This window comes from Pseudomonas caricapapayae, assembly GCF_001400735.1.
Taxonomy (GTDB): Bacteria; Pseudomonadota; Gammaproteobacteria; order Pseudomonadales; family Pseudomonadaceae; genus Aquipseudomonas; species Aquipseudomonas caricapapayae.
The window spans coordinates 1-57,671 of the sequence record NZ_LJPW01000003.1 but is presented as its reverse complement, the minus strand read 5'-3'; the positions used below and the strand labels follow the sequence as shown (position 1 = coordinate 57,671).

At 58.0% G+C, this 57,671-nt stretch carries 50 protein-coding genes and 2 pseudogenes (1 of these 52 running past the window's edge); 30 read left to right on the top strand and 22 right to left on the bottom strand.

What is annotated here, in order from left to right:
• From ALO80_RS00335 to ALO80_RS00320, 4 genes are all read left to right on the top strand, one after another.
• Positions 1-226, top strand: partial view of a PA4575 family protein gene (locus ALO80_RS00335; RefSeq protein ID WP_054984816.1) — the 3' portion only. 104 nt of this gene lie to the left of the window's left edge; only the last 226 of its 330 coding nucleotides appear in the window; its start codon lies off the left edge, out of view; its stop codon occupies positions 224-226.
• Between the two features lie 133 nt (positions 227-359).
• Entirely contained in the window at positions 360-848 is a 489-nt protein-coding gene (locus ALO80_RS00330) for a TIGR00645 family protein (protein ID WP_054984817.1), read from the top strand.
• 107 nt (positions 849-955) lie between these two features.
• Positions 956-1,264, top strand: a complete 309-nt coding sequence (locus ALO80_RS00325; protein WP_054984818.1) for a DUF6482 family protein — start codon at positions 956-958, stop codon at positions 1,262-1,264.
• A gap of 153 nt (positions 1,265-1,417) precedes the next feature.
• On the top strand, positions 1,418-2,035 hold the full coding sequence (locus ALO80_RS00320; RefSeq protein WP_055007503.1) for an FKBP-type peptidyl-prolyl cis-trans isomerase: 618 nt from the start codon (positions 1,418-1,420) through the stop codon (positions 2,033-2,035).
• 79 nt (positions 2,036-2,114) lie between these two features.
• On the opposite strand, the gene ALO80_RS00315 is transcribed toward ALO80_RS00320, so the two are convergent.
• Both ALO80_RS00315 and ALO80_RS00310 read right to left on the bottom strand, forming a co-directional pair.
• On the bottom strand, positions 2,115-2,357 hold the full coding sequence (locus tag ALO80_RS00315; RefSeq protein ID WP_002555214.1) for a PA4570 family protein: 243 nt from the start codon (positions 2,355-2,357) through the stop codon (positions 2,115-2,117).
• Positions 2,358-2,613: 256 nt separating this feature from the next.
• Entirely contained in the window at positions 2,614-4,197 is a 1,584-nt protein-coding gene (locus tag ALO80_RS00310) for a peptide chain release factor 3 (protein WP_055007502.1), read from the bottom strand.
• A 386-nt stretch (positions 4,198-4,583) separates the two neighbouring features.
• Between ALO80_RS00310 and ALO80_RS00305 the strand changes: the two genes are divergently transcribed.
• The 8 genes from ALO80_RS00305 to ALO80_RS00270 all read left to right on the top strand — a co-directional run bounded on the left by ALO80_RS00305 (position 4,584) and on the right by ALO80_RS00270 (position 14,901).
• Positions 4,584-5,255 (top strand): ABC transporter permease, encoded by a 672-nt coding sequence (locus ALO80_RS00305; RefSeq protein ID WP_174518935.1) that lies wholly within the window; start codon positions 4,584-4,586, stop codon positions 5,253-5,255.
• 14 nt (positions 5,256-5,269) lie between these two features.
• Positions 5,270-6,163 (top strand): glycine betaine ABC transporter substrate-binding protein, encoded by an 894-nt coding sequence (locus ALO80_RS00300; protein WP_055007500.1) that lies wholly within the window; start codon positions 5,270-5,272, stop codon positions 6,161-6,163.
• A gap of 13 nt (positions 6,164-6,176) precedes the next feature.
• Positions 6,177-6,830 carry an ABC transporter permease gene (locus tag ALO80_RS00295; protein WP_055007499.1) on the top strand — a complete coding sequence of 218 codons (654 nt, stop codon included), beginning with the start codon at positions 6,177-6,179 and terminating at the stop codon, positions 6,828-6,830.
• Entirely contained in the window at positions 6,827-7,993 is a 1,167-nt protein-coding gene (locus tag ALO80_RS00290) for an osmoprotectant ABC transporter ATP-binding protein OsmV (protein WP_055007498.1), read from the top strand. The genes ALO80_RS00295 and ALO80_RS00290 overlap by 4 nt, the downstream gene beginning before the upstream one ends.
• A 594-nt stretch (positions 7,994-8,587) precedes the next feature.
• Entirely contained in the window at positions 8,588-9,751 is a 1,164-nt protein-coding gene (locus ALO80_RS00285) for a type III PLP-dependent enzyme (RefSeq protein ID WP_054988431.1), read from the top strand.
• A gap of 266 nt (positions 9,752-10,017) precedes the next feature.
• On the top strand, positions 10,018-11,211 hold the full coding sequence (locus tag ALO80_RS00280) for an alpha-xenorhabdolysin family binary toxin subunit A (RefSeq protein ID WP_122302024.1): 1,194 nt from the start codon (positions 10,018-10,020) through the stop codon (positions 11,209-11,211).
• Between the two features lie 35 nt (positions 11,212-11,246).
• Complete coding sequence (locus ALO80_RS00275; RefSeq protein ID WP_055007496.1) at positions 11,247-12,260, top strand: alpha-xenorhabdolysin family binary toxin subunit B; 1,014 nt, start codon at positions 11,247-11,249, stop codon at positions 12,258-12,260.
• Positions 12,261-12,378: 118 nt separating this feature from the next.
• Positions 12,379-14,901 carry a PepSY domain-containing protein gene (locus ALO80_RS00270; protein ID WP_055007515.1) on the top strand — a complete coding sequence of 841 codons (2,523 nt, stop codon included), beginning with the start codon at positions 12,379-12,381 and terminating at the stop codon, positions 14,899-14,901.
• A gap of 170 nt (positions 14,902-15,071) precedes the next feature.
• On the opposite strand, the gene ALO80_RS00265 is transcribed toward ALO80_RS00270, so the two are convergent.
• The 11 genes from ALO80_RS00265 to ALO80_RS00215 all read right to left on the bottom strand — a co-directional run bounded on the left by ALO80_RS00265 (position 15,072) and on the right by ALO80_RS00215 (position 30,204).
• A complete protein-coding gene (locus ALO80_RS00265; RefSeq protein ID WP_055007495.1) occupies positions 15,072-16,046 on the bottom strand; it encodes a peptide ABC transporter ATP-binding protein in 975 nt (324 codons plus the stop codon).
• A complete protein-coding gene (locus ALO80_RS00260) occupies positions 16,046-17,014 on the bottom strand; it encodes an ABC transporter ATP-binding protein (RefSeq protein ID WP_055007494.1) in 969 nt (322 codons plus the stop codon). The genes ALO80_RS00265 and ALO80_RS00260 overlap by 1 nt, the downstream gene beginning before the upstream one ends.
• Positions 17,015-17,024: 10 nt before the next feature.
• The gene (locus tag ALO80_RS00255) at positions 17,025-17,936 is read right to left on the bottom strand and encodes an ABC transporter permease subunit (RefSeq protein WP_002555194.1); all 912 of its coding nucleotides are present in this window, start codon (positions 17,934-17,936) and stop codon (positions 17,025-17,027) included.
• Between the two features lie 10 nt (positions 17,937-17,946).
• Positions 17,947-18,957: an ABC transporter permease subunit gene (locus ALO80_RS00250; RefSeq protein ID WP_054988548.1), complete on the bottom strand. Its 1,011-nt coding sequence runs from the start codon at positions 18,955-18,957 to the stop codon at positions 17,947-17,949.
• A gap of 74 nt (positions 18,958-19,031) precedes the next feature.
• A complete protein-coding gene (locus ALO80_RS00245) occupies positions 19,032-20,627 on the bottom strand; it encodes an ABC transporter substrate-binding protein (protein ID WP_055007493.1) in 1,596 nt (531 codons plus the stop codon).
• Positions 20,628-20,709: 82 nt separating this feature from the next.
• Entirely contained in the window at positions 20,710-22,089 is a 1,380-nt protein-coding gene (locus ALO80_RS00240) for an OprD family porin (protein ID WP_055007492.1), read from the bottom strand.
• A 157-nt stretch (positions 22,090-22,246) separates the two neighbouring features.
• Complete coding sequence (locus tag ALO80_RS00235; RefSeq protein WP_055007491.1) at positions 22,247-23,839, bottom strand: ABC transporter substrate-binding protein; 1,593 nt, start codon at positions 23,837-23,839, stop codon at positions 22,247-22,249.
• 326 nt (positions 23,840-24,165) lie between these two features.
• The gene (locus tag ALO80_RS00230) at positions 24,166-25,788 is read right to left on the bottom strand and encodes an ABC transporter substrate-binding protein (RefSeq protein ID WP_054988551.1); all 1,623 of its coding nucleotides are present in this window, start codon (positions 25,786-25,788) and stop codon (positions 24,166-24,168) included.
• 269 nt (positions 25,789-26,057) lie between these two features.
• Positions 26,058-27,659: an ABC transporter substrate-binding protein gene (locus tag ALO80_RS00225; RefSeq protein ID WP_055007490.1), complete on the bottom strand. Its 1,602-nt coding sequence runs from the start codon at positions 27,657-27,659 to the stop codon at positions 26,058-26,060.
• A gap of 96 nt (positions 27,660-27,755) precedes the next feature.
• Positions 27,756-29,282: an HET-C-related protein gene (locus ALO80_RS00220; protein ID WP_055007489.1), complete on the bottom strand. Its 1,527-nt coding sequence runs from the start codon at positions 29,280-29,282 to the stop codon at positions 27,756-27,758.
• A 208-nt stretch (positions 29,283-29,490) separates the two neighbouring features.
• Positions 29,491-30,204 (bottom strand): SIMPL domain-containing protein, encoded by a 714-nt coding sequence (locus ALO80_RS00215; RefSeq protein WP_055007488.1) that lies wholly within the window; start codon positions 30,202-30,204, stop codon positions 29,491-29,493.
• A gap of 192 nt (positions 30,205-30,396) precedes the next feature.
• On the opposite strand from ALO80_RS00215, the gene ALO80_RS00210 reads away from it, so the two are divergent.
• The 9 genes from ALO80_RS00210 to ALO80_RS00170 all read left to right on the top strand — a co-directional run bounded on the left by ALO80_RS00210 (position 30,397) and on the right by ALO80_RS00170 (position 40,007).
• Positions 30,397-31,656: an ATP-binding protein gene (locus ALO80_RS00210; RefSeq protein ID WP_054988555.1), complete on the top strand. Its 1,260-nt coding sequence runs from the start codon at positions 30,397-30,399 to the stop codon at positions 31,654-31,656.
• On the top strand, positions 31,653-32,216 hold the full coding sequence (locus ALO80_RS00205) for a response regulator transcription factor (RefSeq protein WP_003395104.1): 564 nt from the start codon (positions 31,653-31,655) through the stop codon (positions 32,214-32,216). The genes ALO80_RS00210 and ALO80_RS00205 overlap by 4 nt, the downstream gene beginning before the upstream one ends.
• Before the next feature lie 89 nt (positions 32,217-32,305).
• Entirely contained in the window at positions 32,306-34,039 is a 1,734-nt protein-coding gene (locus tag ALO80_RS00200) for an ABC transporter ATP-binding protein/permease (RefSeq protein WP_055007487.1), read from the top strand.
• 99 nt (positions 34,040-34,138) lie between these two features.
• Positions 34,139-34,888, top strand: coding sequence for a FadR/GntR family transcriptional regulator (locus tag ALO80_RS00195; RefSeq protein WP_055007486.1), 750 nt, complete (start codon positions 34,139-34,141; stop codon positions 34,886-34,888).
• 298 nt (positions 34,889-35,186) lie between these two features.
• Positions 35,187-36,098: a 5-dehydro-4-deoxyglucarate dehydratase gene (gene kdgD / locus ALO80_RS00190; RefSeq protein WP_005745319.1), complete on the top strand. Its 912-nt coding sequence runs from the start codon at positions 35,187-35,189 to the stop codon at positions 36,096-36,098.
• Between the two features lie 165 nt (positions 36,099-36,263).
• Positions 36,264-37,649, top strand: coding sequence for an MFS transporter (locus ALO80_RS00185; protein WP_055007485.1), 1,386 nt, complete (start codon positions 36,264-36,266; stop codon positions 37,647-37,649).
• Positions 37,650-37,659: 10 nt separating this feature from the next.
• On the top strand, positions 37,660-39,213 hold the full coding sequence (gene garD / locus ALO80_RS00180; RefSeq protein ID WP_055007484.1) for a galactarate dehydratase: 1,554 nt from the start codon (positions 37,660-37,662) through the stop codon (positions 39,211-39,213).
• 170 nt (positions 39,214-39,383) lie between these two features.
• On the top strand, positions 39,384-39,623 hold the full coding sequence (locus ALO80_RS00175; protein ID WP_055007483.1) for a PLDc N-terminal domain-containing protein: 240 nt from the start codon (positions 39,384-39,386) through the stop codon (positions 39,621-39,623).
• 189 nt (positions 39,624-39,812) lie between these two features.
• Positions 39,813-40,007 carry a hypothetical protein gene (locus ALO80_RS00170; protein WP_055006685.1) on the top strand — a complete coding sequence of 65 codons (195 nt, stop codon included), beginning with the start codon at positions 39,813-39,815 and terminating at the stop codon, positions 40,005-40,007.
• Positions 40,008-40,258: 251 nt separating this feature from the next.
• Here ALO80_RS00170 and ALO80_RS00165 read toward each other — a convergent pair whose 3' ends face one another.
• The 3 genes from ALO80_RS00165 to ALO80_RS00155 form a co-directional block, all read right to left on the bottom strand.
• Positions 40,259-40,459, bottom strand: coding sequence for a hypothetical protein (locus ALO80_RS00165; RefSeq protein ID WP_055007482.1), 201 nt, complete (start codon positions 40,457-40,459; stop codon positions 40,259-40,261).
• A 220-nt stretch (positions 40,460-40,679) separates the two neighbouring features.
• Positions 40,680-41,465 carry a sulfite exporter TauE/SafE family protein gene (locus ALO80_RS00160; RefSeq protein ID WP_055007481.1) on the bottom strand — a complete coding sequence of 262 codons (786 nt, stop codon included), beginning with the start codon at positions 41,463-41,465 and terminating at the stop codon, positions 40,680-40,682.
• 91 nt (positions 41,466-41,556) lie between these two features.
• On the bottom strand, positions 41,557-43,380 hold the full coding sequence (locus ALO80_RS00155; protein ID WP_055007480.1) for a sensor domain-containing phosphodiesterase: 1,824 nt from the start codon (positions 43,378-43,380) through the stop codon (positions 41,557-41,559).
• Positions 43,381-43,736: 356 nt separating this feature from the next.
• On the opposite strand from ALO80_RS00155, the gene ALO80_RS00150 reads away from it, so the two are divergent.
• Complete coding sequence (locus ALO80_RS00150; RefSeq protein ID WP_055007479.1) at positions 43,737-44,192, top strand: GNAT family N-acetyltransferase; 456 nt, start codon at positions 43,737-43,739, stop codon at positions 44,190-44,192.
• Between the two features lie 12 nt (positions 44,193-44,204).
• On the opposite strand, the gene ALO80_RS00145 is transcribed toward ALO80_RS00150, so the two are convergent.
• Complete coding sequence (locus ALO80_RS00145; RefSeq protein WP_055007478.1) at positions 44,205-44,705, bottom strand: GAF domain-containing protein; 501 nt, start codon at positions 44,703-44,705, stop codon at positions 44,205-44,207.
• Between the two features lie 340 nt (positions 44,706-45,045).
• Here ALO80_RS00145 and ALO80_RS00140 point away from each other — a divergent pair, with 340 nt between their 5' ends.
• Together ALO80_RS00140 and ALO80_RS00135 are read left to right on the top strand one after the other, a co-directional pair.
• A complete protein-coding gene (locus ALO80_RS00140; RefSeq protein WP_055007477.1) occupies positions 45,046-46,314 on the top strand; it encodes an OmpP1/FadL family transporter in 1,269 nt (422 codons plus the stop codon).
• 224 nt (positions 46,315-46,538) lie between these two features.
• Entirely contained in the window at positions 46,539-47,036 is a 498-nt protein-coding gene (locus tag ALO80_RS00135; RefSeq protein WP_055007476.1) for a hypothetical protein, read from the top strand.
• Positions 47,037-47,087: 51 nt separating this feature from the next.
• Here ALO80_RS00135 and ALO80_RS00130 read toward each other — a convergent pair whose 3' ends face one another.
• The 5 genes from ALO80_RS00130 to ALO80_RS00110 form a co-directional block, all read right to left on the bottom strand.
• Complete coding sequence (locus tag ALO80_RS00130) at positions 47,088-48,677, bottom strand: hybrid sensor histidine kinase/response regulator (RefSeq protein ID WP_055007514.1); 1,590 nt, start codon at positions 48,675-48,677, stop codon at positions 47,088-47,090.
• A 46-nt stretch (positions 48,678-48,723) separates the two neighbouring features.
• Positions 48,724-49,353, bottom strand: a complete 630-nt coding sequence (locus ALO80_RS00125; RefSeq protein ID WP_054988569.1) for a response regulator — start codon at positions 49,351-49,353, stop codon at positions 48,724-48,726.
• Between the two features lie 214 nt (positions 49,354-49,567).
• Positions 49,568-51,193, bottom strand: coding sequence for a methyl-accepting chemotaxis protein (locus ALO80_RS00120; RefSeq protein ID WP_055007475.1), 1,626 nt, complete (start codon positions 51,191-51,193; stop codon positions 49,568-49,570).
• Between the two features lie 269 nt (positions 51,194-51,462).
• Complete coding sequence (locus ALO80_RS00115; RefSeq protein ID WP_055007474.1) at positions 51,463-52,386, bottom strand: proline iminopeptidase-family hydrolase; 924 nt, start codon at positions 52,384-52,386, stop codon at positions 51,463-51,465.
• 94 nt (positions 52,387-52,480) lie between these two features.
• Positions 52,481-53,245 carry a LuxR family transcriptional regulator gene (locus ALO80_RS00110; RefSeq protein WP_055007473.1) on the bottom strand — a complete coding sequence of 255 codons (765 nt, stop codon included), beginning with the start codon at positions 53,243-53,245 and terminating at the stop codon, positions 52,481-52,483.
• Between the two features lie 183 nt (positions 53,246-53,428).
• On the opposite strand from ALO80_RS00110, the gene ALO80_RS31495 reads away from it, so the two are divergent.
• The 6 genes and pseudogenes from ALO80_RS31495 to ALO80_RS00085 all read left to right on the top strand — a co-directional run.
• A complete protein-coding gene (locus tag ALO80_RS31495) occupies positions 53,429-53,584 on the top strand; it encodes a hypothetical protein (RefSeq protein ID WP_162839031.1) in 156 nt (51 codons plus the stop codon).
• Positions 53,584-54,531: an ABC transporter permease gene (locus ALO80_RS00105; protein WP_055007472.1), complete on the top strand. Its 948-nt coding sequence runs from the start codon at positions 53,584-53,586 to the stop codon at positions 54,529-54,531. Before ALO80_RS31495 ends, ALO80_RS00105 begins: the two co-directional genes overlap by 1 nt.
• A complete protein-coding gene (locus tag ALO80_RS00100; protein WP_055007471.1) occupies positions 54,528-55,391 on the top strand; it encodes an ABC transporter permease in 864 nt (287 codons plus the stop codon). Before ALO80_RS00105 ends, ALO80_RS00100 begins: the two co-directional genes overlap by 4 nt.
• Positions 55,388-56,364: pseudogene (locus ALO80_RS00095) on the top strand (ABC transporter ATP-binding protein). The gene ALO80_RS00100 and the pseudogene ALO80_RS00095 overlap by 4 nt, the downstream one beginning before the upstream one ends.
• A complete protein-coding gene (locus ALO80_RS00090) occupies positions 56,361-57,341 on the top strand; it encodes an ABC transporter ATP-binding protein (protein ID WP_055007470.1) in 981 nt (326 codons plus the stop codon). Before ALO80_RS00095 ends, ALO80_RS00090 begins: the two are co-directional and overlap by 4 nt.
• A gap of 50 nt (positions 57,342-57,391) precedes the next feature.
• Positions 57,392-57,671, top strand: a pseudogene (locus ALO80_RS00085) (ABC transporter substrate-binding protein); the annotation flags it as partial.

The following is a 57,671-nucleotide window of genomic DNA, read 5'->3' as shown; positions in this document are numbered from 1 at the left end:
TTTCGCCGCAGGCATGGCCGATGAGCAGCCTTCCGCGATCAAGTCCCAAGGGCCTTTCAAGGGGCTGCCGGCAGCGCAGGCGGTATTGACGAGCATTCTGGAGAGCCTGTCGTTGCATGGTTACCAGTGCGCCGATGATGTGCCGATCTGGACTTTGCACGTTCAAGCCGAGCTGCGACGTATCAACAGCGATATGCTGGTGTGTGAACGCTCATCGCCTTTCTAGCCGGCCTCGGTTGCGCAATCGCGTTACGCGACAGTGCATGCCTGCTGGCTGTGCGATATTTTGTCGCATCTCCAGAGCCGCGCGTTACCGCTGATATACTCGCCCGCTCCTTCAAAACACCTTGCGAGTATCAATGGAACGTTTTTTTGAAAATGCCATGTACGCATCGCGCTGGCTGCTGGCGCCGATCTATTTCGGTCTTTCTCTCGGGCTGCTGGCGCTGTGCCTGAAATTCTTTCAGGAAATCTTTCACGTCATCCCGAACATTTTCTCTCTGGCTGAAGCTGACCTGATCCTGGTGTTGCTGTCGCTGATCGACATGGCGCTGGTGGGTGGCCTGCTGGTGATGGTGATGATTTCCGGCTACGAGAATTTCGTATCGCAGTTGGACATCGATGAAGACAAGGAAAAGCTGAACTGGCTGGGGACGATGGATTCGTCCTCGCTGAAGATGAAAGTTGCGGCGTCCATCGTGGCAATTTCTTCGATCCACTTGCTGCGGGTGTTCATGGACGCCACCAACATCAAGACTGAGTACCTGATGTGGTACGTGATTATCCACATGACGTTCGTGATATCCGCGTTTGCGATGGGCTATCTGGACAAGCTGACCAAGCACTGAGGCGATGAAGGATAAAAGGGGCGGGCGGTTTCGTGTCTGGCATGTCGCCTCCGTGTGTTGTAAAACGTCCGTTCCGATGCATTAGACGTTGCGCAGGAGAGTCGACCATGAATTACCAGGAGTTTACCGATCACGCCCGGGCCGGTCGGGTCGATGAGCTGAACCTGATCTCCATCGAAGGCGGCATCTACCTGCTGGATGTGCGTATGAACGGCACCTCGGTGATGCTCAAGGACCCGGCAGGCAAGACGCTGCATCTTCGCTCGGTGGAGCATGCCCGGGAGTTGCTGAAGGACATGCCGGTGGTGCCGTTCTATCTGGTGCATTGCGTGGTGCATGACGAGCTGTGCGGCATGCCGGTGAACGATCGCTCCGAGATGCGTATGCCGATCTCCTTTCATTCATCGTGGTCCTGACCGTCAGGGGCAAATCGCTACTGCGGTAGGGGCCGTGAGGGCAACTGTGCTAGGCTGCTTGCCCTTTTGGTTCGGGGCGCATCAGGGTGTAGCGTGATTGCCGTTCAGGTTTTACGCGATTATCGACTGCGCGCCCCTCTGCGGAGCAGTGTCATGTCCGAAGTCAATCTGTCCACCGACGAAACCCGCGTCAGCTACGGCATTGGCCGTCAGTTGGGCGACCAGTTGCGCGACAACCCGCCACCGGGCGTCAACCTGGAAGCCATCGTGGCAGGTCTGCGCGATGCGTTTGGTGGCCAGCCGAGCCGTGTGGGTCAGGAAGAAATGTCCGCCAGCTTTAAGGTCATCCGTGAAATCATGCAGGCCGAAACCGCCGCCAAGGCTGAACAGGCTGCCGGGGCTGGCAAGGCCTACCTGGCTGAGAACGCCAAGCGCGAAGGCGTGACCACGCTGGCTTCGGGTCTGCAATTTGAAGTCCTGACTGCTGGTAATGGTGCCAAGCCAGGCCGTGAAGATCAGGTGCGTGTTCATTACCACGGCACTTTGATCGACGGTAATGTGTTTGACAGCTCCTACGATCGTGGCGAGCCGGCCGAGTTTCCGGTCAGCGGCGTGATCGCTGGCTGGACCGAGGCGCTGCAACTGATGAACGCTGGCAGCAAATGGCGTCTGCACGTACCGAGCGAGCTGGCTTATGGCGCTCAGGGCGTTGGCAGCATCGCACCGCACAGCGTGCTGGTGTTCGACGTGGAACTGCTGGACGTTCTGTAATCGACGTGTTCGATACAGAAAAACGCTGAACGAATCACGCTGATTCGTTCAGCGGCGGGGTTGTGCTGACGCTTCATGCTCAGTGCAACTCACCCATCGGGCGCAACGCCCGTGCATAGCAGAACAGAAACAGGTTTCTCACCAGCTCCTTGAGCACCAGTGGCTCGCTTGAGCTCAGGCTGCACACGTCCAGATCGCCCTGATCGCGTAACTCCTCCAGTGCTTCCTCCTCCAGAACCGCACACACTTCGCCTGTCTCGCGATGGAGAATTCTCAGGTAAGGGTGGGGCCGGTCCAGCCATGCATCGATCAAATAGGTCATGTCTCATCTCCTGTCCAAGTAAGATGAGAATAATTCTTATCGGGATAATAGCAAGGCACTATTGAGATTAATTCTCATTTTGCGCCGAATGGTTGATCCAGGTCAGTGAATGTTCCGGGAGGATTGGACGCAGAGCGTCCAGAACGGCATGCGACGCAGAGCGTCGCACGATAGTCGCCGTTGAGATTATCGTTCCTCACGCTCCAGCGTGGGAATGCCGTTCCCGACGCTCTGCGTCGCACGATAGCCTGGATTATCAATGATGCTCGCGGGTGGCGCGGAATTTCACGTCTGGCCAGCGTTCTTCCATCAGCGCCAGGTTCACGCGGGTAGGGGCGAGGTAGGTCAGGTGACCGCCACCGTCTACTGCCAGGTTTTCCACGGCCTTGTTCTCAAACTCCTCAAGCTTCTTCTTGTCGGCGCAGTCGATCCAGCGGGCGGACCAGACAGTGATCGGCTCGTAAGCGCATTCGACCTTGTATTCTTCCTTCAAACGGCTGGCGACCACATCGAACTGCAGCACACCGACGGCACCGAGAATGATGTCGTTGCTGCGCTGCGGGAAGAACACCTGTGTGGCGCCTTCTTCGGCCAGTTGCTGCAGGCCCTGACGCAATTGCTTGGATTTGAGCGGATCCTTCAGGCGCACGCGGCGAAACAGCTCCGGGGCGAAGTGCGGAATACCGGTGAAACCCAGTGCTTCGCCTTCGGTGAAGGTATCGCCAATCTGGATGGTGCCGTGGTTGTGCAGGCCGATGATGTCACCGGCATAGGCTTCTTCCAGTTGCTCGCGTTCCGATGAGAAGAACGTCAGCGCGTCGCCGATCCGCACATCCTTGCCCAGGCGCACATGGCGCATTTTCATGCCCTTGTCGTAACGTCCCGAGCAGATCCGCATGAAGGCGATACGGTCGCGGTGCTTGGGGTCCATGTTCGCCTGGATCTTGAACACGAAACCGCTGAATTTCTCTTCGGCTGGCTCGACGGTCCGCTCGTTAGCCACACGTGCCAGCGGCTTGGGAGCCCAGTTCACTACGGCATCGAGTACATGGTCGACGCCGAAGTTGCCCAGCGCAGTGCCGAAGAACACCGGGGTCAATTGGCCGTCGATGAACTCCTGCTGGTTGAACTCGTGGCAGGCGCCCTGTACCAGCTCCAGTTGCTCGACGAAACGATCGTACTCGTCGCCCAGGTGGGCGCGGGCTTCGTCCGAATCGAGCTTTTCGATGATTCTGGTTTCGGTACGCTCGTGGCCGTGACCTGCGGTATAGACAATGATGTAGTCGTCGGCCAGGTGATACACACCCTTGAAATCCCGGTAGCAGCCAATCGGCCAGGTGATCGGAGCAGCCTTGATCTTGAGCACCGCTTCGATTTCATCGAGCAGCTCGATCGGGTCGCGGATGTCGCGGTCGAGCTTGTTGATGAAGCTGACGATGGGCGTGTCGCGCAGACGGCAGACATCCATCAGCGCAATGGTGCGCGGCTCGACGCCCTTACCGCCGTCGAGGACCATCAAGGCCGAGTCGACAGCCGTCAGGGTACGGTAGGTGTCTTCGGAGAAGTCTTCGTGCCCCGGCGTGTCGAGCAGGTTGATCATGTGATCGCGATACGGAAACTGCATCACGGATGTGGTGATGGAAATACCGCGCTGCTTCTCCATTTCCATCCAGTCGGATGTAGCGTGACGGTCGGACTTGCGCGACTTGACCGTACCGGCGACGGAAATGGCCTTGCCCATCAGCAGGAGTTTTTCCGTGATAGTGGTTTTACCCGCATCCGGGTGGGAAATGATGGCGAAAGTGCGGCGTTTCGCGACTTCGGCGGCCTGTTGGGTCATGGGAAATCGCCTGGTACGGGATTGAAAAAGGGCGCAGATTATAGCTCAACTCGCGGCAATAACCGAACCGTTCAGACAATAAACGATGGCCAGATAATGTCTCGTGTGGGAACCTTTCAGGTCGTGGAGACGTCCACTCCCCCGTCAAGGCTCGCAACGAAGCCAACGCACGGGGCTGATTCATCAGCATGTTGGCTTGACGAAGCTGCGCTTATGGCTTGTGTTTTCGCCGAGGTTAAACCCTTACCGGCGACCCACCCGCTGCTCTTCGCGAACGTTATTGCCGACGTCTTTTCCGGACGTCCAGGTCAACGCGTTCGCCGACTGAAATAAGGAGTCCGCCTGTGGCAAATCGCTATGGCAAGGGGCTATTGGGAGGTGCGGTTATGATCGCACTCCTGGCCCTGCTGATCCACTGGATCGGCATCAGTACTATCAAGCAATACCAGGATGACCTGTTGTTCTACCTTCAGGCCCACCTGATTCTGGTTCTGGTTTCAATGTTGGCGGCCCTGGTGGTCGGTATTCCTGCGGGCATTGCCCTCAGCCGACCGAGTATGGTTGGCCGTGCCGAACGCTTCATGCAGATATTCAACATTGGCAACACCGTTCCTCCTCTCGCCGTTCTGGCCATTGCCCTCGGGATTCTCGGGATTGGCAGCGGGCCTGCGATCTTCGCGCTGTTCCTCGCCTCTTTGTTGCCTATCGTGCGTAACACCTATGAAGGCTTGAAAAACGTTCAGGGTTCACTCAAGGAAGCTGCCGTCGGCATTGGCATGACTCCGCGCCAGGTGCTGTGGCGTGTCGAGTTGCCCAACGCCGTGCCGATCATTGTCGGTGGTGTGCGTGTCGCGCTGGCGATCAATGTCGGGACGGCGCCGCTGGCGTTTCTCATCGGTGCCAACAGCCTCGGCAGCCTGATTTTCCCCGGCATCGCGTTGAACAATCAGCCGCAACTGGTGCTGGGTGCGGCGTGTACCGCTCTGCTTGCGCTGCTGCTCGATGGGTTGGTGACACTGGCCAGCCGTCTCTGGCTGGAACGCGGTCTGGCTCGTTGAGCGAAGGAATTAACATGAAAAGAATATGCTTGTTTTTAGGCTTTGCCTTGTTGCTTCCGGCATTTGCCCAGGCCGCGGAAAAGCCACTGCTACGCGTCGGCGCACGGGTGTTCACCGAACAGACCATGCTGGCCGAACTGACTGCGCAATACCTGCGGACCAAGAACTACGACGTACAGATCACAGGCGGTCTCGGCAGTAACCTGGCGCGCAGCGCACAGGAAAGCGGTCAACTGGATCTGCTGTGGGAATACACCGGTGTGTCGCTGGTTGCCTATAACCACATCGATGAGAAACTCGACAGCGCACAGACTTATGCGCGTGTTAAAGAAGTCGATGCGAAGAAAGGTCTGGTCTGGCTTGCGCCGTCAAAATTCAACAACACCTACGCGCTGGCACTGCCGCAAAAAGTGGCTGACAAGTACCCGCAGGTCAATACCATGACCGACCTGACCAAAGTGCTCAAGGACGAAGCCAAAGAGGGTCATGTCGTAGCGCTGGACACCGAGTTTGCCAACCGTTCCGACGGCCTGATCGGCATGGTCAAGCACTACGACATGAATCTCGGTCGTGAAAACACCCGGCAGATGGACGCCGGGCTGGTCTATACCGCGTTGCGTAACGGTCAGGTGTTTGCCGGTCTGGTGTACACCACCGACGGTCGTCTCAACGCGTTCAAGCTGAAGGTGCTGGAAGACGACAAGCACTACTTCCCGGACTACACCGCGGCGCCGGTGATCCGTCAGGAGTACCTGGACAAGCATCCGGACATCGCCACGCTGCTCAAGCCGCTGGCTGATCTGCTGGACAACCAGACCATGATCGACCTTAACGCTCGCGTCGACGTCGGCCATGAAAGCCCCTCCACGGTTGCCGCAGATTTTCTGCGTCAGCATCCATTGAACTAAGGAAGGAGACGATATGAGTTTCTTGAGCGCCTTCTCCCATCTGGACTGGGCTCAGGTCGTGCAACTGACCTGGCAGCACATCACGCTGGTCGGCATTGCCGTGACCCTGGCGATTCTTGTCGGCGTGCCGTTGGGCGTCCTGATGACGCGTTTCCCGGCACTGGCTGGCCCATTGCAAGCCAGCGCCACGGTGTTGTTGACCGTGCCGTCCATTGCGCTGTTCGGCCTGTTGTTGCCGTTCTACTCCAAATTTGGTCAGGGCCTTGGCCCGATGCCGGCCATCACAGCGGTGTTCCTCTATTCGCTGCTGCCGATCATGCGCAATACCTACCTGGCGCTGACCGGCGTCGAGCCGGGCATTCGCGAAGCCGCCAAGGGCATCGGCATGACCTTCGGCCAGCGCCTGCGCATGGTTGAACTGCCCATCGCGGTGCCCGTGATCCTCGCCGGTGTGCGCACCGCCGTGGTGATGAATATCGGTGTCATGACCATCGCCGCGACCATCGGTGCCGGTGGTCTGGGTGTACTCATTCTTGCTTCAATCAGCCGCAGCGATATGTCGATGCTGATCGTCGGCGCGCTACTGGTCAGTATTCTGGCCATCATCGCCGACCTTCTCCTGCAATGGCTGCAACGTACGCTGACTCCAAAAGGATTACTGAAATGATCGAACTCCAGAACCTCTCCAAGACTTTCCAGAGCAACGGCAAAGAAGTGAAGGCTGTCGATTCGGTCAGTCTCACGGTCAATGAAGGCGAGATCTGCGTCTTCCTCGGCCCGTCGGGCTGCGGCAAGAGCACCACGCTGAAAATGATCAATCGCCTGATCATGCCGACCTCCGGCAAGGTGCTGATCAACGGCGAAGACACCACTGATCTGGACGAAGTGACCCTGCGTCGCAACATCGGTTATGTGATTCAGCAGATTGGTCTGTTCCCGAACATGACCATCGAAGAAAACATTGTGGTCGTGCCCAAGCTGCTTGGCTGGGACAAACAGCGCTGCCATGACCGTGCCCGCGAACTGATGAGCATGATCAAACTGGAGCCCAAGCAGTACCTGCATCGCTACCCGCGTGAACTGTCCGGTGGTCAGCAACAGCGAATCGGTGTGATCCGCGCCCTTGCGGCTGACGCGCCGTTGCTGCTGATGGACGAGCCGTTCGGTGCAGTCGACCCGATCAACCGCGAGATGATCCAGAACGAGTTCTTCGAAATGCAGCGGGCGCTGAACAAGACCGTGATCATGGTCAGCCACGACATCGACGAAGCCATCAAGCTGGGCGACAAGATTGCGATTTTCCGTGGCGGCAAGCTGCTGCAGATCGATCATCCGGACACCTTGCTGGCGCACCCGGCGGACGACTTCGTCAGCAGCTTCGTTGGCCAGGACAGCACGCTCAAACGCCTGCTGCTGGTCAAGGCCGAGGATGCTGCCGACAACGCGCCGTCGGTCAGCCCGGAAACCCCGGTCGCCGATGCGTTGGACGTGATGGACGAAAACGACCGTCGCTACATCGTCGTTACCGACAGCGAGAACAAGGCGATGGGCTATGTGCGTCGTCGTGACCTGCACCGTCAGCAGGGCACATGCGCCCAGTTCCTGCGCGAGTTCAACGGCACGGCAGCGTACGACGAGCACTTGCGCATCCTGCTGTCGCGCATGTACGAGTTCAACCGCTCGTGGCTGCCGGTACTGGATGCCGAAAATGTGTTCCTGGGTGAAGTGACGCAAGAGTCCATTGCGGCTTATCTGAGCTCGGGTCGCTCGCGCGGGATGAAGACCAGTATTGTCTCGCCAGCGGACGTTGCAGCCGAAGCACAGGCATAAGCCTGGCAAGATCAGCCTGGTGCCGCAGCGGCATCGGGCTGATCGTGTTTTACATGCCGTTTCACCGTAAACAGATCATGCATCTGGCTCGACCCCCCCCCCGGATATCCGCAACCCCTCTTTTGATCCTTCCGTGCAGGCCGCGCTTCAGATAGTGCGTAGCCACAGTTATTTGATCACCGTTTTCAGCCGCTCTCCTGCCAAAGTTCAGGGTTGATCTTCCTGTCTCAAAGCTGCCGGATTGGCCAGCCCCTTTCAGTCGCTTATTACCCTGTGGGGAACATCTGCCTGTCATGCAGGTCGGTTAAACAGGTCCTTGGGAAGGCAACTCAAGAGCCCTGTGCAAAAACGCGACATTTTTTGTTGATATCCGGCCCCTCAGGTCCTAAAGTTCGCGCCGAACGTCCATGCTGGAAACGATCCATCCGGCTCAAGTACTGACGACGAGACAGCAAGGCCAGGAAGGCAGCCCCTTCAGGGCCTTTTTGCTTTCGGCGACATGCCTTGGGAAGTAGGCGAACCAAAGTGGGGATACGGAGGGCGTTCATTTGTACCCATTGACCAATACCGTTTGCCAATAGGAGTTCCAGCAGCATGCCGATCAATGTCGAAGACTACTACTCAGCCGAAACCTTCAAGAAAATGAAGGCCTTCGCTGACAAGCAAGAAACCCCGTTCGTGGTCATTGATACTGACATCATCAGCAAGGCATATGACGACCTGCGTGCGGGCTTCGAATTTGCCAAGGTCTACTACGCGGTCAAGGCCAACCCTGCCGTTGAAGTCATCAATCTGCTCAAGGAAAAGGGTTCGAGCTTCGACATCGCGTCGATCTACGAGCTGGACAAGGTCATGGGCTGCGGCGTTGGCCCTGAGCGCATCAGTTACGGCAACACCATCAAGAAGTCCAAAGACATCCGCTACTTCTACGAGAAGGGCGTGCGTCTGTTTGCAACCGATTCCGAAGCCGACTTGCGCAACATTGCCAAGGCCGCACCGGGTGCCAAAGTCTATGTGCGCATTCTGACCGAAGGGTCGACCACTGCCGACTGGCCACTGTCGCGCAAATTCGGCTGCCAGACCGATATGGCAATGGACCTGCTGATCCTTGCCCGCGATCTGGGCCTGGTGCCTTACGGCATCTCGTTCCACGTGGGTTCGCAGCAGCGCGACATCAGTGTCTGGGACGCTGCCATCGCCAAGGTCAAAGTGATCTTCGAGCGTCTCAAGGAAGAAGACGGCATCGTTCTCAAGCTCATCAATATGGGTGGCGGCTTCCCGGCCAACTACATCACCCGTACCAACAGCCTGGAAACCTATGCCGAAGAGATTATCCGCTTCCTGAAGGAAGACTTCGGTGATGACCTGCCGGAAATCATTCTGGAGCCGGGCCGCTCGCTGATCTCCAACGCCGGTATTCTGGTCAGTGAAGTCGTGCTGGTCGCGCGCAAGTCGCGCACGGCGGTCGAGCGCTGGGTCTACACCGACGTGGGCAAGTTCTCCGGTCTGATCGAAACCATGGACGAAGCCATCAAGTTTCCGATCTGGACAGAGAAAAAGGGCGAAATGGAAGAAGTGGTCATTGCCGGCCCGACCTGCGACAGCGCCGACATCATGTACGAAAACTACAAGTACGGTCTGCCACTCAATCTGGCCATCGGTGACCGCATGTACTGGTTGTCGACCGGTGCCTACACCACCAGCTACAGCGCAGTGGAATTCAACGGCTTCCCACCGCTGAAGTCGTTCTACCTGTAAAATTCCTGAGTCAAAAAAAGCCCACGAAAGTGGGTTTTTTTTGTCCCGAATATTTATATAAATCTCCCGGTATTGAAGCGTGCAGCAAGCAGTAATGCTGCTGTTAACGTTCTCCTCCGGGATGTCATTGTGTGCCGTTTATTCCTACGGGCACCGTCCGCTCTACTCGCTGTTTAAAGTCGATACCCTCTGTTAATTTTCAGGGCTCCTGAAGCGCCCGTTTATAACGTTCGTACTGCAGGAACCCGATAATAAGGAAGTTAATCATGGCAACGACCGCGTTACAACTTACAGATGGCAAAGAGCATACCGTTGAGGATGTCAGCCGTGTCAGCAAGGATTTAATGGATGCCCTGACCCGTCAGGGAGCAGATGTTGTACGTGCACCGGGCTTGATTACCAATGATGATGTTCGCCGTATCAGGCGCTATGTCAATACGGGTCTGGAACTGCCCACCACACTGGAAGAAGTCAGTCAGTTGACAGGAGGGCAGGATAACGGCATTCCCGGCCTTGGAGCAGCAGCGATTGCCGAGTTGTACGTTGCTATTCAGGCTCATGCAAGAAGCTGGTCGGAGGTGGAAACCGCGATGCAGAAGGTCGGTAGCGACCTGTATGTCTTTTCGGGCAACCTGATTACTATCGCAACAAATGTTGTGGATTTCATCAAGGGCCTTGAGTCCTACCAGACCCTGCAAGTGGGTGACTTGTCCCCGTCACAGATCGATGAGATGCCGCCGGTCGCACTGATGGACCAGGACAGCAGAAAGCTGCCTGGGCTGCTGTCACTGGTCGATGAACTCAAGGTGTACATCAAGGAGCACAGCGCTAGCACTACGCGCACCAGAGTCGGGGTGACCGACTTCAAGCGTCGCCTTCAGGAAAATATAGCGCCTGGCGTGGCGCTGAAAATAAGGCTCGCCGGCTCTGTCAGCGGTGACGAGGAGATTGCCCGGCTCGTCGCCGACGTTGATCAACTCAACAGACGCATCAATCAGAAGCTCGCCGAATACGAAGAGTATTCCGAATACAAGTGGATCGGTTTCTGGTGGGGACCTGTAGGCGGGGCTGTTTCCCTGTCTATTTTTGGTCCCAAAGCGTCGATGGCACTCGCTGAAAAAGATCATTTGATCGGGGAGAAACGTCAGATAGAGCAGAAGATAAAACAATTCAATGCGCTGTTGAGCGATTTGCTGGCGTTCGAAACCAGCCTCCAGGATTTGAAAGCCAGAGTGTCGGGTGCTGCCAGCGGTGTCAGCAATATAGAAAGCCTGTGGGTGTTGCTGGAAGAACTGGTCGACTCGTCTTACGATCGCATCAAAAATACCAATAACGCTTTGTACCTGGTGAGTTTTGTTTCCCGCTTTCAAACACTCATGAGCAACTGGAAAGAGATTCAGGTCCAGGCGTTCGATCTGCTGACAGCTTTTAATAATGTTCTCGATGAACCGGTTGTCTGAGCGTCACCTAACTTATATTTAAAGAGAAACCTGTTATGAATGTTCATGTATTGGGTACGCCCTTTCAATTGCCCACACCTGATATGGAAGTCATTGTTTCCAGTCGTGAAGAACTGAGGCGCAAAGCCGATGCGCTCGGCGGTATCTATTTGCCCGTGATGAAAGAGACTTTACGCAGCCTGATCAGTGAGCTGGGTCATGTCGACAAGGAAGTACTGGATACGCTGACGCTTGTTCCGCATATGTACAACAGTGCAGAGATGCTGCCTTTTCTTGAGGCCGTCGAGAATCTGAGGGGCCAGGCCGAAGACGCAAAAAGCAGCGCCGCGATTGCTGATTTCAATGAAGAGGTCAGCCAACTGCTGAATGCCCGTACGGCCTCTTTGACCATCCAGGCCAAGGCGCTGGATAAGGCGCTCATCAACCTGGACGCGGTGCAGGTCGATGGTGTAGATCATCTGGTGCCTGCCCTTGACCAGGAAATAGCGGTGTTGGAGGTCAGGCTTGCAAAGGAGCGTGCGCCCTTGGAGGAGGCACTGCAACAGGCCGCGGTGGTCAACGCTCTGATTACGGATGTCGAGAGCCTGAGTCTTTTCGACAAACTGAAACCGCTGGTCGCTTCACTGGAGCGGCTTGCTGACGTCGATCCCGAAAATCCCTTGATCGGGTCTATCAAGGCGGGTATCGCGGGAGTGTCCAATATCCTGGATCTATTGGATGCTGCGGTTGGCTATGATCATTTGACTGCTTTGAGGGAAAGGTTGCAGACGCAGCTGACAGGCCTGCAGCAAAAGGTCGATGCGGCTCGCACAACGCTGGAAGTCGAAGTGAGCAAACGCGAGCAACTCGCGGGCCTCGCTTCTGTTGAGGCCTGCAAGATCAATTACGTTCGCGAGATGAGTAAGTTGCTTGAGGCGTTGAGGCATGTTTTGCGCAACAGCCGCCTGCCCGATACCGAGGAGATCGAGAAACGTGTCGAGCATTTCACCCGCCAGGCGGATGCACTGAATAATTACCTTGTCGACCTGCGTAGAAGCTGGCGGAGTTGATAAGCAAGCAGTGCACCTCTTGCCATGCCATGACGACAAAGACACGTTACAGATGGACACGCTATAGCCGTCAGTGCATTAATTGCGCCGCGCAATATGAGTGAGAGTGGCGAGCGTGTTGAAGAAAGTCCTGTTTCAGTTGCACTGGTTCTTCGGGATCACGGCAGGTCTGGTGCTGACCCTCATGGGGATAACCGGTGCGCTGTATTCGTTCGAGGACGAAATTCTCGATGCACTGAATCCGAATGTGCTGTTGGTCGAGTCGCGTGGTGCCACGCTGCCCCCCGTTGAACTGGTGCGCAGGCTGGAGGCCGAGACCGGCCTGACGGTCGCCATCCTGCGTGTCGAAACCACCGGCAACCGTGTCGCTCAGGTATTTTTCACGCCCAAGGCAGGTGAGCGTCGAGGCCCCAAACGCAATTTCGACCCGTACACGGGTGAGCTGAAAGGCAATGCTGTGGGGGAGGGTTTTTTCGACTTTGTCCTGAAGCTGCACCGTTATCTGGCCATGGGCGAGGCGGGCAAGCAGGTCACGGCGGCCTGTACGCTGATTCTGGTGTTCTTTTGCCTGTCCGGGCTCTATCTTCGCTGGCCTCGCGCAGCGCGAAACTGGCGAGTCTGGCTGACCGTCGACTGGGCGAAGAAAGGCCGCAGTTTCAACTGGGACCTGCATTCGATCTTCGGTACCTGGTGCCTGTTGTTCTACCTGTTGTTCGCCATCACGGGGCTCACGTGGTCCTATGACTGGGTGAGCAACGGTCTGAGCAGACTCATCGGGGATTCGCCGCTTGAAGAAGGCATCGCTGCGCCAGCCAAGGCTGCTGGAAGACTGCCGCTGGTGGTCGATTACGTGGCGGTCTGGGACAGTATCCAGAAGGCCGCAGGACCGGAGTTGCGGTCTTACAACCTGCGCCTGCCCGCTACTGGCGGTCAACCTGCCACCGTGTTTTACCTGCTCAAGGATTCTCCGCATCCGCGTGCATTGAACACCATCATCCTCGATCCGGCCAATGGTCAGGTCAGTTCGGTCGTACGCTATGCCGAGCGCAGTTTCGGCGCGCAATTGCTGGCCAGCAATTACGCGCTGCATGTCGGTAGTTACTTCGGGCTCGCCGGTCGAATCATCATGACTGGCGCATCGTTGCTGATGCCGCTGTTCTTTATTACTGGCTGGTTGCTGTACCTGGATCGACGTCGCAAGAAGCGTGAGATCGAGCGTGCACGCGGCGAGGTTCAGGGTGATGACCACGACGATGATGCATCCTGGCTCATCTGTTTCGCCAGTCAAAGCGGTTTCGCCGAACAATTGGCCTGGCAGACCGCCGGCCAGTTGCAGGCTTCGGGATTGTCGGTACGCGTGAAGCGGCTGGGCGATCTGAGGGAAGAAGAACTATGCCGAAGCCGCAATGCCTTGTTCGTTGTCAGTACTTTTGGTGACGGGGAGGCGCCGGACAGTGCCCGACGTTTCGAGCGTAAGCTGCTGGGTAGTCCGCTGTCACTGAACCAGCTCGATTATGCCGTTCTGGCGCTGGGCGATCGGCAGTACCCGCATTTTTGCGGCTTTGCCCATCGGTTGCATGACTGGTTGAGCGAGCAGGGCGGGCGCAGCCTGTTCCCGCCCGTTGAGGTGGACAGCGCCGATCCCGCAGCCCTGCAACACTGGCAACAGCAATTGGGGCAGTTGACCGGTTCCGTGCTGGCAGCGCACTGGCAGGCTCCGGTTTTCGAGAACTGGACGCTGACTCGGCGCGTGCTATTGAACGCTGGCAGCAGTGGCTCGATGGTCTACCTGCTGGATCTGACGCCACCAACCTCTGCGCACTGGCAGGCGGGGGATCTGGTCGAGGTGATGCCGCGCCACACGCTGCGGGTCATCGAGCCGTTTCTCGCCGGGCTGGGTGTCGATCCGGACGCATTGGTCAGCGTGGATGGCTTGCAGGAGCCGCTCGCGCAAGCGCTGGAAAGCCGTCAGTTACCGCAGAGCCGTTCGCATCTGGTGGGGCTGCATGCGCAGGCGTTGGTCGACGCGCTGGTGTCGGTCTCCGTTCGCGAATACTCGATTGCCTCGATTCCAGAGGACGGCTGTCTGCAGCTCATCGTGCGCCAGGAAGTGCATGCCGACGGCAGCCTTGGGCTTTGCTCGGGGTGGCTTACCGAACATTGTGCCGTTGGCGGTGCCGTCAGCCTGCGCTTACGTCGCAACAGCAGCTTTCACCTGCCTGCCGAGCCGGTCCCGTTGATTTTGCTGGGCAATGGCACGGGGCTGGCCGGTTTGCGCAGCTTGCTCAAGGCGCGTATCGCTCAAGGGCAGGTGCGCAACTGGTTGTTGTTCGGCGAACGTAACCGCGCGCAGGATTTTCATTGCGGCACTGAACTGCAGGGCTGGCTGGCGTCTGGCCATCTGGCGCGCCTGGATCTGGTTTTTTCCCGGGATCAGGTAGAAAAAATCTACGTGCAGGATCGCTTGCGTGAGGCCGCCGATGAACTGCGTATGTGGATTGAGGACGGTGCAGCGATTTACATCTGCGGGAGCTTGCTGGGTATGGCGACGGGCGTGGATCAGGTGTTGAACGAGGTGCTGGGGGAACGGGCAGTCAGCGAATTGATCGAGGAAGGGCGTTATCGGCGGGACGTGTATTAAGCATCGCACGACAGTTGAGATTATCGTTCCTCACGCTCCAGCGTGGGAATGCCCTGGGTGACGCTCCGCGTCACAAATCTGCGCCGCACCGCACACTCAAAATCGGACGCGGAGCGTCCAGAACTGCGTGCCCACGCTCGAGCGTGGGCACGATAGTCTTTAGCCTGTAGCTACGCCGCTACGAATTGCTCGGCGTAATGGCAAGCCACCTGGCGGTTATTCACCAGACGCAGCTCCGGCACTTCGGCTGCACAGCGTTCGGTCGCGTAAGGGCAGCGCTTGTGAAAGGCACAGCCGCTTGGCGGATTGAGCGGATTGGGCAGCTCGCCGACGATCTTGATCTTCGGTTTGAGCGGATCCGGGTGGATGGTCGGGGTCGCCGACAGCAGCGCCTGGGTGTAGGGGTGCAGTGGGCGGTTGTAGATCTCTTCCTTGGGCCCCATTTCTGCCGGCCGGCCCAGATACATCACCAACACCGTATCAGCGACATGACGCACCACCGACAGGTTGTGAGAAATGAACACATAAGCGGTGTTGAATTCCTGCTGCAAATCCATGAACAGGTTCAGCACCTGCGCCTGAATCGACACGTCCAGTGCGGAAGTGGGTTCATCCGCTACCAGCACTTTCGGCTGCAGCATCATCGCTCGGGCCAGCGCGATACGCTGACGCTGGCCACCGGAAAACATGTGCGGGTAGCGTTGATAGTGCTCAGGGCGCAAACCGACCTGGGCCATCATTGCCTGCACTTTTTCACGGCGTTCGGCGGCCGACAGGCTGGTATTGATCAGCAGCGGCTCGCCGAGCTGATCACCGACTTTCTGCCTTGGGTTGAGCGAGGCGTAAGGACTCTGAAAGACCATCTGCACGTCTTTGCGCAATTGCTTGCGCTCGGACTTGCTGGCACCGGCAACTTCCTGGCCTGCGATTTTCAGCGAACCGGATGAAGGCTCTTCAATCAGCGTCAGCGCACGGGCCAGTGTCGACTTGCCACAGCCGGACTCACCGACCACAGCCAGGGTCTTGCCGGCTTCGAGTTCGAAGGACACGCCATTGAGCGCGCGCACCAGCGCTGTGCCTTTGAACAGGCCGCGGGAAACTTCGTAGTGACGGGTAAGGTCGCGGGCGGTAAGTACGACGCTCATTACGCGACCTCCTGGTTCAAGGGATAGAAGCAGCGCGCCAGACTATGCGCCTTGGAATCGAGGGCAGGGCGCTCGGTTCGGCAGTTGTCGCGCACATACGGGCAGCGCGGCGACAGCAGGCAGCCCTGTGGACGATCATAGCGCCCCGGAACCATGCCCGGCAGGGTGGCAAGGCGTTCGGCACCCATGCTGTGCTCCGGAATGGCGGCCAGCAAGGCTTCGCTGTACGGGTGAGCAGGGACCTCGAACAAGCCGGGCACCTGACCCACTTCGACGGCCTGGCCCGCGTACATCACGCAGACGCGCTGTGCAGTTTCAGCGACCACAGCGAGATCGTGAGTGATCAGCACCAGTGCCATGTTCTGCTCTTTCTGCAGGCTCAGCAGCAGTTCCATGATCTGCGCCTGAATGGTCACATCCAGCGCGGTGGTTGGTTCGTCGGCGATCAGCAGTTTTGGTTCGCCGGCAATTGCCATGGCAATTGCCACACGCTGGCTCATGCCGCCCGACAGTTGATGCGGGTAGGCATTCAGGCGCGCCGCGGCGCCAGGGATTTCGACCTTTTCCAGCAGTTCCAGTGCACGCTGGCGTGCAGCCTTGCCCGACATATTGAGGTGCTGGCGCAGCACTTCCTCGATCTGGAAGCCCACGGTATAGCTGGGGTTCAGAGCGGTCATCGGGTCCTGAAAGACCATGGCCAGGTCCTTGCCGATGATGCGGCGGCGCTGCCGGGCGTTGAGCTTGAGCAGGTCATTGCCGTCAAAATTGAGCGCATCGGCGGTGATGATGCCGGGGGAATCGATCAGCCCCATCAGCGCCATCATGGTCACGGATTTACCGGAGCCCGATTCGCCGACAATGGCCAGTACTTCACCCTTGTCGACGCTCAGGGACAGGCCGTCCACAACAGGTACGGCCTTGGTGTCGCCGAAGCGGACGTTGAGATTCTTGATTTCAAGAAGTGACATGCGAATCTCCTCAGGCGGCGTTCTTGAGTTTCGGGTCCAGCGCATCGCGCAGCCCGTCGCCCATCAGGTTGATTGCCAGCACGCTGAGCAAAATGGTCAGACCGGGCAGGCTGACGACCCACCAGGCACGTTCGATGTAGTCGCGCGCCGAGGCGAGCATGGTGCCCCACTCAGGCGTCGGCGGCTGTACGCCAAGGCCCAGGAAGCCCAGCGCAGCGGCGTCGAGAATGGCCGACGAAAAGCTCAGCGTTGCCTGAACGATCAGCGGTGCCATGCAGTTGGGCAGTACGGTGATGAACATCAGGCGCGGCAGGGTGGCACCGGCCAGACGCGCAGCCGTCACGTAGTCGCGGTTCAGTTCGCCCATTACCGCAGCACGGGTCAGACGAACATAGGAAGGCAGCGACACGATGGCGATGGCGATCACGGTGTTGATCAGGCCTGGGCCGAGGATCGCCACGATGGCCACAGCCAGCAGCAGCGAAGGCAGGGCCAGCATGATGTCCATCAGGCGCATCACCGAAGGGCCGAGCACGCGAGGAAAGAAGCCAGCCAGCAGGCCCAGCAGAATGCCGGGGATCAGCGACATGACCACCGAGGCCAGACCGATCAGCAGCGACAGGCGCGAACCCTGGATCAGACGTGACAGCAGATCGCGGCCCAGTTCGTCGGTGCCGAGGATGAACTGCCATTGACCGCCTTCGAGCCACACCGGAGGCGTCAGCAGGAAGTCGCGGTATTGCTCGCTCGGGTCATGGGGTGCAACCCAGGGCGCGAACAAGGCGCAGAACACGATCAGGATCATGAACAGCAGGCCGGCAACCGCGCCTTTGTTTTTCGAGAACGCTTGCCAGAATTCTTTGTACGGGGATGGGTAAAGCAGGCTTTGATCGACTGCTACCGCAGGAGTAGGGGTGCTCATATCGATGATCTCAGCGCTGGTGACGGATGCGTGGGTTGGCAAAGCCGTAGAGGATGTCCACCACGAAGTTGACCAGGATCACCAGACAGGCGATCAGCAGAATGCCGTTTTGCACGACCGGGTAGTCCCGGGCGCCAATGGCTTCGATCAGCCACTTGCCGATACCGGGCCAGGAGAAGATCGTTTCGGTCAGTACCGCACCGGCCAGCAATGTACCGATTTGCAGGCCAAACACGGTCAGTACCGGAATCAGCGCGTTGCGCAGGCCGTGAACGAATACCACGCGAGCAGGCGACAGGCCTTTGGCTCTGGCGGTACGTACATAGTCTTCCCGCAGTACTTCGAGCATCGACGAGCGGGTCATCCGGGCGATTACCGCCAGCGGGATGGTGCCCAGCACGATGGCCGGAAGGATCAGGTGGTGCAAGGCATCGAGAAACGCACCTTGTTCATCACTGAGCAGGGTGTCGATCAGCATGAAACCCGTGACTGGCGGAATGTCATACAGCAGGTCGATCCGCCCGGAGACTGGCGTCCAGCCCAGCGATACCGAGAAAAACATGATAAGGATCAGGCCCCACCAGAAGATGGGCATGGAGTAGCCCGCCAGGGAGACCCCCATGACCCCATGGTCGAACAGGGACCCTCGCTTGAGTGCTGCGATCACCCCGGCCAGCAGCCCGAGGATGCCCGCGAAGATCAGCGCTGCCAGCGACAACTCCAGAGTTGCCGGGAACAGCGAAGTGAATTCGGTCCAGACACTGGTGCGCGTGCGCAACGATTCACCGAGGTCGCCCTGGGCGAGCTTGCCGATATAATCGATGTACTGGGCATACAGCGGTTTGTTCAGGCCAAGACGTTCCATGGCCTGAGCGTGCATTTCCGGATCGACCCGGCGCTCACCCATCATGACTTCGACCGGGTCGCCCGGAATCAGACGAATCAGGGCGAAGGTCAATAAGGTGATGCCGAAGAAAGTGGGTATCAGCAACCCCACTCGGCGGGCGATAAAACTAAACATCTTGGTGTGTACCTCATCAGCCGGTTAGGCGTGCTCCGGCGAGTCTCGGGTTATGAGCTCGCCGGATTATTTTTCTACTTCACCTGGGTAGTGGCGAAGTTGTTGGTTGTGAGCGGGCTGATTTGATAGCCCTCCACGTTTTTACGCATGGCCGTGAACATTCTGGTGTGAGCCATGCTGATCCACGGCTGATCCTTGTTGAATATCGCCTGGGCCTGTTCATAGAGCGCGGCTCGCTCCTGCGGGTTCACTGTTTCACGCGCCTGATCGATCAGCTTCTGGAAATCGGCGTTGCACCAGCGGGCGTAGTTCTCGCCGTTTTTTGCCGCTTCGCAGCTAAGCATCGGGGTCAGGAAGTTGTCAGGGTCGCCATTGTCGCCTGCCCAGCCGGCAGACACCATGTCATGTTCGCCATTCTTGGCACGTTTGAGCATTTCGCCCCATTCCATCACACGAATGTCGATCTTGATGCCGACCTTGGCCAGATCGGATTGCATCATTTGCGCACCGAGCATCGGGTTGGGATTGGTCGGGCCGCCGCCATTGCGGGTGAACAGGGTAAACGTAGTGCCTTCCGGCACACCCGCTTCTTTCAGCAAGGCGCGTGCCTTTTCGAGGTCAACCGGCGGATTCTTCAGGCTGTTGTTGTAACCCAACAGGGTCGGCGGATACGGGTTGACCGCTACCAGAGCGTTGCCCTTGCCGAACACTGCGTTGACATAAGCGTTCTTGTCGAACGTCATGTCAATGGCTTTGCGGACCCGCACATCGCTCAGGTACTTGTGCGTGGTGTTGATCGCAATATAGCCGGTGGTCATGGCCTCCATTTCATCGATTTTCAGATTCGGGTCTTTCTTGATGCTCGGCACGTCGTCCGGCTTCGGGTACAGCGCGATCTGACATTCGTTGGCCTTGAGTTTCTGCAGGCGCACGTTGTTGTCCGTGGCAATGGCCAGAATCAATGCTTCGGCAGGCGGCTTGCCTCGGAAGTACTCAGGATTGGCCTTGAAGCGTACCTGCGCATCCTTGGCGTAGCGCTGGAAGATAAACGGGCCGGTGCCGATCGGCTTGCTGTTGAGGTCGTTGGTCTTGTCGGCTTTCAGCAGTTGATCGGCATATTCGGCCGGGTAGATCGAAGCGAAGGCCATCGCGATGTCAGCCAGAAATGGCGCTTCACGGCGGGTCAGGGTGAACTTGACGGTGTAGTCGTCAGTTTTCTCGACGCTTTTCAGCAGCTCTTTGAAGCCCATGCTTTCAAAGTAAGGGAAGCCGACGCTCGACTTGTCATGCCACGGGTGTTTCGGGTCCAGCTGACGCTGAAAACTCCAGAGCACATCGTCGGCGTTCATGTCGCGGGTCGGTTTGAAGTAATCAGTGGTGTGGAACTTGACGCCTTTGCGCAGGTGGAAGGTGTAAGTCAGGCCGTCGTCGCTGATTTCCCAGGAGTCAGCCAGTGCAGGAATCACTTCCGTGGTGCCGGGTTTGAAATCGGCCAGTCGGTTGAACACGGTTTCAGCTACGGCATCGGCCGTCACTGCTGTCGTGTATTGCACCATATCGAAGCCTTCAGGGCTGGCTTCGGTGCAAACCACCAGCGGTTTTGCCGAAACATTGACGGCGACGCTGAGCAGGGCCAGGGCGATCGAATTGCGTAGCGATAACAGTTTCATTGTGAACCCTCCATAGAGTTGACGCCGATGGTGATGTTCGGTCGCAAGGCTATTGCCTTGCGACCGAACGGTTTTCAGCGAATCAAAGAATGTTGAACGGAATGGTGGTCACCAGACGGAATTCGTTGATGTTGCCATCAGCCTGATTCTCGCTGGCGCGATGCGTGGTGTAAGTGGCGCGGATGGCTGTTGCCTTGAGCGGGCCGGACTGCACAGAGTACGACGAACCGATGCCGTATTCGTAGTGGGTTTCGCCATCCATTGCCAGTACGTCGGTGTAGCCGGTGCCTCTGTAATGCGTACCGTCGATGTCCCAGCCACGTGCCTGGTAGATATTGAACTTCAGGCCCGGCACGCCGTATTCAGCCATGTTCAGCACATAGGCGATCTGCAGCGACTTCTCGTTCGGTCCGTTGAAGTCCGAAAGCAGGGAGTTGGCCAGAAAGATCGCGTTGGTATCGTGGGCGTAGTCGAAGTACTCGTTACCGTTAACTTCCTGGTAGGCAAGGCTGATGCTGTGAGCGTTGTGGGTACCCGTGAAGGAAAGGCTGTAGGTATCGTTGTCGATAGCACCCAGCTTGCTCTGGCCTGCATCCTTGGTTTTGTAGTAGTTCAGGTTGGTGCTGAGGGCGAAGACCTTGCTGTCACCCAGTTCGTGGGTGAAACCGAAGTAGTACTGGTGCCAGAAGTCTTCCAGGTTGGACGCGTAGAAGCTGGCGATCAGGCTGTCGGTCGGTTTGTAGTCGCCGCCAAACATGTCCAGACGGTCGGCTGTCTGGCTGCGGTCACCGTATTCGGAGCGGAATTTGTCCAGGCTCTGTTCCATACGTGGCGAGACGCGGTCAAAGCTGCCGGCCTGCAGAGACAGGTTGTTGAACTCGTCACTCTGTACCGCAAAACCCTGGAAGCTGGAGGGCAGTGCGCGGTTGCCGATGAAGGCGATGACCGGGGTATTCACCGACTGGCGACCCATGGTCAGGACGGTATTGGAAACCCGCGCCTTGACGTTGCCCAGGCCCATTTTGCTCCACTGACCGACGGCATCGCCGTCACTGTGAGCAAGGGTCCGGTTGGAGTTGCCTGCGAAGTCATCGGTGTCACGGTCCAGCGCAATCGCGTTGTACAGCGCCAGCTCGGTGGAGAAACCTACAACGCCCTGCGTGTAGCCAGAGGTGTAGTTGACGATGGTGCCCTGCTGCCAGTTGATACGACGCGAGGTCTGCTCGGCAACGCCGTTGTCGTTGTAGCGGAATACCTCGCCACGACGTTTTAGTTCGTTGGCATACCAGTTGCGGGTGGTCCCGGTCAGGTGCTGGTCCTCAAAAAAGCCGTTGGCGTCGGCCTGTGCATTCTTGGTGCTCAGCTCGGTCGGTATGAATGTCTGGCTGGCGGGTTCTGCCTGAACCAACGCGCCGAACGACGAGAGAGATAAGGCCAATAATGCAGTGCTGGTTGTTTTCACGATGTGCAGCTCCCTTTATCACTTTTATAGTTGCCAGTTCTTTAAGGTCTGGCTTTTGGTGGTGCAGGGTTTGCGGCCCTGCGTTGTTATAGGTATCGACGCGCAAGTGCTGGCTCTCGCCGTGAATCGGGACGGCGAGGGCGTGCGGAGTTTCTGATCAGTCGGCGATGCTGACGCCTGAAAAGTTGTTGCGACCGAACGGGCTGACGTGGAAGTCCCGGACCTCGGCGCGCAACGGCTGATTGACCGTCGAGTGGGCAATCGGGGTGATCGGAACCTGTTCCTTGAGGTAGCGTTGCGCCTGTTTGTAGAGGTCGGTGCGCTGAGTGCGGTCAGTGACAGCGACAGCGGCCTTGACCAACTGGTCGTATTTTTCGTCGCACCACATCGAATAGTTGTTACCGCCAATGGCGGCGCAGCTGTACAGCGTGCCGAGCCAGTTGTCCGGGTCCCCATTGTCGCCCGTCCAGCCGATCAGCGAGATATCGTGCTCGCCGTTCTTGGTGCGCTTGAGGTATTCGCCCCATTCGTAACTGACGATCCTCACCTTGATGCCGACCTTGGCCCAGTCGGCCTGTAGCATCTCGGCCATCAGTTTGGCGTTGGGGTTATAGGGGCGCTGGACCGGCATGGCCCAGAGGGTCAGTTCGGTGCCTTCCTTGACGCCCGCCGCGCGCAGCAGGGTTTTGGCTTTTTCCGGGTCGTAGGGCGCGTCCTTGATGCTGTCATCGTAGGACCACTGGGTCGGCGGCATGGCATTAACGGCCAGCTGCCCCGCACCCTGATAAACCGCATTGATGATCGCCTTCTTGTTGACGGCCATGTCCAGCGCCTGACGCACTTCCAGCTTGCCTAGCGGCTCATGGCGTACGTTGTAGGAGATGTAACCGAGGTTGAAACCCGGTTTCTCGATGATCTGCAGGCTTTTATCTTCCTTGAGGCCGGCGAGGTCCGCCGGGCGCGGGTTGACCGACACCTGGCACTCGTTGGCCTTGAGTTTTTGCATGCGCGCGGAGGCATCAGTCACGATTGCGAAGATCAACTGGTCGATCTTCACCCGACTCGGGTCCCAGAACTCCTTGTTGCCCTTGTAGCGGACCTGCGAGTCCTTTTGATAGCGCTGGAACACGAATGGCCCTGTACCGATAGGCTGCTGGTTGATGTCGCGCACGTCACCCTTGGCCATCAGTTGTTCGGCGTACTCGGCGGACAGAATGCCGGCAAAGTTCATCGCGATGTTCTGGATGAACGCCGCATCGACCGTATTGAGAGTGAACACCACGGTCAGCGGGTCGGTCTTTTCGATGGACTTGATCTTCTTGTTCAGACCCATGCTGGTGAAGTACGGAAACTCGGTCGGGTAGGCTTTGCGAAACGGATGGTCGGGGTTGAGCATGCGGTTGAAGGTGAACAGCACGTCGTCGGCATTGAAATCACGGCTGGGTTTGAAGTTCTTGTTGCTGTGAAACTTCACGCCTTCGCGCAGATGAAACGTGTAGACCAGACCGTCTTGCGAGACATCCCATGAAGTCGCCAGGCCCGGAACCACGGAGGTATCGCCTTGCTTGAATTCGGTCAGGCGATTGTAGATCGGCTCTGATGCATCATTGTCAGTGGAAGAGGTGTATTGCGCACCGTCGAAGCCAGCCGGGCTTGCTTCGGAGCAGAACACCAGGTTGCTTGCCGCCTGGGCAAACGGGGCCAGTGCAAAGAGCCCCAGGCACGACGTCATCGCAAGAGTTTTACGCATGATGATCCCTATCCTCAAAGGACGAGCCGAGGCTCGAATGTCTAACTGGCCTGAAAGCGTTGATCCCTACGTATCCGAACGGTATGCCCGGTATGCCTGAATGCGAAGGCCACTAAGCGGCCAGCGTTCTGCCGATTGCCGCAATCTTTTGACGTTAAATCGCCAAGATCGCGCGGTATATAGGCTCGCAGGCAGCAAAGTGCGTAGGAAATATCTTAGTGATGGTCGAGGAGTGCCGATGACGACACTTTTCACCCAACCCGCTCGGGGCTCATATTCAAGTAGAGCAGGAAGCTGCGCCGGGTGAGCGGCGCAGCACGCCGCTGTTACTTCACGCTCACACCGTAAAAGGAGTTCAAGCCAAACGGGCTGATCTTGAAGTCCTGTACGCTGGTGCGCATGGGTTGATAGACAGTCGAGTGCGCGATAGGGGTCATCGGCACTGCGTCTTTCAGGAGGTGTTGCGCCTGTTTGTACAGTTCGGTGCGCTTGGCCTGGTCAGATGTTTCCTTGGCCTGATGGATCAGCGTGTCGAACGGCTTGTCGCACCATTTGGCAAAGTTGTTGCCATTCAGTGCGTCGCAGCCGAACAGGGTGCCGAGCCAGTTGTCCGGGTCACCGTTGTCGCCGCTCCAGCCAATCAGCATGGCACCGTTCTCGCCATTCTTGGCACGCTTGATGTACTCGCCCCATTCGTAGCTGACGATCTTGGCGTTGATACCGATCTTCTTCCAGTCGGACTGGAGCATTTCGGCCATCAATTTGGCGTTGGGGTTGTAAGGACGCTGAACCGGCATCGCCCACAGGGTGATTTCGGTGCCTTCCTTGATACCGGCTTCCTTGAGCAGTTCGCGAGCTTTCTCGGGATCGTACTTGGTGTCCTTGATGGTGGTGTCATAGGACCACTGGGTCGGCGGCATGGCGTTGACGGCCAATTGACCTGCACCCTGATAAACCGAGTCGATGATCTGCTGCTTGTTGACCGCCATGTCCAGCGCCTGACGTACTTTCAACTGGGCCAGCGGATTCGGGCGGTCTTCACCCTTGATCTTGTCCATCACGTTGTAGGCGATGTAGCCCAGGTTGAAGCCAGCCTGGTCAGGCATCTTCAGATTCTTGTCGGCCTTGAGCGGTTCAAGGTCGGCAGGGCGCGGGTAAGCGGTGATCTGGCATTCGTTTTTCTTGAGCTTCTGCATGCGCACCGACGCGTCGGTGGTGATGGCGAAGATCAGGTTATCGACCTTGACGTCCTCAGGCTTCCAGTAATCCTTGTTGCCGGTGTAACGGATATTGGAGTCTTTCTGGTAGCTCTTGAACACGAACGGGCCGGTGCCGATCGGCTGCTGGTTGATCAGTTCCGGTTTGCCTTCCTTGAGCAGCTTGGCGGCATATTCAGCGGACTGGATCGATGCGAAGCTCATGGCCATGTTCTGGATGAACGCGGCGTCGACTTTGCCAAGTACGAATTTGACGGTGTGGTCGTCGATCTTTTCGATTTTGGTGATGTTGGTGTCCATCGCCATATCGGTGAAGTACGGGAATTCGGTCGGATACGCTTTGCGGTAAGGCATGTCCTTGTCGATCATGCGATTGAACGTGAACAACACGTCATCGGCATTGAATTCACGGGTGGGCTTGAAGTAGGACGTTGTGTGGAACTTGACGCCTTCACGGAGGTGGAAGGTATACGTCAGGCCGTCTTCGGAGATGTCCCACTTGGTTGCCAGGCCCGGCACAACGGCGGTGCCGCCGCGTTCGAACTGGCTCAAGCGGTTGAAAATAGTTTCTGCTGAGGCGTCGAAGTCAGTACCTGTGGTGTATTGACCTGGATCGAAGCCGGCAGGGCTGCCCTCGGAGCAGAACACCAGATTCGAAGCCGCGTGAGCGAAAGGAGCACTGGCGAGCAGGCTGGCGCCGACCAGGAACGGAATGACCGCGTGTTTGAGCATGGTTGCCTCAGTTGTTGTCATTTTTGAGTAGAGGAACGACCTCGTGAGCCGATCCGTCCGATACTTATGCAGGGGCCATACCCAAAGCAAGACGGTGACGCCAAAGAAGCGACAAAGAGTGGCACGATCGTACAGGAATGTCGCGAAAGTGTAATTTTCTACACAGTTGATCGTTTGCGCGAGGTTTTTTGAATGGTTTGGCGCACCGTTAAAGCGCAACCGGGTGAGAAAAATGCACCCGGTTGGGGCTGTAGGCTGTTACCGGCTCATCACTCGCTCAGGCTTACGCCGTAAAAGGGTGTCAGGCCGAAGGGGCTGATCCTGAAATCCTGAACTTCCTGACGCATCGGCTGAAACACCTTCGAGTTGGCAATGGGGGTAATCGGCACCTGCTGCTTGAGAATGTGCTGGGCCTGCTGATAGAGCTTGATGCGTTCGTCACGGTTGCTGGTCAGTTTGGCTTGCTGCACCAGCTTGTCGTAGGCCGGATCGCACCATTTAGCGTAGTTGCTGCCTTTGACGGCTGCACAGCTATACAGCACACCGAGCCAGTTGTCGGGGTCGCCATTGTCACCGGTCCAGCCATAGATCATCGCGTCATGCTCGCCTGCCTTGGCGCGCTTGATGTATTCGCCCCACTCATAGCTGACGATGTTGGCCTTGATGCCGATTTTTTTCCAGTCGGACTGGATCATCTGTGCCGACATACGCGCGTTGGGGTTCGACGCCCGCTGGACGGTCATGGCCCACAGGTCGATTTTCGTACCTGGCGCTACGCCCGCTTCCTTGAGCAACTGTCTGGCCTTGGTCAGGTCGTGAGGGGCGTCCTTGATTGTCGGGTCGTAGCTCCACTGACCCGGCGGCAGGGCATTTTCGGCCAGTTGGCCGGCACTCTGGTAAACCGCTTTGATAATCGCCGGTTTGTCGATGGCCATGTCCAGCGCCTGACGGACCTTGAGCTGGTCCAGCGGCGCATGGGTAACGTTGTAGGCGAGGAACCCGAGGTTGAAGCCCGGCTGGCTGAGGACCTTCAGCTTCGGGTCCTTCTTCATTTCTTCGATATCCTGCGGACGCGGGTAGCCGCTGACCTGGCATTCGCCAGCCTTGAGCTTCTGCATGCGCACGGCAGCATCGCTGCTGATCGAGAAGATCAGATTGTCGATCTTCACGTCCTCCGGCTTCCAGTAGTCGGTATTGCCGACGTAACGGATCTGCGAGTCTTTCTGGTAACGCTTGAAGATGAACGGGCCAGTGCCGATCGGCTTCTGGTTCAATTCCTCGGCCTTGCCTTCCTTGAGCAACTGATCAGCGTACTCGGCAGACTGGATGGAGGCAAAGCTCATGGCCAGGTTCTGCACGAACGCAGCGTCGATGTTGTTCAGTGTGAACCTGACGGTTTGCGCATCGACTTTTTCGACGCTCTTGATCGTGGTGTTCAGGCCCATGTCGGTAAAGTACGGCGACTCCGACGGGTAGGCCTTGCGGAACGGGTGGTTGGCGTCGAGCAGACGGTTGAACGTGAACAGCACGTCATCGGCATTGAACGTACGGGTCGGGGTGAAATAGTCCGTCGTGTGGAACTTCACGCCTTCGCGCAGATGGAACGTGTAGGTCAGACCATCCTGCGAAACGTCCCAACTGGTGGCCAGGCCCGGTTCCACTTCCGTGCCGCCCCGCTTGAACTGGGTCAGACGGTTGAAGACGGTTTCGGCCGAGGCATCGAAGTCGGTGCCGCTGGTGTATTGGCTGGGGTCAAAACCGGCCGGGCTGGCTTCCGAGCAATACACCAGGGTGCTGGCCGCCTGGGCCAGTGGTGCGCAGGCCAGCAGCGCGGTGGTCAACAGCAGCGGTTTGAAGAGTGTGTGTCCCATGGATCCCTCGCGTGGTACGGCAGTAACCGTGCTTGAAAGTCGACAGTCAGGTAGACAACGGATAGTGCCGTACTTGGTCAGGGTGGGACAATACGCTTACTTGCCGGTAATCCTTGCCCACAAGTCTGCCAACGAGACACTTTCGAAAAATATGTCCAGAAAGTCACTGCCTTCAAGGCTGAAACGCTGCAGATCCTTTTTTGTGCTGTGCTGCAATTGGTTCTGAAACTGGTCCAGCTCGCTCTTGAGCGCCGCACGCTCGACCTGCTCAGGGTTGGCCTCGGCCCATTGACGGACAATCGTGTCCTGCCAGTCGCGGTCCATCGGGTGAGCAAAGAACGTCGCGGCGATGTGGGCCGGATCTTCTGCGCTTCCCTTGCCGTGCCACTGTTCCAGAACGGCCCGACCCACCTGCAGGACTGCCTCTCTGGCGAGCATTGCGGCGAGCGCATGAAGAGGGTGTTGTGCATGATCCTTGGCCAGTTGCGAATGTGACGGGTCAGTCGAGCCACTGGTGTTTGGATCTTCGTCGAACAGGGTTTGCAGGTCGTCGACGCTGTTGCCGAGCCACACGGCAAGGCTCTGCATGACGATACCGAAAGCGTTACCAAGCAATCGCCCCGGCGTACCGATGAATGCATAGAAATGCTCTACCTGTTCGGAGAACGGCTGACTGGCCCATTGGTCGCGCGCTTCAAGGAAGGTCTCGTAACCTGAAAGCAATCGCTCATCGGGGTGCTCGCCGAGGATGATCTGCATAATCTGGTCGCGCTCGTAACGTTCTCCAGCCTTGAATGCTTCGAACGGCTTTTCGTCTGTCGAAAAAAGAATCCTGCCTAGCGGCTCTGAGAGGCTGGCGATGATATCGCTGCCGCCGAACGTACCGGTCACCAGTGGCAGCCGGTGCTTGCAGTCTGCTTCGGACGTCCAGGGCAGAACGCGGCTATGGCCGAGCTTGATCAGGCTCAGTTCGGCGAAATTGGAGTGGGCGAAGAAGTCCTCCAGGGTATGCAGCGCCGCACCCATGTCACGCAGGCCATCAGTGGATTCGGGGCCTTTGTTCACCGCTGACTGCAGACCTGCAGCCATGATCCCGACCGAGCGCTGAATGTAGCGTTTCATCGACGTGTCATGGTCTACCTGTAAAGCCGGGTCGTCGGGTAGCACCCAGTTATCAAAGTCGGCGTCTCGCTGTTTCGGGTTGTCTGGTTTGGGGGCAACGGTTTTAGGATTGTCGATGTGTTCAGCGGGACGGTAGACACCCAGCCGCTCTGGCGTTACGACGAAGCGCGCACGGTCTGTTTTCATCAGGTCGGTGAATTCCTTCACAGCCAGCACGTCAACCAGGCGGGTCAAGGCGTCGCGGGAAAGCAGGTCGGGGAAGCTTTTCGGCATGCTCGTCGCCCTGACTATCTTTGGATCGAGCAGTTGCGAATAGTCGCGCAGCCAGTTGCCATAATAGATCGCGCGGATTTCGTCAGGTCTGAAACCGGCCGATTCGAGAACAGTCTCGATAGCACCGTGGGTCTGTCTGTGTTCGTCGCCGTTCCCGGCTTCAAATTTCAAAGGGGCAGCGAGCGGTTCGCTGTTGTTCTTGCGCTGATTGGCGAAGGTGGGATTCATCCTTGATTCCTTGGTAATAAAGACGGGCTGGCCGCGGTTCTGAGCCACTGCGACTTTGTTCAACGGGGGGGGGGACAAGTTTCGCGGGGCGCCAGGCTGCCGACAATCAGGCGAAGCCTCGGCGAAGGTAGGAGATTGCCGGAGCGAAGGGGGATCAAGGATTGGACAGGGTGGAAAATGGCGGCAGTCGAAACTGCCGCCCTGCGAATCAAGGAATCGCGACTTCAATCACGCCATCGGCGGCGACGCTCACCTGGCTGGTGCCCGCTTCGACATCAGGTGTCGGCGCGGCGTCTTCACGCGAGGACTTGGCCATCATCATCACCGGTGCGCGCAGATAAGGCTGCGGGTAGCCTGAGGTGTTCAGGTTCAGGTTGACCAGCTTGTAACTCGTGCCACCCAGCGCCTCGGTAACCAGTTGCGCGCGGGCCTTGAACGCGGTTACGGCGTCCTTGAGCAACGTGTCTTCACTGGCTTTGCGGGTCGAGGGCGAAATGGAGAAGTCCATGCCGCCCATCTTCAGATCTGTCAGCAGTTCGCCGGTCAGCCTGGACAGGACGGCAAAGTCGGCACTTTCCAGACGCAGTTCGGCGCGCTCACGCCAGCCGGTGATTTTCTGACCTTTATCGTCGTAGACCGGATAGCTGCTGCGACTGCCCTGACGAATCTTCACATCCTTGACCTGCCGCGCCTGGCCCAGCGCCTTGTTCAGGGTTTCAGTGACCTGCGCCGCCAGTTTGGCCGGATCGCTGTCCTGCGCTTCGGTGTACAACGTGACGAGCATCAGGTCGCGCTGGACCTCCTGATTGACCTCGGCACGCAATGAAATCTGGTTGTAGCGGGCTTCTTCAGCCATGACCGGCAGGCTGGACAGTGCAGCGGCCAGCGCGACGAATGTGGCAGCAGGGCGAAGATTGAACATGGGAGCTCCTTGTTATAAAACGGCCTTCGACAAGTGTCGGACGGCGCAAAGATTTCAGACTGTAGCGGTTTGGCCCGGTTCCTGCGATGACGGACTGTTCCGGTGTGCGGTGCGTTGACGCACTTTTCCAGTTTTGCCTCTCGCTTGGTTATACTTGCTGCGATCCGCCTGGAGCACTCATCAGGAGAGCTCATGCTCGCCCCCGTTCAAATGCTTTCAGCCACACGTCAAAACCTGTGGCGCCTGACATTCATCCGCATTCTGGTACTGGCCGCGCAAGCGGGCTCGGTAGGGATGGCCTGGCTGTTCGATTTTCTGCCGCTGCCGTGGCTGCAACTGTCGATCACCCTGGGCTGTTCGCTGGTGCTGTGCGGGCTGACCGTCATCCGTCTGCGCACGTCTTTGCCGCTCACCGAACTCGAGTATGCGCTGCAACTGGCGCTGGATCTGCTGATCCACAGTGCTTTGCTGTATTACTCGGGCGGCTCGGCCAACCCGTTCGTTTCTTATTATCTGGTGCCGCTGACCATTGCCGCCGCCACGCTGCCGTGGCGTTACTCACTGATCTTGTCCGGCTTCGCGCTGACCATGTACACCTTGCTGATGGTGCGCTCGTATCCGCTGGAAACCGACTCCATTGCCCGGGAAAACATGCAGGTCTACGGCATGTGGCTGAGCTTTGCGCTGGCTGCGGCAGTCATTACCTTCTTTGCCGCGAAGATGGCCGAAGAGCTGCGTCGTCAGGAGCAACTGCGTGCCGAGCGTCGCGAAGAGGGCTTGCGTGATCAGCAATTGCTCGCCGTTGCGACCCAGGCCGCCGGTGCCGCCCACGAACTGGGTACACCGCTGGCAACCATGAGTGTGCTGCTCAAGGAAATGCGCCAGGATCACAGTGACCCGGCATTGCAGGACGACCTGTCGGTGCTGCAGGAACAGGTCAAGCAGTGCAAACAGACCCTTCAGCAACTGGTCAGGGCGGCAGAGGCCAATCGGCGCATGGCCGTGGAGCATCAGACTGCCACGCGCTGGCTGGACGAATCCCTCAACCGCTGGCATTTGATGCGTCCGGAAGTGAGCTATCGCTTCTACCAGTTGGGCAAGGGCGAGGTGCCCATGCTGGCTCCACCTCCGGACCTGACCCAGGCGCTGCTCAATCTGCTCAATAATGCTGCCGACGCCTGTCCCGATGGCCTTGAAGTCAACCTGAACTGGGACAGCACAGAAGTCTGGATCAGTATTCGCGACCACGGCGCAGGTGTGCCGCTGGCAATCGCCGAGCAGATAGGCAAACCGTTCTTTACTACCAAGGGCAAGGGCTTCGGCTTGGGTCTGTTCCTGAGCAAGGCCAGCGTTACCCGTGCGGGTGGTTCGGTAAAGCTCTACAGTCATGAAGAAGGCGGTACGCTCACCGAGTTGCGCCTGCCCCGAGACACGCGAGGAGAAGAAGCATGAGTGACGATGACATCCAGGTTGAAGGCGAAGAACTGCCGCACCTGTTGCTGGTCGATGACGACGCGACGTTCACCCGTGTAATGGCGAGGGCCATGAGCCGTCGCGGTTTTCGCGTGAGCACCGCCGGCTCTGCCGAAGAAGGCCTGGCGCTGGCGCAACAGGACATTCCTGAATACGCCGCGCTTGACCTGAAAATGGACGGCGACTCAGGGTTGGTGCTGTTGCCCAAGCTGCTGGAAATGGACCCGGACATGCGCGTGGTGATCCTTACCGGTTATTCGAGCATTGCCACCGCAGTCGAAGCCATCAAGCGTGGCGCGTGCAACTACCTGTGCAAACCGGCCGATGCCGATGATGTGCTGGCGGCGCTGCTGTCCGAGCACGCCAACCTCGACACGCTGGTCCCCGAGAACCCGATGTCGGTGGATCGCTTGCAGTGGGAGCACATCCAGCGTGTGCTGACCGAGCATGAGGGCAACATTTCCGCTACCGCGCGGGCGCTGGGCATGCATCGCCGGACCTTGCAGCGCAAGTTGCAGAAGCGCCCCGTGCGGCGTTGATGAAGGTTTTTTCATAGTGGTCGTGTAGGCGTTTTTTTGCTTCATTGTGCTCAGGCATCGTACTTTCAAAGAGAGCGAGCCTGACCCACATGAACCGCAATGCTGAATATTCTGCCGTCAACGATACTGTGAAAGGGGCGTTTTTACGCCGCGTCTGGAAGCTGATAACGCCGTATTGGCGCAGTGAAGAAAAGGTCATCGCCTGGCTGTTGCTGGTTTCGGTGATCGCGCTGTCGCTGTTCAGCGTGCAGGTGTCGGTGTTCTTCAACAGCTGGTACCGAGATTTTTACAACGCCCTGCAGAACAAGGATCTCGCTGCGTTCACCCACCTGATCCTGTATTTCAGCGGCATCGCGGCGATTGCCATTCTGGCGGCGGTCTATCGCCTGTACCTGACCCAACTGCTGACCATCCGCTGGCGTCGCTGGCTGACCGAGCAGCACTTTGCCCGCTGGCTCTCTGACAAGAATTACTACCACCTGGAGCAGGGCGGTTATACCGATAACCCGGACCAGCGTCTGTCCGAAGACCTCAACGAGTTCACTACCAGCACCCTCAGCCTGGGGCTCGGTCTGATGAGTTCGGTCGTCAGCCTGGTATCGTTTTCGGTCATTCTCTGGGGCGTGTCGGGCAGTATCGAGCTGTTCGGGATCACGGTCCCCGGTTATATGTTCTGGGCGGCCATGCTTTATGCAGTGGCAGGCAGCCTGTTGACTCACTGGATCGGCAAGCGGCTGATCCCGCTGAACAACCAGCAGGAACGTTTTGAGGCGGACCTGCGTTTTGCCTTGGTGCGCGTGCGCGAGAACGCAGAGAGCATTGCCTTGTCCGAGGGCGAGCGCAATGAAAACCAGCGCCTCAGTGGACGCTTCATGATGATCTGGAATAATTTCCGGGCCTCGATGAAAGTCCAGAAGCGACTGACCTTCTTCACTTCGGGCTATTCGCAGATTGCCCTGATCTTTCCCTTCATCGTGGCTGCGCCACGGTATTTCGCCGGCAAGATCGAGTTGGGTGATCTGATGCAGATCAATTCGGCATTCGGCAATGTGCAGGAGAACTTCAGCTGGTTCATCAGCGCCTACAGCACGCTGGCGTCCTGGCGTGCCACGTGTGACCGTCTGTTGAGTTTCCGTCAGGCCATGACCGATCGTGAGGCGCTGCAACCTGCCATCGAAAGGTTTCACGCCGACGACACGCTGGATCTGCGTAATCTGGGCCTGAGCATTGCCGGAGGACGTCAATTGTTGAGCAATGCCAGTCTGCATATCGACCGGGGAGAGCGGGTGATGCTGAGCGGTCGCTCGGGCAGTGGCAAAAGCTCGTTGCTGAGAGCCCTGGGCGGTCTCTGGTCACATGGCTCGGGTCAGATCCGACTGCCCGGCGGGACGGCGCTGTTCCTGCCGCAACGGCCTTACTTGCCCATCGGCACCTTGCGTGAAGCAATGAGTTACCCACAGCCTGCGCAGCATTACCCGGCAGAGCGCTTTGCAGAGGTACTGAATCAGTGCCGTCTGGAACATCTGATACAGCGACTGGATGAAAGCAATCACTGGCAACGCTTCCTGTCGCCCGGTGAGCAGCAGCGGGTAGCGTTTGCTCGCGCCTTGCTGATCGCGCCGAGCTGGCTGTATATGGACGAAGCCACGTCGGCCATGGACGAAGATGACGAGGCGGCAATGCACCGTGCAATCATCGACGGGCTGCTAGGTCTGACGCTGGTCAGTATCGGGCACCGCAGCAGCCTCAAACGCTTTCATGGCCGGCATGTGCGTGTCGAGGGCGGAAAACTGATCGAGCAACCGGCATCTGCAGCGATTTAAGGTTGCCGCTGTAGAGTGGGGTGGCGCTTTTGAGGGTGTGATCATACAACCGCTGAGCTATGATTAGCCCATGTTTAGCAGTCCAGAGATCAATGTTGGATGGAAAATCAAAGCGCTCCGCCCCGCGCCCGTAGAAAACACCGCAGCCTCGCGCAGGAGCTGGTGACTGAACTGTCCGAGCGTATTCGCAGCGGTCAGCTCAAGCGTGGCGACAAACTGCCCACCGAGTCCGCAATCATGGAAGAGCAGGGCGTCAGCCGGACGGTAGTGCGCGAGGCGATTTCGCGTCTTCAAGCGTCCGGCCTGGTCGAGACCCGCCACGGGATCGGCACCTTCGTTCTTGATACACCAAGCCCCAGTGGATTTCGGATTGACCCGGCCACTATCGTCACTCTACGTGATGTGCTGGCCATTCTCGAGTTGCGGATCAGCCTGGAAGTCGAGTCGGCAGGGCTGGCAGCCCTGCGCCGCAGTGACGAGCAACTGGCGGCGATGCGCTCGGCGCTCGACGCGCTCAATGAAAGTGCTGCACACGCAACGGATGCAGTGGCGTCGGACTTCCAGTTCCATCTGCAGATCGCACTGTCGACCGGCAACCGCTACTTCACGGACATCATGACGCACCTGGGCACCAGCATCATCCCGCGTACACGTCTGAACTCGGCGCGTCTGGCCCACGATGATCAGCAGCATTACATGGACCGGCTGAGCCGCGAGCATGAAGAAATCTTCGACGCCATTGCCCGCCAGGATTCCGATGCGGCACGTGCCGCCATGCGCCTGCACCTGACCAACAGCCGCGAACGCCTGCGCCATGCGCATGAAGAGGCTGAATCGCAGCGGGCTTGATGTTAAAAAAAGCGGACGCAGAGCGTCCGGAGCGGCGTGCCCACGCTGGAGCGTGGGCACGATGGGTGTTTTCCGTGACATCTGTCGTTCCTCACGCTCCAGCGCGGGAATGCCTTTCGTGACGCTCCGCGTCACAAATCCATGCCGCAGCGCAAGTCAAAACCCGACTCCCTCCTTTCCCTCTGAAAAAACCCGAAATCCCTGTTGAGTGATTTTATTATCAGTTGTACGATGACTTACGACATCGGCACTGACCCGGTGATCCTCTAACAATTATGTCCTCCAGGGTGTTCGAATAATGAATCCACAAGAACTGAAGTCCATCCTCTCATCCGGTCTGCTGTCCTTCCCGGTTACCGATTTCAACGCTCAGGGCGACTTCCATCGCGCGGGCTACATCAAGCGTCTTGAGTGGCTGGCTCCCTATGGTGCCAGCGCTCTGTTTGCCGCGGGCGGCACAGGTGAGTTCTTCTCCCTCGCAGCCAGTGAATACTCTGAAATCATCAAGACTGCCGTCGACACTTGCGCCACCAGCGTGCCAATCCTGGCCGGTGTAGGCGGCCCGACTCGTCAGGCCATCGAGTACGCTCAGGAAGCCGAGCGCCTGGGCGCCAAAGGTCTGCTGCTGCTGCCGCACTACCTGACCGAAGCCAGCCAGGACGGTGTTGCCGCGCACGTTGAAGCGGTGTGCAAATCGGTCAAGATCGGTGTGGTTGTCTACAACCGTAACGTCTGCCGCCTGACGCCGACCCTGCTGGAACAACTGGCCGAGCGTTGCCCGAACCTGATCGGTTACAAGGACGGACTGGGTGATATCGAGCTGATGGTTTCGATCCGCCGCCGCCTCGGCGACCGTTTCTCGTACCTGGGCGGCCTGCCGACTGCCGAGGTCTACGCCGCAGCCTACAAAGCGCTGGGTGTGCCGGTTTACTCGTCTGCGGTGTTCAACTTCGTGCCCAAACTGGCGATGGACTTCTACCACGCCATTGCCCGTGACGATCACGAGGCCGTCGGCAAGTACATCGACGATTTCTTCCTGCCGTATCTGGAAATTCGCAACCGCAAAGCCGGTTACGCCGTGAGCATCGTCAAGGCGGGCGCAAAAATTGCCGGCTACGACGCAGGCCCGGTGCGTGCGCCATTGACCGACCTGACGCCGGACGAGTGCGACATGCTCGCCGCGTTGATGGACAAGCAAGGCAAGCAGTAACACTTTCGAAGACGCAACCGCTGAGCAATCAGCGGTTTCGCCGTTGGAACGCATGACCCTCACAGGTGGGAGCCGTTGTCGCCGCGACACTTCCAAGGGGCCTGTGACGCTTCACCCAAAAAACAGCTTTACCCGCGTAAAAAAATAATCAGTGGGAGCTCTACCATGCAAAAGTCCAAGCCGACGCACGTCCGCTATTTGATTCTGTTGATGCTGTTTCTGGTCACTACGATCAACTACGCCGACCGTGCCACCATCGCTATCGCTGGTTCCAGCATTCAGAAAGACCTTGGCATCACTCCGGTCACTCTGGGCTATATCTTTTCCGCATTTGGCTGGGCCTACGTGGCCGGTCAGATCCCCGGTGGCTGGCTGCTCGACCGTTTCGGGTCGAAAAAAGTCTACGCCATGAGCATTTTCACCTGGTCGCTGTTCACCCTGCTGCAAGGCTATGTAGGGGAGTTCGGCATTTCCACGGCAATCGTCGCGCTGTTCATGCTGCGCTTTCTGGTCGGGTTGGCTGAAGCGCCTTCCTTCCCGGGCAACGCCCGTATCGTCGCCGCCTGGTTTCCCACCGCCGAGCGCGGCACGGCCTCGGCAATCTTCAACTCGGCGCAATACTTCGCCACCGTTCTGTTCGCTCCGCTGATGGGCTGGATTGTCTACACCTACGGCTGGCAGCACGTGTTCGTGGTCATGGGCGCAGTCGGTATTGTGTTCTCCATGATCTGGATGAAGATCATCTACGGTCCGCGCAATCACCCGATGATCAATGAGGCCGAGTTCGAGCACATCTCCAGCAATGGTGCGCTGGTCGACCTGGATCAAGACAAGGGCAAAGGCAAGGAAAAAGCGGCCAGCAGCGGGCCGAAGTGGGATTACATCCGACAGTTGCTGACCAACCGCATGATGCTGGGTATCTACCTCAGCCAATACTGCATCAATGGCATCACCTACTTCTTCCTGACCTGGTTCCCGGTGTACCTGGTTCAGGAACGCGGCATGACCATCCTCAAGGCGGGCATCATCGCCTCGTTACCGGCTATCTGTGGCTTCATTGGCGGCGTATTGGGCGGAGTCATTTCCGACTACTTGCTGCGCAAAGGGCATTCGCTGACCTTCGCCCGCAAGGCTCCGATCATTGGCGGCCTGCTGCTGTCGACCTCGATCGTCACCTGCAACTACGTCGACATCGAATGGGTGGTGGTGGGCTTCATGGCCCTGGCCTTTTTCGGCAAAGGCGTCGGTGCACTGGGCTGGGCTGTGATGTCCGATGTTTCGCCCAAGCAGATTGCCGGTTTGAGCGGTGGTCTGTTCAACACCTTCGGTAACATTGCATCGATCACCACTCCGATCGTGATTGGTTACATCATCAGCAGCACCGGCTCGTTCAAATGGGCGCTGGTGTTCGTGGGCGCCAACGCGCTGCTGGCGGTGATCAGTTACATTTTCATCGTGGGTGAAATCAAGCGTGTGGAATTGAAAGAGCCGCCTGCCAAGGGGCCATTGCTGAACGACTCGGTCAGCGACCTTTCCGAAGCAAAATCCTGAGGAAACCGTGATGAACCTGATTCAACATGCCGATTCGCCGCGCTATATCCGGCTGCATCCGCTGGATAACGTAGTGGTCGTGGTCAACGACCAGGGTGTGCCGGCCGGAACCGAATTCGATAACGGCCTGGTCACTGTCGATAACGTCCCGCAGAGCCACAAGGTCAGCACCGTCGACCTGGCAGTGGGCGAGGCCGTGATTCGCTACGGCCACACCATTGGCTATGCACTGCAACCGATACCGCGTGGCAGTTGGGTCAGGGAAGACCAGTTGCGCATGCCGTCGGCGCCTGCGCTGGACAGCCTGCCGATGTCCGACGCGGTGCCTGAGAAACAGGCACCGCTGGAGGGTTACACCTTCGAGGGCTACCGCAACGCCGACGGTACTGTGGGCACCCGCAATATTCTGGGCATCACCACCACGGTGCAGTGTGTGACCGGCGTGCTTGACCATGCGGTCAAGCGCATCCGGGACGAGCTGTTGCCCAAGTACCCGAACGTCGATGACGTCGTGGCCCTGACCCACAGCTACGGCTGCGGCGTGGCCATTACGGCCACCGATGCCTATATCCCGATTCGTACTGTGCGCAATCTGGCGCGCAACCCGAACCTGGGCGGTGAAGCGCTGGTGATCAGCCTGGGGTGCGAGAAATTGCAGGCCGGGCAGGTCATGCACGAAGGTGACAGCTCGGTGGACCTGAGCGAGCCTTGGTTGTACAGGCTTCAGGACTCCAGTCACGGCTTCAACGAAATGATCGAGCAGATCATGGAGCTGGCCGAGACGCGCCTGCAGAAGCTGAATCTGCGGCATCGCGAAACAGTCCCGGCGTCGGAATTGATTCTTGGCATGCAGTGCGGCGGCAGTGATGCGTTTTCCGGCATCACCGCCAACCCTGCACTGGGTTACGCCTCTGACCTGCTATTGCGTGCCGGTGCGACGGTGATGTTTTCCGAAGTGACCGAAGTGCGCGATGCCATCTATTTGCTTACCTCCCGCGCGCAGGACCAGGAGGTTGCACAGGCACTGGTGCGGGAAATGGACTGGTACGACCGCTATCTCGCCAAAGGCGAGGCCGATCGCAGCGCCAACACCACGCCGGGCAACAAGAAAGGCGGGCTGTCGAATATCGTCGAGAAATCTCTGGGCTCGATCGTCAAGTCGGGCAGCAGCGCCATCAATGGCGTGCTCGGTCCTGGTGAGCGGGTCAATGGCAAGGGGCTGATCTTCTGCGCCACGCCAGCCAGTGATTTTGTCTGCGGTACGTTACAACTGGCCGCTGGTATGAACCTGCACGTGTTCACCACCGGACGCGGCACGCCATACGGTCTGGCGATGGCCCCGGTGGTGAAGGTCTCGACCCGCACCGAGCTGGCTCAGCGCTGGCCCGACCTGATCGACATAGATGCCGGGCGCATCGCAACCGGACGCGCAAGTATCGAGGACCTGGGCTGGGAGCTTTTCCACTTTTATCTGGACGTGGCCAGCGGCAAGAAAAAGACCTGGACCGAGCATTACCGGCTGCACAACGACATCACCCTGTTCAACCCGGCACCGATCACCTGACAAGGTGTGATGCAGAGCGTTGCGCGTTGCTATCCTCCGGACGCTCTGCCTGCGATCTCGAACATGACGCGCAATCGGAAAGATTCTCTGAACTTTAGGCCGCTTTCTGGCCTCTTCTACAGTAGGGCAGCCGGTCTGGCTGCCTTCGTTGATGGTGCAGGAGATTTCAAATGGGTTGGATATCGGAAAATCATTTGTGGTTGTTCGCAGCGTTGACTGCCCTGATCGTGATTTCGGACATCTGGGCGGTAATGCGTATTCGCAAGAGCAAGACACAATCCAGCAACAAGCTGATGTGGATCATTGTCGTTGTTGCCGTGCCGATTGTCGGCGTCCTGGCTCTGCTGGTCGCTGGCCCGCGCCATGTGGACACGCCTGCCAGACCTGAGCAGCAAAGCACCAAGTACTGACCTCGCCTTCTGGAAATACCCCGTCTGCGGGCGTGGGTATTTCTCTTGTAGATCGTTCATTCCTGTTTCGCAGACTCTCTTTTCACAAAGAGATGCTGACGGCTGGCAAAAACAAAAAACTCTGCAATCCTTCTGTCATGGTGAGGTGGTTATATGCTCGCCATCCAGACCCGGACAAGGAGAGAACACATGTCGATCATTACCAAGTGGGCGCTGCAGGCGGTTGCATTGTTTGTATTGGGCTGGGTGGCAACGACGACAGCGAACTGGAGCAATACCACGGCCAATGGCACGGGCAGTGATCGTCTGGCAGAGCTGAGCGCCGGCGTACTGAGCAGCCCGGTCGTGACCGCCGCTTCATCGCAAACGGTGCGAAGCGAATAATCCTGCCTGATCGATGGGGGAAGGCCGACACTTTTCGCCAGGCAAAAAAATGGCCCACAACGGGGTGGGCCAAATGGGATTCATCAAAGGAGTAGGGTCAATTTACGCAGCCGGACGTGAAGAGGATGTGAAACGGATGTCATGGAAACGAGAAGGGGTTTAACAGGAGAAAGGCGTCGCGTCGGAATGAAACAACGTTGCCAGTCGCCTGACAACGCGGTCTCGAATGATTCGGGGAGGATGTTTCGAGTCTAGCGGGCCATCACGCTTGCGCTTCTTTCAGGTGTTGCGCGCAGCGCTGGATGAGGCAGTGAATGAGGCGCGTCGATCCTGGATTTCATGCGATCGGCAAATTCTCTGGCTTCCTGCCAACTCCGGCATTTGACCGGGTAGTCGTCCAGTTTTACAACCCAAGCAGCCCCATATACACCTTCTTCAATTCGGATGAGCATTGTTGGCATCTCCTGTCAGTGAGGGTAAGTCTGTGCCGGGTCATCGGCGCGAAAGCAGACGCACGAAATCCTGCGCCGAAAATCGGTGTCGAGCTACAAAAAATTTACACTTCCCGATGAATGTGCGCCGCCTGCAATGTTGCAGGTGCGGACGCCTTTTCACGTGTGTGGCATGTGGTCAGCCTGACGCAGAAATATGACAGGCTGACGGGGCTGAGGATCAGAACGCCAGCTTGAAGCCGATCATGCCCAGCATAATGGCCAGAAAGGGCCGCAGCAGATCGTCGGAAATGCGCCCGGCCATATGGCTGCCCAGGTAAATGCCGGGCAGCGAACCCATCAGCAGCCAGCCCAGTAGCTCCCAGTTCATGTTGCCCATGCTTGCGTGGCCCAGACCTGCGACCAGCGTCAGCGGGACCGCGTGGGCGATTTCCGTGCCCACCAGACGCCGTGTCGGCAACAGCGGATAAAGAATGAACAAGGCCACGGTGCCCAGCGCGCCCGCACCAATGGAGGTCAGTGCGACCATGGTGCCGAGAATCAGGCCGGTGATGACCGTCAGAACTGTCAGGCTTGTTCCGCTGAAAAATGAATGCCCGTCTCCGCGGCCATGAGCGAAGGCCAACAGCCTTTTCTTGAACAGGACGGCCAGGGCAGTCAGCAGCAGTACATAGCCCAGTGCCTGCTTGATGATCGCGTTGAGGGCTTCAGGCGCAGCATGCAGCGTGCTCAGGAACCACAGCGTCAGCAGCACCGCCGGGACGCTGCCCAGGGTCAGCAGCCCTGTAACCTTCCAGTCGATGTTGTCATTCCTGCGATGTACCAGAACCCCACCGGATTTGGTGATCGCCGCATACAGCAGGTCCGTGCCGACTGCCGTGGCCGGGTTGATGCCGAACCACAACAGAATCGGCGTCATAAGCGAGCCGCCGCCGACCCCGGTCATGCCAACGATAAAACCGACTACCAGCCCTGCAACTACAAAACCCAGACCACCCGCTTCCATATCCAACCTTTTCAAGCAAACGCATCAGGCAAAAAGTGGCGGGCAGCATAACGGCTTGTGTTGCAAACGGTTATGAAGAAGTGTTCTAAGGTTATAACCGTTTGTCGCGCGCGACTGCGGCTTCAGCGGCTTCAGCGGCACTTTGCAGGCGCTGGGTCGGGCCCAGCCAGTTAAGCAACGCTTCGGCTTCCATAGGCTTTGCGATCAGATAACCCTGACCTTCATCACAGCCCCACTGCTTGACCAGGCGGCGAATCTCGTCTGTCTCGATGCCTTCCGCCACCACGCAGTAGCCGAGCTTCTTGGCGAGACCGATCAATGCCTTGACCAGGCGCTGGTCGGTTTTGTCGGACGCCAGATTGCGAATCAACGACTGGTCAAGCTTGACCGTCGTCGCGGGTAATTGCCGCAAGTAATTCCAGTTGCTGTAGCCCGTACCGAAGTCGTCGATCGCCACGTCCATGCCCATTTGACGCATGCGCTCCAGTTGGTGACGCACTTCAGCCGGGTTGTGCATCAGCGCACCCTCGGTGAACTCCAGCTCAAAGCGGGTAGGATCGATTTTGTGCTGACCCAGCAGGCGGATCATCCGGTCGGTGAAAGCAGGACCGGTGAGGTCCTCCGGAGTAACGTTGATCGCAATACGGAAGTCGAAGCCCTGTTGCTGCCAGCGTGCGGCCTGTTCGATGGCACTTGTCAGCACCCATATACTCAGCGGACGCATCAGCGCGGTTTTCTCGGCCAGCGGCACGAATTCGGCAGGTCCGATCGGGCCGAGTGTCGGATGATTCCAGCGCAGCAAGGCTTCCACCGAAGTGCACAGGCCAGAGGCAAGGTCGATTCGCGGTTGATAGACCAGGCGCAGTTGATCGTGAGCGTGCACTGCGGCGGTCAGTGAGCTGAGCAGCTTGAAAGCACGCTGCTGGGCGGCATCGAAGTGCGGTTCATACATCGCCCAGCCCAGATCGCGGTCGCGGGCGTCGTCGGCAGCACTGATGACCATGCGCATCCAGTCCTGTTCTTCGGCGGGGTCGCGGTTCAGGGTCACAACCCCCAGGCCTACCTGCATCTGCACCGGAATACCCCGGCACTCCACGGGCGTCTCGAAGTCTTCGAGGATGGTGCGAAACAGATGATCGGGTACGCGGTCTCCAGCCAGAAGAAAGCCGAAGCGGGTAGGGCTGACCTTGTACAGCGAACAGGTTGGCGGCAGCAGATGCTCCAGGCGGCCCTTGATCGCCGTCACCAGGTCCTGGGAGAAGCTGTAGCCAAGCGCTTTGACGATGTCATTGAGGAAGGCGGAGGTGATCATGTCCACCGCAACCAACTGGTAATCAACGCTGGAGGCCAGTGCCTGATGGATATCCTCCTGCAGGCGTGAGCGGTTGTACAGGCCCGTCGGCTGATCGATGAAGCAACTGAGGCGCAGGCCGACAATACGCTTCATGACCAGCGACGCGAACCGCTTGAGCATCTGCATCTGATGCTCGCTCATTGGCTCGCGCGGCTTGGTGTCGATCACGCACAGGCTGCCCAGGGCAATGCCGTCATCGGTGATCAGCGGGGCGCCCGCGTAGTAGCGGATATCGGGGTGGCCGGTCACCAGACTGTTGTTCACGAAGCGTTCGTCCAGGGTCGCATCCGGTATTTCAAACAGCGTGTCGGAAAGAATTGTGTACGCACAGAAGGAAACGTTACGTGGCGTTTCCCGGGCATTCAGGCCCACCCTGGCGCGAAACCACTGACGGTGCTCATCGACGATGGAGATCAAGGCAATCGGCGTCTGGAAGAACTCGGCGGTCATTGCCACGATTTCATCGAATACGTCGTCGGAGGTGTTTTCAAGTACGCACAGCTCCCGGATGCGCAACAGACGTTGCGTTTCATTCAGAGGAATGGGGGCACTGGCGTTCATAAAAATTCTCGGTGGGTGTTCGATGATGACTATATGACATCACGGAACTCACTTTAACAGACCAAATCATTTCGGCCACAGCCGTGAGTTAACGGTTAATCGGCCGCGAGCTGTAATTTTTGAGCGACATCGGTCTTGTAGCCCTGAGAGATAAAGGCTCAGCGCCTTTGTTTGCAGCGTGTTACAAACATTGCCATTCGTCGTCTGGTCGTAAATAAGCCCCGCCGCGATAGTCCGTAACTATTCGCCTCTATAGCTTCTACCTATATAGATGTATGGGCTTTCCATTGCGCTTCTGGTCTCCCGCTGTGCGGTGAAGCATGCTCATCCTTCGCAAGCAACGCAGGAACGACAACATGAACATCAAGATCCGGCCTGCCCGGACAACAGACGCTGACAACATCAGTCGAGTGGTGTTGGCGGCCTTGCGCACCAGCAATGCCAAGGATTACCCGGTCAGCGTGATTGAGCGCGTGCAATTGAGCTTCAGTCCGGCTGCCATTGAGCAACTCATGCAGCAGCGCCGGATGTTTGTGGCGGTTGCGGGGGAGGTGATTGTCGGCACTGCCAGCCTGGATAATCAGGTTGTGCGCTCGGTATTTGTAGACCCCGAAAAGCATCGGCAAGGGATCGGGAGTTTATTGATGGCAGAGCTGGAGCGTGTTGCCAGGGAGGCCGGCGCAGGGCTGCTGGTTGTACCGTCATCCTTGACTGCGCAGGGGTTTTATACGGCGCTGGGTTTCAGGGTGGTGCGAGAGCATCGGGAAGGGGAGGAGCGCACATTGATCATGGAGCGGCAATTGCACGCCTGAGGCAGTCCATGCCTACGCGGTGACTTCCTGCATTTCCTGCAGTTGATAGTGCGCGTACAGCGTGCTGGCGATCAGTGTGCAGAAGACTTTCAGCGTATCGAGGGTATCGGCATCGTCGAGAGGCGTAGGCAGATTGTCCAGACCGCACAGCGTGCCGAAGAAATCTCCGTTGGGGAAAATGATCGGCAACGAGAAGTAGCTCTGAAAGCCATAGAGCTTCGGGATGGGGTGCTCTGCGTAGACCGCATCGGTCGCGACTTCGTTGATCACGATCGGACAGCGGTGTTGACGCAATTCATTGCACAGCGTGGTTTCAAGCTTGAGCTCGTGGCCTGCTTCCAGCCCGAATCTGATTTCGTCATACACCGCGCATGCCGTCCAGCTGGTCTCGGTTACTTTGGCAATGGCTGCAAATCTCAGCCCGGTCAGCCGGGTTACCAGCCGTAGCAGGCTGGAAGTGGCTTCGATTTCACTGATGACTGCCAGCTCTGCTGAAGTCAGTTTGTTGTTCAAAATGCGTCACCCTGGTCATAAAAATGCACTGATGCGGCCTTGGCAGTACGCCTGGCGCTGCCGATCACGCGCAGGAAGTGATCCTGCCATACCTGATCGTGGCTTACATGAAATATCGTGTTCGTCGCCCTTAACTATTTAATGAGTTTAATGGCGCTGTCAACGTTGAATACTTGCCCAGTGGGTTGTACTAGTACATGTGTACTATATGGATCCTATTTTTGCATTGATAAAATCGCAGGTTTGCCAGCGCAAGGAATGCCTGAAACACCGTGCAGGTGTGTACAGGCCATGTTTTTTTCTGCCGGGCTGAATTTCATCACTGCGAGCATCGAACACCATGCACAAGACTACCCTGGGCTTCACGGTTGCCATGATTTCCACGCACTTGTACGCAGGGGGTTTTGCGCTCAACGAACAAGGCATAAGCGGCATGGGCACGGCATTCGCAGGTCGGGCATCCGCTGCCGAAGATGCCAGTACGGTGTATGGCAACCCGGCAGGCATGGCGCGTCTGGCAGGTCAGCAGATCACCGGAGGCGTCACCTTTATCGATGCCTCCACGGACATCAGTCAGGCAAGTGGACGTTCAAGCGGTAGCAATGACGGCGACATGGTGCCTTTCAAGGCCATACCATTCGGTTTTTATACACGCAGGCTGAACGAACACTGGGCCTTTGGCCTGGGCGCGTATGTGCCGTTCGGTCTGGCAACGGATTACGAGAGGGGCTTTCAGGGACGCGCCTTTGCCAGCAAGAGCGATGCGAAAGTACTGACCCTGCAGCCAACATTGAGCTACGCCTTCAATGACCGGGTCTCGGTGGGCTTCGGGCCGACGATCAATCAGTTTGCCGGCTCGCTGGAGTCGGACCTCACACTTAACCCGGCCATCGCCGACAGTAATGTGAAAGTGAAGGGCAAGGATGTCGCGCTGGGCTTCACTGTCGGCGTTCTGGCCAGTCTGACCGATAGCACGCAGGCTGGTCTGACCTATCATTCCAGGGTGCGCTACGACCTTGATTGTCACACCGAGGTCGCCACAGGGGCAGGAACGCCCGCCCAGTTGCTCAGCAGCAATCGCTATGACTGTTCGCTACAGGTCGATACGCCTGAGTCCTACGAGTTGTCGGTCACTCAGAAGCTCACCGACGCCTGGACAGTTTATGCGGGGACAACCTGGACGCGCTGGAGCCGTCTGAAGGACCTGAGTTTCAGCACCGAGAGCATCAGCCCTGCGCGCGGCGGCATACTGGCTGCGTCCCTCTCAGGCGCTATCGCTGGCGGACTGGACTGGCATGACACCTGGGCCTACGCGCTCGGTACATCGTATCGACTGGACTCGCACTGGTCGTTGCGCACCGGCATCCGTCTGGACCAGTCACCGACCAGCAATACCAACCGTTCGCCGCGTACACCGACCGGTGACCGTACGATCTTCAGCGTGGGCGCGGGTTATGACGTCAGCAAGGAGCTGACACTTGATGTTGCTTACGCCTACCTCAAAGAAGAAAGCGTTGATGTCAGCCGCGCCAACGCGCTGGCCAGTTATAGCGCGCATTATCAGAACCGTGCCAGCTTTTTGGGTGTGGGCGCCACCTATCGTTTTTAACGCGGCCTCACCGAGTGCCGCCATGTTAAGTACGAAGCCTAGTACATCCGTACTATGGCTTGCCTTTGGTTCGGCCACTTAAGCTATCCCGCTGAATAACACCTGACTTGTCGATGGCAGGCGACGTTGTACCACGTCGCTGGCCGCGTGCGCGTGACCGAAACAGGTCATGCAGCGGTGTAAACGGATCACTAACAACAGACTTGTTTTCAGAGGGAACGCGCATGGGTATTTCTCGCTATTCGGCAAATATAACAAGGTTGGCGGCGGTCATTATCGTCGCGGCGACCCTGACGGCATGTTCAACGGGGGGCAGCAACCCGCTCGATACAATTACCGGCGATTACAAATTTGCACCAGAGTATATAAAAGCCAACATCACGCCTGACAAATCGACCAAAGAGCAGATTCGGCAGGCGTTTGGCGCGCCCTACTCGGCGCAGGACAACGTGGCCAACAACAGCTCCGAGTGGTACTACGACCGTAGCGAATCCGGTCTTAATTCACTGACCAAGATGGCGGCCAAGTACTCCAATCGGTATGGGTCAGGGGACGCCGCATCAACGTTGTTTCAAGGGCAATCCCGTATAGGCGACGCCCAGGAAGTGATGGACGATGCCGGTACGCTTAGCGGTACGCAATCCACTGGAAGAAAAGCAAACATCACGCGAATCGTCATCAGGTTCAAAGGCAATGTGGTCGACTATTTCAGCACTTACTGAGAACGGCCCTTTATTATCACGTGCCTGAAAGCAATGTGTTTGGCCTCGCGGTCAGTGCGCCACCGGGCCGGCCTTGAAGCTCAATAGCAGCGAGCGCAGTTCGACGGGCCTGACCGGTTTCGACAGGACCGGGATGTCAGGATCGTTCAGCGTCTGCCGAACGTGTTGGAGTTCATGGCCGGTAATCACGATGGCCGGTATGCGCCGTCCCTGCAGCCCGCTCAGGTAGGCAATACAGTCGGCACCCGATGCCGTACGGTCCAGGTCGAAGTCCGTCACCACCAGGTCACAGTCGACATTGATCTCGGGGATGGCGCTGAAGGTCTGTACCTCGCAGCCCCACCTGCGCAGCAACATGGCAGTGGCTTCAAGCACGTTGCGATTGTCTTCGATCAGCATGACTCGCAGCCCGGAAAGCAGGCGTGTGTTCCAGTTGATGTCGAGGCTGGTGACCGGCTGGCTGGCAGCCACGGCCTTCAGGCCGCTGACGATCACCGCGGTGCCGCGCTCCGGCACCGAACTGATATTGACCCGCAGGTTCATGAGCCTGGCAATGCGGCTGACAATACTCAGCCCCAGGCCAACGCCCTCGATGTCACGATCACGTTTCTCGCGGACGCGATAGAACTCGTTGCACAAGTGTGGCAAGTGCTCGGCAGGAATGCCGCGTCCCTGATCATATACGCCGATGCTGACGGTGCCTTTTTGCCGACGACAGCCAATCAATATCGGCTTGCCCGGCGCATATTTGAACGCATTGGAGACAAGATTCTGCAGCAATGTGCGCAGTAACGCGGGGTCGGTCCAGACGTGACAGTGGCCGCTGTGCACGCGAATATCCACGCCAGCCCATGTAGCGGCTTCGCTGTTCTGAGTGGCCAGCCCGTTGAGCAGTGCATCCAGATCGACTGACTCCGGACGGGGGGCAACTTCGCCCTGATTGAGGGTGTAGATGTCCAGCAGCGAGCGAAACAGTTGTTCTACCGCACTCAATGCCCGGTCGATGTTACTTACCAGGCGTTGTTCGTTATCGCCCAGAGGGGCATCGCGCAGGCAGGCAGTGAACAGGCTGATGGAGTGGATCGGCTGGCGCAGGTCATGGCTGGCCTGGGCCAGAAACCTTGATTTGGCCTGGTTGGCCTCCTGGGTTTCTTCAAGCGCCATGTGCAGTCGGCCCAACAGGAAATAGACAAACAACGGCAGGACCAGCATGGTCAGGATCATCATGACGGCGACAGCATGGTGTTCACGCAGAAACGGCGTGAGCGCAATGATGATCATCAATGAAATCATGGCAAAACCGGTTGCCAGCAACAGGTAGTTGCGGCCATAACGCATGCCGTAGCCGACCGTCATGCTCAGCATCACCGAATACACAGGCAACATGGCTTCGCCACCAACGGAGATGGTCACGATCCCCGCCAGATTGTCGGTGACCAGTGCAAACAGGCGCCGTCTGCTTGAGGCCCCCGGTCGCTGGGCAATGCGGACGATCAAACCCACCGTGACAACGCCGAAGCCCATGCAATAAGCAACGATCACGAACAGCTTGTTCTCTGACATTTCTCCCAGCCCATACGCGATCAGAGCGTAAAGGAGCGAGGTGGCAATGACCGCCATGCGCAATAGCGCCTGAGTCATTTCCAGATCTATTCGCTGAGGCAGTAACGACATTGCGGCTCCCGGCTCAGTGCTGTTTGCCGGCCAGGCTTGAAAACTGTGCAGCGGCGGCCGATCGGGTGGACACGCCAAGTGCCTTCAGCAGGCTGGATACATGAATGCGCACGGTAAAGGGTGAAATACCCAGGTCCCTGGCTATTTCCTTATTGGTCTTTCCGGACGCCACAAGCCCCAGCACTTCTCTTTGGCGTACGGTCAGATGGCTGATTGCGCTGGTGTCCAGATCGCTCAGGATCGAGCCTTCGGGCTTGTACTTGACCACCACTTCACCGTCGCGGATTGCGATGATGGATTCGGCAATTTCCAGAGGATCTATATTTTTGCCAATGAAGCCATCCGCACCCTGAGACATGACCTGTGAAATGGTTTCCAGGTCATCGACCATCGATACCACAATGATCGACGTACGTTTGAACTCACTGCGCAGGCTGCCGATAGTCTGTATGGAAGTAAGCCCCGGAAAGCGCAGGTCGAGCACCAGCGTGTCGACTTCATCACCCTGGCGTGCAAGAGCGAGTACTTCATCCATATTGCCTGCTTCTTCCAGGGTTGCTTCAGGTATCAGCCGCTCGATAGTGCGCAGCATGCCCTCACGAAATAGTGGGTGATCGTCCGCCACGATGATTCTGCAAGGCATACCTCATACTTCCCGTATTCAAGTAGCGCGCATCATACCTGATCGGACGTATTTGTATCGTTAATGAAACAAGTGAAGAGCCACTTTTAATGGCTGTCGGATAGTGGCATTTTGTTATTGTCTTTTTGCCAAAAGTGGCACTGGCGCTGTAAAAAGGTGCAGCCGACGAATCGGCTGCCCTGGCGTCACGCCTTTTTATGGATCCCGTTTTAAATCACGTCTTGAAACGCAGTACCAGATCATTCAAGTTGACCGCTAATTGCGAAAGTTCAGTACTGGCGATCAATGTTTGTCGGGTGCCTTCGCTGCTCTGTACTGCCAGGTCACGAATGCTGATCAGGCTTCTATCGACATCGCGCGCTACATGCGCCTGCTGTTCGGATGCGGCAGCGATTTGCAGGTTACGGTTATTGATCTCCAGTACCGAATCGGTGATCTGACGCAACGACTGCCCGGCGTCTTCCGCGGTCTTGCGAGTGCTGTGCACTTCCAGGGTACTTTTTTGCATGGATTCGACCGTGGCGGTAGAGCCGGCCTGAATCGCCGAGATCATCTGTTCGACTTCTTGAGTAGACGTTTGTGTGCGATGCGCCAGAGCGCGTACTTCATCAGCCACCACGGCAAAACCGCGGCCCTGCTCACCAGCACGAGCGGCTTCGATAGCGGCGTTCAATGCCAGCAGATTGGTCTGTTCCGCAATCCCGCGAATCACGCCCAGCACCTTGCTAATGTCCTGAGCCTGGCCTGCCAGGGCGGTGACTTGGGCAGAAGAGCCTTCGACCAGGCCCGTCAGATTCTGCATGGCGTTCAGTGTTTCGGTAACACGCTGGTTGCCCAGATCGGCGGAAATGCTTGACTGCTGGGCGGCCTGGGAGGTGGACGTAGCATTACGAGCGACCTCTTCTACGGCAGCACTCATTTCGGTTACCGCTGTGGCGGCCTGCTCGATTTCGCTGTTCTGTTGCTGCAGTGTCCGATCGGCGCTTTCGGTGATCGATGTCATCTCGACGGCGGCAGTGCTCAACTGGGCGGATGCACCTGATATCTCCTGAATCGTGCTGCGCAGGTTGCCCGACATCGTGTTCAGTGCGTTCATCAAACGTGACGCTTCATCGCTGCCCGTGACGCCCAGTTGCCGGGTCAGGTCGCCTGCGGCGATGTCTTCTGCCAGTTTGAGGGAGACGCCGATCGGATCGACAATACTGCGTGTCAGGGTAACCGCCAGAACCACTGTCAGAAGGCAGGCCACGACAACCACCGTCAGTAACACATTGACACTGTGGTTATAAACGGCGGTGGCATCTTTCCCGGAACTCACGGCTTCTTCAGCGTTGTGACCGCGCAGCGTGGAAAGTTTTTCCTGATAGGCGCTGGCCCGTTGAACCTGCTCTGTGTTCGCAAAGGAAACGGCTTTTTCATGATCGGAGCTGTCCATGGCGATGATTTGTTTTACACCGTCGATGTAGGCCCCCATCTTGCTGTTGGCGTCTTCGAATTGCGCACGGTCTGTTTCACCCGAAATCAGATTTTTCCGATAGAACTCGCTGTTCGACCGGAGCGCTTCGATGGCTTCCCGGACTTTGGCTTCCGCAGTGCTGTGTACGGCGGGATCGGTACTGGCCAGCATTCTGATGCTTTCCAGGCGAGCGTGAAGCAGGGCGATCTGAATGTCGTCGACCACCTGAATACTGGGCAGCGAGTTTTCTTCTATGTTCTGTTCGGCCGTGCGCAGATGGTCGATCTGCACGTAGGAGAATCCACCGAGACCAATCAGCAGCAAGGTAATAACGCCAAAAAACAGGGATGCCCTGCGTGAGATATTCAACGATCTGAGGTTCATGATTGCCTCCGGCGGCAAAAACAGGCGAAAAGGGATACGTTCCTTTCCAATAACTGTTTTTCTGCCGAAGCAGGGAGAGCTTTAATAAATAGCGATGAAAGTTATTTCATTATTGATTCATCTGTATTGAGGGGCTGTTAAGTCGTTGTGTGGAAAGGAGAAAATCTCTTTGCACAGTGAATAACATAAACGGCTTGCCTTGCCCGCTGTCACTAAAGTATTAACTCTAATAATTCAGGTTTTGACGGGCATAACCGTCGGACTGACTGTTACGCCGCCGAGGCGTTACCCGTAACAACCAGTGTGTCCAGAAAACCTGCAACGCGGCCCATGCACGCCATGCGTTCTTCCACGTGAGGCATGTGACTGGACTCTTCGAAAATCGACCAGCAAATATCAGGAATATTATCCACATAGGGTTTTACGACCAGCGGTGTGGCCTCGTCATACTTTCCGGAAATCAGCAGCGTGGGGACCTTGATGGATGACAGGCGATCGACGATGGTCCAGTCCTTCATCGTACCGATGACGTGAAACTCGGTAGGGCCATTCATGGCGTGATACACCGTCGGGTCCGCGTCGATCTGGTCGAAGGTTCGTTTAACCTCCTCCGGCCAGGGGGTGATGCGACAGACATGACGGTCATAAAATGCCCGTGAGGCTTTCAGGTACTCAGGGTCAGTCAACGTTCCTGCCTGTTCGTGCTTGAGCAGTGCAGCCTGCACCTCTGCCGGCAATGCCTCGCGCAGTCGATTGGCTTCGCTGACCCAGGTGCGCATGTCAGCAGGGGAGTTGGCAATAATCAGCGCCTTCAGCCCCGTGGGTTTGAGTACCGCATGCTCCGACGCCAGCATGCCACCCCAGGATTGGCCTAGCAGAGCGTAGTTATCCTTGAGGCCCAGATGCTCAAGCAGGTTGTCCAGCTCACGCAGGAACAGATCCACCGTCCAGAACTCATTGCCTTGTCCGGGAAGTCGGGTGGATTTTCCGTTACCCAGTTGATCATAGTGAATCACCGCCCGACCGGTACTGGCGAGGTCCTTGAACGAATCCACGTAATCATGGGTACAGCCGGGGCCGCCGTGCAGGATGACCAAGGGTGCGCGGGGGCCGTGCACATCGCCAGTGATGCGATACCACGTCTGATAGTTGCCAAAAGGGGCAAAACCTTCCTTGATCGTCATCTCTGCCATGTCGCCGGTCCCTGCTGGATAGTTCGGGGCACCATAGCGCGGCGTCTTGCGTCTCATAACTATAGAAAATGATAGGTTTTGGCCAATCAGCCGGTCAGTGGTCGAGTAACCGGTAATGAACCGCACGCACTACCGCCTGCACCCGGTTTTTCGCGCCCAGTTTCTGCATGGCCGAGTTCAGGTGCAGCGTCACCGTGGCGACCGAACGGTTGAGCTGATCGGCGATCTCCCTTGCTGTCAGGCCCTCGGCGGACCAGCTCAGGCATTCGCGCTCGCGCCGGGTAAGCCTGATGGCATTGCACGAGCGCATTTTCTGGTCAAACAGCGGATAGGCAACTTCCTGAAAAGCGTGAGCGAGCAAGCCGAACCCGGCCAGGCTCTGGCGGGCATCTTCCAGCGCGACGTCGCTGCTGTCGGAGCACAGGCCGGTCAGGGTGGCGAAACCGCCTTTGGGCATGTGAATAGGCACTGTCACGCCACACGTCATGTGTGAGTCATGCAGGTAGCGCACCACGGGTTTGTGCGTATCGGTGATGAAGGTCTGCAGCACGGTCTCGGCCTTGGGCTGATACGACCATACGAACGGCGAGACGCTGGCAACGGCCAGATGTTGCACCGGGTCGATCTGGTAATAGCCCTGACTGCACCAGAGTGCATGCCAGTCCGCGGGAGTATTGCGCAATGAGAGCAATGACGGGGTGATCAGTGCTCCATCATGGGACACGGGCACCGGGCTGTAATCGTAAATCACTGCATCGAATCCGAGATCCGATGCCAACAGCAGTGCGCAATCCATTTGCTGATCCAGCGTGGATGCAGATTGCAGCCGCGAATTGAAATCCGACAACCTGATATGCATGGCATGACCTCCTTTGTCATTGAGCCTGTGCGGGGTCTTAATATAACAATTAGCAAGGACAGTGCCACGCCTGCGTCCAATTGATTGCCAGTCCTGTAAAACCTATAAGAATTGCTAGCTGTCTGTCGCCGCAACGCGCGTTAGGGTTGAGGCCATAAGCGACGTCCGGAAAGGTGAAGTGCAATGGCGTATGAGATCAGTCCGGAAGCGCGAAAAATAATCGAAGTCGACGGATGGTCAATGTTCGACTACAACTCTGCCTTGCCCTTTTACGTTGAAGGGGTGGCGGCGTACTTTCCGGTCCTGCTGAATTTTCTGTCACAGCATCGGGGCGTCTGATGAATCTGGGTCGTTATCGTTTCATTCTCCAGCGTCCGTTGCAGTTGCTGCCGGTGCTGTTCGGCATCAGCCTGGTGACCTTCGTTCTGGTGCGTTCTATTCCCGGCGATCCGGCGCGCATTCTGCTGGGAGCCCGCTCCACGCCGCAGGCACTGGCCAATATCCGTGCTCAGTACGGGTTGGACGAGCCGTTGTGGACGCAATATGCGTACTTCATGAAAAACCTGTTGCAGGGGGATATGGGCAAGTCGCTGCTGTACAAGATCGACGTGCTCAAATTGATCGTTACCCGGCTCGAGCCCACCTTTTTTCTGGTCTCTGGCAGCGTTCTGCTGGCGCTGTTGATCGCCGTGCCGCTGGCCACGGTCGCGGCACGCAACAAGGGCAGTTGGGGCGATAACCTGATTCGTGTCTTCACCACCACGGGGCTGGGCATGCCAGCGTTCTGGCTGGGCATCATGCTGATCCTGATGTTCAGCGTGCAGCTCGGCTGGTTTCCGGTGTCGGGCTATGGCAGCGACTGGCTGGACAAGGCCCATCACATGGTGCTGCCATGCCTGACCATTGCGCTGGCCCTGTCGGCTGTACTGATTCGCAACCTGCGCGCCAGCATGCTCATGGAGTTACAGGCCGATCACGTCACCGCGGCTCGGGCACGTGGCGTCAGTGAAGGCGCATTGTTTCGTCGCCACGTATTGCCCAATGCGCTGGTGCCCTCGATCAACCTGCTGGCCGTTAACATCGGCTGGCTGATCAGTGGCACCGTGGTTATCGAGAGTCTGTTTGCGATCCCCGGTATTGGCCAGTTGCTGGTACGCGGCATCTTCAGTCGCGATTACATGGTGGTGCAGGGCGTGGCGATGGTGCTGGCCTGTGCCACGGTGATCGTGAACTTCCTCGCCGATGTGGCCACGGTAGCGATAGACCCCCGGGTGAACATCAAATGACCGTCGCCCATGCTCAACTGCGTCCAAACTGGCGTTCCCGTTTGCGTCTGCGCTTGCGCAACGGCCGACTGGCGATGGTGATGGGTGCTTCGTTGCTGGGGTTCTGGCTGATGCTGGCGCTCTTTGCGCCGTGGCTGGCACCTTACGACCCGATCTACCAGAACACGGAAATGCGTATGCTCGCGCCGCACCTGGCGCATCCGTTTGGCACCGACAATTTTGGTCGCGACATTCTGTCCCGAGTCATCTGGGCGGCACGCGTCGATCTGCAGATCTGTGTGCTCGGGGTGGTCTTCCCGTTCATGATCGGGACCTTTGTCGGCGCCTTGTCAGGCTACATTGGCGGGCGCTTCGACAACCTGTGCATGCGCGTGATCGACATCGTTCTGGCCTTTCCGTTTCTGGTGCTGATGCTGGCGATCATCGCGATTCTCGGACCGGGCCTGAGCAGCTTCTACATCGCTATGGCATTGGTGGGCTGGGTGTCTTACGCGCGACTGATCCGCTCACAGATTCTGGTTCTCAAGGAAAGCGATTTCGCCCTGGCCGCCAAAAGTCTGGGTTTTGGTCATTTGCGTATCCTGTTCCGGCATCTATTGCCTAACGCGATGTTTGGCTCGGTTGTGTTTTCCATGTCCGATGCGGTTCTGGTGCTGCTCAGTGGCGCTTCGGTCAGCTACCTGGGGCTGGGCGTGCAACCGCCTCTGGCAGAGTGGGGCACGATGGTCGCCGAGGGGCAGGCGTTCCTGACGTCCGCGTGGTGGATCTGCACCTTTCCGGGACTGGCCATCGTGACGCTGGCCATGGGCTTCAGCCTGTTGGCGGATGGCGTTGCCGAAACCCTGGGAGAGCGGCAATGAGTGCACCTGTGTTACAGGTCAGCGAGATGAGTGTGGTGGCTGGGTGACACTGGTCGACCGGTTGTCATTCGATCTGCATCAGGGCGAGATTCTCGGTCTGGTTGGCGAAAGCGGCTCAGGCAAGACCATGGCTTGCCGGGCACTGATGCAATTGATGCCATCGCCAGATCTGCACGTGCGCGGTGGTTCGGTGCTGCTCGATGATGTCGATCTGTTGCAGCTGGACGCGGCCGGCATGCGCGCCATGCGAGGGCGGCGGATCGGCATGATCTTCCAGAATCCCAGTAGCCATCTGGACCCGCTGATGCGCATCGGCGAGCAGATCGCCGAAGGTTTCCGTCTGCATCAGGGCGCGTCGAAGCGTGAGGCGCGGGCGCAGTCGATTGATCTGCTGCGCCAGGTCGGCATTCCCGATCCGGCTTCCCGTGTGGACAACTATCCCCATGAGTTTTCCGGCGGCATGCGCCAGCGCGCCATGATTGCCGTAGCCCTTGGCTGCGGGCCACAGGTATTGATCGCCGACGAGCCGACCACTGCACTGGACGTGACGGTGCAGGCACAGATCCTGCGTCTGTTACTCGACCTGCGCGACCGTCACGGGCTGTCGTTGATCATGATTACCCACGACCTGGGCGTGGTGGCGCAAACCTGCGACTCCATCGCGGTGATGTACGCCGGCCGTCTGTGTGAACACGGCAGCAAGCGCGACGTGCTGGCCCGCGCACGTCACCCCTATACTCATGGCCTTATCGACTGCCAGCCCGCCAGCAGTGCCGGCAACGGCATGTTGCGCACCATCCCCGGTCAGCCGCCTTTGCTCGACGCACTGCCAGACGGCTGCCGTTTTCATGCGCGTTGCAGTCACGCTGGTGCCGACTGTCCTGACAAGCTACCGCTGATGCGGCCGATGGGCGTGGCCCATGCTGCAGCCTGTCACTATCCGTTGGCGCACCCCCGGGAGGCCGTTTCATGAGCGGCATCACACTGCTGAACGTCAATGATCTGGTGGTGCGCTTTCCAGCCCCTGGCTCAGGCTTCATGGGCCTCGACAAACGTTGGGTGCATGCTGTCAACGGCGTATCACTGAGCATTTGCGCGGGCGAAACGCTGGGGCTGGTGGGCGAGTCCGGCAGCGGCAAAAGCACGCTGGGTCGCGCCATTCTGCGCCTCAATGACATAACTTCCGGGCAGATCGTCTTCGATGATGTCGACATGGCCCAAGGCAGCGGCATCAATCTGCAACGCCTGCGCAGCGAAACCGCGATGGTCTTTCAGGACCCGTCCTCTTCGCTCAATCCGCGCATGACCATTGGTGCCACACTGGCCGAAGTGCTGAAAGTGCAGCGCAAGGTCGCCCCATCCGAGATACCGGCGCGAGTTCTCGAACTGCTCGATATGGTCGGTCTGCGGCCCGAATTTGCCGAGCGCAAACCCGGCGCCTTGAGCGGGGGGCAATGTCAGCGTGTCGGCATTGCCCGTGCGCTGGCCATCGAGCCGCGGCTGATCATTGCCGACGAATGCGTGGCGGCGCTAGACGTATCGATTCAGGGGCAGATCATCAACCTGCTGCTGGAACTGCGCCAGCGCATGAACCTGGCGATTCTGTTCATTGCCCATGACCTGGCCATCGTGCGTCGCCTGTGCGACCGGGTGGCGGTGATGTACCTGGGCAAAATCGTTGAAGAGGGCCCGGTCGAAGACGTTTTTCTCACGCCGCGCCATCCCTACACCGCCGCGCTGATTCAAGCGATCCCCGAAATCGATCCGGATCGTCCTTTGCCCGGCGAACCCTTGCAGGGCGAGCCTCCAAGCCCGCTGCACTTGCCCGACGGCTGCGCCTTTCACCCGCGCTGCCGGTTCGCCAGATCGACCTGTTCCAGTGTCGTACCGCCCACCCGCCACGTCGGCGAGCAGCGCTACGACTGTGTGCTTGATACCCCCGTCTTTTGATCCAGACCTATAACAACATCTGTCCCGACACCGGCAAGGAGTTCATGTGTATGAAAGCTCGACCAATGAAAATGCTGACCGTCGCCATGCTGGCGGCCTGTTCCCTGGCAGCGGGTGTGGCGGAAGCTGCGGGCGTGCTGACCATCGGCCGTCGTGAGGACGGCACCACCTTCGACCCGATCAAAAGTGCGCAGAACATCGACAACTGGGTATTTTCCAACGTCTACGATGTGCTGATCCGGGTTGACGACAAAGGCACGAAACTGGTCCCGGGGCTGGCAGAAAGCTGGTCGATCTCGCCCGACGGGCTGACCTATACACTCAAGATGC

What these genes read in the sequence shown, in the direction of transcription:
- ALO80_RS00205 (WP_003395104.1), top strand. Translation starts at nt 31,653, where the DNA reads ATGAGTGACGATGACATCCAGGTTGAAGGCGAAGAACTGCCGCACCTG.
- ALO80_RS00110 (WP_055007473.1), bottom strand. Translation starts at nt 53,245, where the DNA reads ATGCATATCAGGTTGTCGGATTTCAATTCGCGGCTGCAATCTGCATCC.
- ALO80_RS00200 (WP_055007487.1), top strand. Translation starts at nt 32,306, where the DNA reads ATGAACCGCAATGCTGAATATTCTGCCGTCAACGATACTGTGAAAGGG.
- ALO80_RS00305 (WP_174518935.1), top strand. Translation starts at nt 4,584, where the DNA reads ATGATCGCACTCCTGGCCCTGCTGATCCACTGGATCGGCATCAGTACT.
- ALO80_RS00230 (WP_054988551.1), bottom strand. Translation starts at nt 25,788, where the DNA reads ATGCTCAAACACGCGGTCATTCCGTTCCTGGTCGGCGCCAGCCTGCTC.
- garD (WP_055007484.1), top strand. Translation starts at nt 37,660, where the DNA reads ATGAACCTGATTCAACATGCCGATTCGCCGCGCTATATCCGGCTGCAT.
- ALO80_RS00195 (WP_055007486.1), top strand. Translation starts at nt 34,139, where the DNA reads ATGGAAAATCAAAGCGCTCCGCCCCGCGCCCGTAGAAAACACCGCAGC.
- ALO80_RS00275 (WP_055007496.1), top strand. Translation starts at nt 11,247, where the DNA reads ATGAATGTTCATGTATTGGGTACGCCCTTTCAATTGCCCACACCTGAT.
- ALO80_RS00310 (WP_055007502.1), bottom strand. Translation starts at nt 4,197, where the DNA reads ATGACCCAACAGGCCGCCGAAGTCGCGAAACGCCGCACTTTCGCCATC.
- ALO80_RS00290 (WP_055007498.1), top strand. Translation starts at nt 6,827, where the DNA reads ATGATCGAACTCCAGAACCTCTCCAAGACTTTCCAGAGCAACGGCAAA.
- ALO80_RS00150 (WP_055007479.1), top strand. Translation starts at nt 43,737, where the DNA reads ATGAACATCAAGATCCGGCCTGCCCGGACAACAGACGCTGACAACATC.
- ALO80_RS00245 (WP_055007493.1), bottom strand. Translation starts at nt 20,627, where the DNA reads ATGAAACTGTTATCGCTACGCAATTCGATCGCCCTGGCCCTGCTCAGC.
- ALO80_RS00320 (WP_055007503.1), top strand. Translation starts at nt 1,418, where the DNA reads ATGTCCGAAGTCAATCTGTCCACCGACGAAACCCGCGTCAGCTACGGC.
- ALO80_RS00120 (WP_055007475.1), bottom strand. Translation starts at nt 51,193, where the DNA reads ATGAACCTCAGATCGTTGAATATCTCACGCAGGGCATCCCTGTTTTTT.
- ALO80_RS00255 (WP_002555194.1), bottom strand. Translation starts at nt 17,936, where the DNA reads ATGAGCACCCCTACTCCTGCGGTAGCAGTCGATCAAAGCCTGCTTTAC.
- ALO80_RS00105 (WP_055007472.1), top strand. Translation starts at nt 53,584, where the DNA reads ATGAATCTGGGTCGTTATCGTTTCATTCTCCAGCGTCCGTTGCAGTTG.
- ALO80_RS00235 (WP_055007491.1), bottom strand. Translation starts at nt 23,839, where the DNA reads ATGCGTAAAACTCTTGCGATGACGTCGTGCCTGGGGCTCTTTGCACTG.
- ALO80_RS00135 (WP_055007476.1), top strand. Translation starts at nt 46,539, where the DNA reads ATGGGTATTTCTCGCTATTCGGCAAATATAACAAGGTTGGCGGCGGTC.
- ALO80_RS00165 (WP_055007482.1), bottom strand. Translation starts at nt 40,459, where the DNA reads ATGCTCATCCGAATTGAAGAAGGTGTATATGGGGCTGCTTGGGTTGTA.
- ALO80_RS00125 (WP_054988569.1), bottom strand. Translation starts at nt 49,353, where the DNA reads ATGCCTTGCAGAATCATCGTGGCGGACGATCACCCACTATTTCGTGAG.
- ALO80_RS00295 (WP_055007499.1), top strand. Translation starts at nt 6,177, where the DNA reads ATGAGTTTCTTGAGCGCCTTCTCCCATCTGGACTGGGCTCAGGTCGTG.
- ALO80_RS00130 (WP_055007514.1), bottom strand. Translation starts at nt 48,677, where the DNA reads ATGACTCAGGCGCTATTGCGCATGGCGGTCATTGCCACCTCGCTCCTT.
- ALO80_RS00175 (WP_055007483.1), top strand. Translation starts at nt 39,384, where the DNA reads ATGGGTTGGATATCGGAAAATCATTTGTGGTTGTTCGCAGCGTTGACT.
- ALO80_RS00265 (WP_055007495.1), bottom strand. Translation starts at nt 16,046, where the DNA reads ATGAGCGTCGTACTTACCGCCCGCGACCTTACCCGTCACTACGAAGTT.
- ALO80_RS00155 (WP_055007480.1), bottom strand. Translation starts at nt 43,380, where the DNA reads ATGAACGCCAGTGCCCCCATTCCTCTGAATGAAACGCAACGTCTGTTG.
- ALO80_RS00215 (WP_055007488.1), bottom strand. Translation starts at nt 30,204, where the DNA reads ATGTTCAATCTTCGCCCTGCTGCCACATTCGTCGCGCTGGCCGCTGCA.
- ALO80_RS00260 (WP_055007494.1), bottom strand. Translation starts at nt 17,014, where the DNA reads ATGTCACTTCTTGAAATCAAGAATCTCAACGTCCGCTTCGGCGACACC.
- ALO80_RS00160 (WP_055007481.1), bottom strand. Translation starts at nt 41,465, where the DNA reads ATGGAAGCGGGTGGTCTGGGTTTTGTAGTTGCAGGGCTGGTAGTCGGT.
- ALO80_RS00330 (WP_054984817.1), top strand. Translation starts at nt 360, where the DNA reads ATGGAACGTTTTTTTGAAAATGCCATGTACGCATCGCGCTGGCTGCTG.
- ALO80_RS00220 (WP_055007489.1), bottom strand. Translation starts at nt 29,282, where the DNA reads ATGAATCCCACCTTCGCCAATCAGCGCAAGAACAACAGCGAACCGCTC.
- ALO80_RS31495 (WP_162839031.1), top strand. Translation starts at nt 53,429, where the DNA reads ATGGCGTATGAGATCAGTCCGGAAGCGCGAAAAATAATCGAAGTCGAC.
- ALO80_RS00225 (WP_055007490.1), bottom strand. Translation starts at nt 27,659, where the DNA reads ATGGGACACACACTCTTCAAACCGCTGCTGTTGACCACCGCGCTGCTG.
- ALO80_RS00250 (WP_054988548.1), bottom strand. Translation starts at nt 18,957, where the DNA reads ATGTTTAGTTTTATCGCCCGCCGAGTGGGGTTGCTGATACCCACTTTC.
- ALO80_RS00090 (WP_055007470.1), top strand. Translation starts at nt 56,361, where the DNA reads ATGAGCGGCATCACACTGCTGAACGTCAATGATCTGGTGGTGCGCTTT.
- ALO80_RS00185 (WP_055007485.1), top strand. Translation starts at nt 36,264, where the DNA reads ATGCAAAAGTCCAAGCCGACGCACGTCCGCTATTTGATTCTGTTGATG.
- ALO80_RS00140 (WP_055007477.1), top strand. Translation starts at nt 45,046, where the DNA reads ATGCACAAGACTACCCTGGGCTTCACGGTTGCCATGATTTCCACGCAC.
- ALO80_RS00325 (WP_054984818.1), top strand. Translation starts at nt 956, where the DNA reads ATGAATTACCAGGAGTTTACCGATCACGCCCGGGCCGGTCGGGTCGAT.
- ALO80_RS00170 (WP_055006685.1), top strand. Translation starts at nt 39,813, where the DNA reads ATGTCGATCATTACCAAGTGGGCGCTGCAGGCGGTTGCATTGTTTGTA.
- kdgD (WP_005745319.1), top strand. Translation starts at nt 35,187, where the DNA reads ATGAATCCACAAGAACTGAAGTCCATCCTCTCATCCGGTCTGCTGTCC.
- ALO80_RS00280 (WP_122302024.1), top strand. Translation starts at nt 10,018, where the DNA reads ATGGCAACGACCGCGTTACAACTTACAGATGGCAAAGAGCATACCGTT.
- ALO80_RS00210 (WP_054988555.1), top strand. Translation starts at nt 30,397, where the DNA reads ATGCTCGCCCCCGTTCAAATGCTTTCAGCCACACGTCAAAACCTGTGG.
- ALO80_RS00285 (WP_054988431.1), top strand. Translation starts at nt 8,588, where the DNA reads ATGCCGATCAATGTCGAAGACTACTACTCAGCCGAAACCTTCAAGAAA.
- ALO80_RS00315 (WP_002555214.1), bottom strand. Translation starts at nt 2,357, where the DNA reads ATGACCTATTTGATCGATGCATGGCTGGACCGGCCCCACCCTTACCTG.
- ALO80_RS00300 (WP_055007500.1), top strand. Translation starts at nt 5,270, where the DNA reads ATGAAAAGAATATGCTTGTTTTTAGGCTTTGCCTTGTTGCTTCCGGCA.
- ALO80_RS00115 (WP_055007474.1), bottom strand. Translation starts at nt 52,386, where the DNA reads ATGGCAGAGATGACGATCAAGGAAGGTTTTGCCCCTTTTGGCAACTAT.
- ALO80_RS00100 (WP_055007471.1), top strand. Translation starts at nt 54,528, where the DNA reads ATGACCGTCGCCCATGCTCAACTGCGTCCAAACTGGCGTTCCCGTTTG.